The organism is Streptomyces sp. NPDC102406, assembly GCF_044765725.1.
In the GTDB taxonomy this organism is placed as follows: domain Bacteria; phylum Actinomycetota; class Actinomycetes; order Streptomycetales; family Streptomycetaceae; genus Streptomyces.
On sequence record NZ_JBIWKP010000011.1, the window covers coordinates 161107 to 215081 of the forward strand.

Here is a 53975-nt window from a genome sequence, read left to right on the forward strand (position 1 = left end):
AGGGACAAGTTCCTCACACTTGTCGAGGAGGACAGGCGACCTCCCAGGCTGCCGCGATCATCCGGAAGATCTCGTCCACCGCGGCCTCGGGATCGGCCGCCGCCCGGGCCAGCGAGTAGGCGTCGATCACGAACCGCGCGATCGTCCGGCTCGCCGTTGCGGTCGGTGGCAGTTCGGGGTCGGCGGCGATGGCGGTTGCCAGCGTCTCCGCGTGGCGCAGCCGCATCGACTCCTCGTACCTCCGCGGGGCGGGTGATTCGTCGATCATGTGCCAGACCGGGGACGCGCTGGCCGCCGTGCAAGGTCGCACCAGGGCGTGGATCTCGCGACGCAGCGCAGGGGTGAGCGGCTCGTGTGGCGTCCGGTCGGCGACCGCCTGCGTGAGACGTTGCTCGAAGTCTTCGTCCTGCTCGAAGACCAGGGCCTCTTCCCGCCGACCTCATCTCGCGCGGAAAGCCCCACATTCCGATCGAGAAGTCATACACGCTCACCGAGGCCGCGGTGGCCCACATCGACAGCCAAGCCGGTCACACGCGCGGGCGCCGGGTCGTGGTGATCTGAGCTGTTTCCGACGCGGGCGGACGACACTTTCGGCACCACCCAGGGCTTGGCCATGGCCGTACCGGCCGAAGTTCGGTGCAACCGACCAGTCTCCGGTAGGCCAGGGCAGACACTTACCCGTGTTGCTCTGCCAACAGCAGATCAGCGGCCGGGCCGGGCTGAACGGTCACTACAGTCCAGCCTCATGACAACGACTACGGCGACTACGACGATTACGACGCGTACGGTCGAGTACCCAGCCGATGGTCTGACGATGAGCGGGCACCTCGCGCTCCCGGCCGGTGTCGACCGCCGCCCCGGGGTGCTGCTCGGACCGGAGGGCATGGGGCTCAGCGACGTCGAGCGCCGCCGGGCCGATGCTCTCGCCGAACTCGGATACGTAGCGCTGGCTTTCGATCTCCACGGCGGGCGCTACTTGAGCGACCCCGGGGAGATGCTGGCCCGTTGCATGCCCCTGCTCGCTGATCCCGGACGGATGCGGGGCATCGGCCATGCGGCGCTCGACGTGTTGCGCGCCGAGGCCCGGACCCAGCCCGACCGGATCGCCGCCGTCGGCTACGGCACCGGCGGCGCGATCGCGCTGCACCTCGGGCGCGACGGCGTCGACCTGCGCGCGATCGGAACGGTCAACGCCACTACAACGGGCCGACCGGGCGAAGCAGCACGCATCCGCTGCCCGGTGTGGGCAGGCGTCGGGTCCGAAGACCCGATCATGTCGCCCGCGCAACGCCACGCGTTCACCGCCGAGATGCAGGCCGCGGGCGTCGACTGGCGCCTCACGGTCTACGGCGGCGCCTTGCACGCCTTCCACCACCCGACGGTCGACCACCCCACGGTCCCCGGCGTCGGCTACCACCCACAACACGCGCAGCGCGCCTGGCGCGACGTCGTCGACCTGCTCACCGAGTGCCTCCCCCTGACGGACGATTCGAGGGCATGAGCGAGGCAAACACCTGTGTCAGGCTCGGGCGGCGTATCGCCTGGGACGCCTCAAGCGACGTGGACGGGTTCGGCAGATCAGGGCTTGGACGGTGAACTCCATCCCCGACGGCGCCCCCCGCGCACCCCCGGCGACGAACTGCGCTCAGCGATCCGGAAGACCCGGTAGGCGACCGGATGCTAGGACTGCGGCTTGCCGGCCTTGTAGTTGGAAGGCAGCGCGTACACGAACTCCCTCGGGTCGCTGTAGGCCTGCTCCAAGTGTTTGGGCACGCTGTGGTAGCCGGTGGTGTAGAGGTTCCGGCTCGGGTCCCACGTGTTGTACGCGAGGATCGCGGCCTGCTTCTTCTTCATGTGCGAGGACGGGATGTTGAGCACGTAGTCCGCGCCGCGGTCGCGGTCGTCGCGGCTGTACGCGTTGTAGGTGTAGATGTGGTTGAAGCGGACGTCCTTCAGCTCACCGTTCTTCATCAGGAAGTACGCGGCGTCGCTGCACGCCTTGTGCGTGGCGTTCGGGGGCTCCGCGTCGCTGTTCCTGTCGAGCCATCCCGCGGCGAACTTGTGCGAGGCGTTCGGGTACAGCTCGATGAGGTCGCGAACCTTGTTCCTGATCGCGTTGACGAGGATCGTGTAGTTCTCCTGCGTGGTCCATGCACCGTCGGGGATCTTGAAGTTGATGACCTTGTCCACGCCCATGGCCTTGGCCGACAACATGAACTCCGACGTACGCGCCGAGACCACGGTCGCATCGTCCTCCAGGTCCCAGCCCAGCTTGTGGTAGTGACCAGGGGCCGAGCACCGCTCCTTCAAGCCACACGCACCCTGGTTGAGGATGTCCGCGATACCTGAGTTCTCGCCCCTGGTCACCAGGACCAGGTAGACCGGTCTTCCAGCGGCCTTGTGCTCCAGGATGGAGCCGGCCATGCCGATCGCCTCGTCGTCCTGGTGCGGTGAGTAGAAGATCGCGGGGGCCGCCGCGGCGGCGGCGCTCGATGCACCCAGTGAGCCGTGCAGCGCGACGCCCGCGGCCGACAGTCCGGCGGCGGTCAGTACCGACCTGCGGGAAAGACCGGTTGGGACAGCGTCGTGGCGAGGGGTGACGGACATGTGGCGGCTCCTGGTTTCGTCGAGCGCCGCGCCCACCCGGCCGTACCTGAAGGATCGGCCGGGCGGCCGGGTGCGGCTTCTGCGTGTACCGCCACGTTGTCAGGGTCCGTTCCCGTCCGGCTAACGTCTCGCTGTCGCCCCGCTACCGCCCGTTCGCCCCTCCCTCGACACCTCACGACAGCAGGCTCGATGACTCCGCGCGCCACGGCCTGGTTGCGTCACGCAGCCATGTACCAAGCCCAGGGGCAGCAGTTCAGCGGCCCGTCGCCAGGTTCGCCCCGCCGGTGCAGTCCAGGACCATGCCGGTGATGAATCCGTTGGTGGCGAGCGAGTGGATGGCCGCCGCCACCTCCTCGGGGGTGCCGACGCGGCCGACGGGCGTCGTCGTCGCCAGCCCCGCGAACAGTTCCTCGCGCTGCTCCTGCGGTACGCGGCCCCACCACGGGGTGTCGATCACGCCGGGGGACACGGCGTTGACCCGTCGCGGAGCGAGTTCGACGGCCAGCGGGGGGACCATCGCTTCGAGCGCGCCGTTGATCGCGGCCAGGCCCGAGGTGCCGGGGAAGGCGGCGCGGGCGGAGGCGGCCGTGATGAAGGTGACCGAGGCGTGCTCGGCCAGTCGCCCCAAGGCGGCCTGGAGAACGCGCACTTGAGGCCAGAACTTGGCGTCGAAACCGTGCGCCAGTTCGGCGAGGTCGAGCTCGGCGAAGGCGCCGCTGCCTGCCGCACCGCTCACCGCGATGACCAGGTGGTCGATGGGTGCGACGGTGGCGAAGAAGGCGTCGATGTCGTCCTGGGCGGTGGCGTCCATGCGGTGCGTGGTGGTCTTGCCGCCGATGCGGACCACAGCGTCGGCAAGGCGCTTCTCGTCGCGACCGGTGATCGTGACCTCGGCGCCGCTCCGGGCGAAGAGTGCGGCCGTGGCCTCGCCGATCCCGGAGCTGCCGCCCATGACGACCGCGTGGGAGGTGGGAGTGGCGGAGGGTGTTGCAGAAGTCATGGTGACCCTGTCCTCGTGTCCCGATGGTTGCCAGCATTGACGAGACTGTCGGTCTCGGTAAAGTAAGTTTTGCCGAGACCGACAGTCTCGTCAAGGCTCCAGGGTGCGAAATCAGAGCGCGCGGGCCAGGCACGAAGGAGTGCGCGGATGAACGAACGAACGCAAGGGGAACAGCGCCCCCATACCGGCCGCCCCCACACCGGCCGCCGCCGCAACGAGGAAGCGCGCCAGGCCGTGCTGGACGCCGCCCTGCGGCTGCTCGCGGACGCGGACGGCGCGCCGGTCGGCGTGGACGCCATCGCGCGGGAGGCGGGGGTCGGCAAACAGACGCTCTACCGCTGGTGGCCTTCGAAGGGCGCGGTCCTGCTCGACGCCCTGACCAACCGCGCCGAGCAGCACGTGCCGCCTCCGGAACCCGGATCGCTGCGCGAGGAGCTGCGGTCGGTGGTGGTCGCCACGTTCGAGGGCGCGCAGTCGGCGCCGGTCGCACCCGCTTTGCGGACGCTGGTGCGGGAGGCCGCCCGGGACCCACATCTCGCCGATCTGATGCGGGAGTTCACCGAGACACGCAGAGCGGTGCTGCGCGAAGTGCTCGCCCGAGGACAGCGGCGCGGCGAGCTCGCGGCGGACCGCGACCTCGACCTCATGGTGGACCAGGTGTATGGCGTCTTCTGGTACCGCTTCCTGCTCGGACACGCTCCGCTGGGAGAACGCGAGGCGATCACTCTGGCCGATTCACTGGTGGGGTGAAGGGCGCGGAGGCGCGGCGCGCGAGTGGGGGCGGGCGTTGCGGGGCCGGAGTCCAGGAACCGATGCTTGACCCCGGCGTCATTGCCGGGTTGTCTTTGCCGGGTTTATGAACCGGATTACGTGGCACCTTGATCAGGTCCTGTCGCAAGGACGCGTCCGGCCCGCCGAGAGTGAGATCGGCGGGCCGGACGCCTGAGAGCAGCGGTCACTTCATGCCGTTCAAGGCAAGGTGGCCTCGTACAAGTCGCGTCCAGCCCATCTGCTTTCGCGGTGGCACCGACGGACACACTCTGCGGTTCCACGGACCGCTCACCGCCTGCGCAACTCCCGTCCGTGACTGCTCAGTTGCAGCATCACTTAGCTCACTGATGCGCCGACCGATCCGAGCCGCCCACCGATCCGAGCCGCCCACCGAGGCGGGCCGACGAGTGGCCGAATGTCACCTTGCCGACCTCCGTTCCGCCACATCGACCCTTTCGCGCCGAGATACGCCGCCAACCTGCAAGAAGCCGGTGATCACGCAGTTGAGCGGCTGTTGGCGCGTCCCGCCGCGACGGGTCTCCACCGCGCTACCACACCTTCTTCACTGTCATGAGCATGGGTTTTTCGCCAACGTTGCCACGGCGTGGCGCACTTGACAGGGCTTCATGATCGTCCGGTGATACGCTCCCGTGCACATGCCACATGAGCTTTCGCTCCGGCATGGATACAGCCAGGGGGGCTCTCCGGGCGGTGACGTCTGCCCACAGCGAGGGTCCGCTTGGGCAGATTCCGAGAGCTGGACTCCAGCCGCTCAAAGAGAGTCACATGACGAATTTTTGGCAGGATCCGACAGTCTGGGCGCTTGTCGTCGGCGTCGCTGTCGCCGCCACGGTAATCACGCGCCAGCGAAAAACGATCAAGGCGCTGCGCCGCCAGAAGCAGTCCCTTCAGGGTGAACTGACCGAATCGACGGGCAGTGTCGCCCACCTCGAGTCCACCGTCGCCGATCTGCGCAGCGGCTATGACGAGGTGGTCCGCCGGGCGAAGGAAGAGGCGGAGGACGCCACCAACACCGTACTGAAGTCGGCCATGCGGACGCTTCAGGGCCTCGCCGCGGAGCAGCAGCGGGCCATCTCCGGGTTGCAGAAGAAGTACGGTGACTCGGCCGTGTTGCGGGACATGCTGGACATCGACCACATGAACAGCCAGTTCAACCGACGTGCGCAGTCCATCGCGGTGCTGTGCGGCGGGTGGCTCGGTCGGCAGCGGGAGGCCGCGTCGGTCTATGACGTGATCCGCGGCGCACAGGGCCGTATCCGGCACTACCAGCGCATCGACATCGCCTCGCGGGTGGACTTCGCGGTGACCAGCCGCGCCGTCGAGCCGATCGCACTGACGGTGGCCGAGCTGCTCGACAACGCCACCAGCTATTCCGAGCCGTCCACCATGGTCGACGTCGAGGTGCGGACGGTGCCCAGGGGCATCTGCATCGTGATCGACGACGCCGGTGTGGGCATGAGCGAGGAAGAGAAGACGAACGCCACCGCCCTGCTGTCCAGCGGTGCCACGGTGAGCGTCTCGGAACTCGGCAACCCTCCCGCGTTCGGCTTCGCCGTGATCGGTGCCTTGTGTGCGCGGTTCGGGTTCACGGTCACCATCGACAGCACCTCTCCTTACGGCGGCGTTCGCGCGGTGGTGATGGTGCCGAAGGAGTTGTTGACCGAGATGCCGGAGCCCAAGAAGCCCACCACCACGCAAGAGGTCGACGCCGCCGCGGTGAACCGTGGTTCGGCTCCCGCGACGACTGAGGGCGGGCTGCCCCGGCGCCGGAACAAGCGCGGCATGGCGCTGGTGCCGGACAGTGACAGCCGGCCCGACGAAGCGCCGCAAGCCCGGTCCGCAGAGGCACGGGTGGCGGCCATGGGCGCGTTTCAGCGCGGCACACTCAGCGGCCGAAGTGCGGGGGTACCGGCCGCCGAACGCGATACCACTGCCGATTCACACGAAGGATTCGATGCCCCGTGAGCGACGACCTGTCCTGGATGCTTGAGGACGCGCTGAAGATTCCCCATGCCCTCCACGCGGTCCTGATCTCTGCCGACGGCCTCCAGATGTCCCGTACGGCCGAGATCGGCCGGGACGACGCCGACAAGGTGGCCGCCGCCGTGTCCGGCCTGCAGTCGCTCAGCCGGTCCGTCAGCTTCTTCTGCGGTGACGACGGAGTGAACTGGCGCCAGACCCTCATCGAGTTCGACGGGGGCTGGGTCTTCTTGAACGCCGCGGGCGGCGGCAGCTATCTCGCCGTGGCGGCGTCGGCCGAGGTCGACATGCAGGACATCACGTACCGGATGCAGCAGTTGGTCAGCCGACTGGGCAAGGCGATGTCGACCGGCCTCCGCGGCGACGCGGTCACCTCATGACGGATCCCGGCCGTACCGAGCCCGAGTTCGTGTCCGAGGCCGGAGAATTAGTGCGGCCCTACGTCATCACCCGTGGCCGTGACCTGCCGGAGGAGGGCGAGTTCGCCCTCATCACTCTCGTCACGACGGCCACCGACGAGCAGCAGCGCCCGCAGCGGCTCTCGCCGGAGGAGCAGCAGATCCTGGAGATGTGTTCCAGCGGCTACCTCTCGGTCGCTGAGATCGCCGCGCATTCCCAGTTGCCGCTCGGGGTGGTCAAGGTGCTGCTCAGTTCCCTCGCCGAGGGGGGCTATCTCGTGACCCGGGCGCCGGTGCCCTCGGCCCGTCTCGCCAACAAGGCCTTGCTTCAGGAGGTGCTCGATGGCCTCAAGGCTCTCTCTGTCTGAGGACGCGTACGTGCGCAGTGGCGCACAGCAGACCGCGGTGAAGATCCTGGTCGTCGGGCATTTCGCCGTCGGCAAAACGACTCTGATCGGTTCTCTGTCCGAGATCACCCCGCTGTCCACCGAGGAGCGGATGACGACGCTCTCGGAGCGCGTCGACGACCTCAAGGGAGTCCAGGGGAAGACGACCACCACCGTCGCCCTGGACTTCGGTCGCCTGACCCTCAGCGAGCGCGTCGTCCTGTATCTGTTCGGGTCCCCCGGACAGCAGCGCTTCGTCAACCTCTGGGACGACATGGCCCGTGGGGCGCTGGGCGCCCTGGTCCTGGTGGACCCCGAGCGCCTTGCCGACTCCTTCGATGTCATGGATCTGGTCGAGAGCTATGGCCTCGACTTCGCCGTGGCCATCAACCAGTTCGACGGCAGCACGGTCCACAGCCCGGAAGAAGTCCGGGAAGCGCTCGACCTGCTGCCCGACACCCCCGTCGTCACCATCGACGCGCGCGACGAGAAGTCGTCCGTCAACGCGCTGATCGACCTGGTCCGTTATCTGCACGAGCGCGCCGATCTGGAGCACGCATGACAACCCCCTCCGTACCTCCGCCCGGCTGCCCCGCACACGGCAGCGGGCAGCGCATACCCCTGGACAGCGCGGAGTTCGCCGCCAACCCGCACGCGTACTACCGCTACATGCGCGAGCTCGGCCCCACCGCGCCGGTCACCATCGCCCCCGGCGTGGAGGCGACGCTGGTGACCGACTACAACGCGGCCCTGGAGCTCCTCCAGGATTCGACGACCTTCCGCAAGGACTCACGCCGCTGGCGCGCGCTGGCCGAGGGCCGCGTCAGTCCTGACAGCCCGGTCCTGCCGCTGCTTGCCTACCGGCCCAACGCGATGTTCACCGACGGCGCCGAGCACGTGCGCCTGCGGCAGGCCATCACCGACTCCTTCGCCCGCGTCAGCAACAAGCGGCTGGGCCGGATCGTCAGCCAGGCCGCCCAGTTCCTGATCAACCAGTTCAGCGCCCGCGGCAGCGCCGACCTGCTCAGGGACTACGCACAGCAGCTCCCGCTGTACGTGTTCAACGAGCTGTTCGGCTGCCCGGCGGAGATCGGCGACCGGGTGCTGTTCGGTATCTCCGGCATGTTCGACGGGGTCAACGCCGAGCAGGCCAGCCAGGTCCTGCTCGGGGCGGTCGGCGAACTGGTGGCACTCAAGCGCGCCCAGCCCGGCGAGGACATCACGTCCTACCTGATGCAGCATCCAGCGCAGTTGAACGACGAGGAGTTGGCCCACACCCTGGTGCTGCTCCTCGGTGCGGGCGGCGAGCCGGAGGGCAATCTGATCGGCAACGCCTTCTACACGATGCTGACCAACGAGGAGTTCGCGCGCCTCGGGCAGTTCGACAAGGCCCTGGACGACACCCTGTGGCGCAATGCGCCGATGTCGAACTACGCACCCCATTACCCGGTCGCCGACACGGACGTGGCCGGTGACAAGGTCCTCGCCGGTGAGCTGGTCCTGGTGTCCTTCGGCGCCGCCAACACGGCGCTCGCGGACCGGGGCGCCGACACCCGCGGTCACCTCGCCTGGAGCGCGGGCCCGCACGCCTGCCCGTCGAAGGACCCGGCACGGCTCATCGCCCTGACCGGCCTGGAGGCGCTGTTCAACGCCCTGCCCGATGTCGAACTCGCGGTCCCCGCCAGCAGCCTCGCCTGGCGGCCCGGCCCCTTCAACCGGGCCCTGGCCTCCCTGCCCGTCCGTTTCAGCGCGGTCACCCCGCGCCCCGCGGCCGCGCCCGAGCCGACGGCCGTGCCCCGCGAGCAGGCGTCTCACGTCGCGCCCACCCCCTCGCCCGCGACGCCCCAGCCCACCGGCAAGCCCGGGCGCTGGAGCAGTTTCATGAAGTGGCTGGTGGGTCAGTAGCCCGCACCCCCTGTGATGCATGTGACACAGGCAGTTGATGTAGCCTGCATGAAAGATCAACTTCCTGGGTAGGACGGCGCGGAGTGTCTGGAGTGACACAAGATGAAGGAGAGGCAGTGGACCTCGCAAGCACCTCCGCGCCCCGTTCCGCAGGCGACCGGCCGGGCCAAGGGCGCACCACCCCCAGCAGACGGAACCCGTGCGGGGGCGGCGACCCCGACCAGCCGCAGGACCGAATACCCGCCGCGCCAGGCAGCGGCCCGGCCCTCGCCCCGTCCCTCGTCGGCGGAGCACACCCCCGTGTCCCCGCACCGTCCGGACGCTTTCCGCGCCACGACGAGCGAGGCACACGATGACCTCGCTGCCGGGCCCCGGCATACCGGCGACCGGCACCGGTGAGACAACGCTCGGCGACCACGTAATCGGTCAACTGCGCGGCCTGGGCGCCACGGTGGGCCTCAGCGAGGCAGACACCGAGTTGTACGGACAGGTCCTGCTCGACTCCCTCGCGGGCGCCGCCCACCGGCCGCTGTCCCTGCCTCCGGCCTCGCCGACCTTCCTCTCCGACGACCACAGCCCCGTCGAGTTCTCCCTCGCCGGCACCGCGGGCGCCGCCCCGGCGCTGCGGGTGCTCGTGGAGCCCGGGTGGGCCCACGGCGACATGGAAGGCAGTGCACGCGCCGGGCTCGACGCCGTCCGCGCGATGGCCGCCCGCTGGCACTTCTCCACCGACCAACTCGACGCCCTCGCCGACCTGTTCTTCCCCGCTGCGGCCCAGGGGCCACTGGCCCTGTGGTACGCGCTCGACCTGCGCGCCGGAGGGGTCCCCGGGGTCAAGGTGTACCTGAACCCCTCGGCCTCCGGCCCGGAACACGCGGCCCGCACCGTGCGCGAGGCACTGCGGCGACTCGGCTACGACCGGGCCTTCGCACAACTCCCCCCGGCGGCCGGCTATCCGTTCCTCGCCCTGGACCTGGGCGCCTGGAAGTCCCCCCGCGTCAAGGTCTACGTGAGACACCCGCGGATGTCGGCCGACGACGCCTGCGCGCTCAGCCGTACCTCCGGAGCCGCGGCGGCCGACATCCGCTACTTCTTCCACGCGGCTGCGGGCTCCCTTCCGCCGTCCGGGCACGACGGCGACGACACCCTGCGGCTGATACGTCGACCCGCGCTCACCTGCCACTCCTTCACCGAAGGGGACAGCGACCCGAGCGGCTTCACGCTCCATATCCCCGTTCGCGATTACGTGCGCGACGACGAGGAGGCACTCGCCCGCGCGACGGCCCTGCTGACCCGGATCGGCATGGACCCCTCGGTCCTGACCCGCAGCCTGGGAGCGCTCACCCAGCGGCCACTCGCCGATGGTGTCGGGCTCATCGCCTACCTGGCCCTGGTGTACGAGCGCAACCGGCCTCCCCGGATCACCGCCTACCTCAGCTCCGAGGCCTACCTCGTCCGGCCGCCGCAGGAGCAGTACCCGCGCGGCACCTGGATGCCTGCGCAACCCACCCGGAACGTCCTGGACCTCGGGCACCAGGCCGTCGGCCACGTCAGCCCGCACACCGCACAGAAGGAAGTCACGTGGAGCCCTACCGCATCAAGGTCGTAGAACCGCTTGCTTTCACCACCCGGGAGGAGCGCGAGGCCGCGCTGAAGCGGGTCGCCTACAACCCCTTCGACCTGCGGGCCGACGAAGTCACCATCGACCTGCTGAGCGACTCCGGGACCGGTGCCATCTCCGCGGACCAGCTCGCCGCGGGCATGCAGGGCGACGAGTCCTACGCCGGCAGCCGTTCCTTCTACCGGTGGCACGAGGTCGTCTCCGAACTCACCGGCTACCCCCATATCCTGCCGACCCATCAGGGCCGCGCGGCCGAGCGCATCCTGTTCTCCGCGCTGCTCAAGCCGGGCACGAGCGTGCTGTCCAACACGCACTTCGACACCACCCGCGCCAACGTCGAACTGACCGGCTGCCAGGCCTACGACCTGCCCTGCGCCGAGGCGAAGGACCTCGACAGCGACTACCCGTTCAAGGGCAACATCGACCTGCTCGCCCTCGAACAGGCGCTGGAGAACGCGGACCGGGCGCCCGTGGCGGCCGTGCTGATGACCATCACCAACAACGGTGGCGGGGGCCAGCCGGTCAGCATGGAGAACCTGCACCGCACCGCCGAGCTGTGCCGCCGCCACAACGTGCCGATGATCCTGGACGCGGCGCGGTTCGCGGAGAACGCCTGGCTGGTGACCCAGCGCGAGCCCGGCTACGCCGACCGCACCCCGCGTCAGGTCGCCGAGGAGGCCTTCCGCCTCGCGGACGGCTGCGTCATGAGCGCGAAGAAGGACGGGATCGTCCACATCGGCGGCTTCATCGGCCTGAAGGACCCCGACCTCGCCGAGCGGTGCGGCGGCCTGCTCATCGCCACCGAGGGATTCACCACCTACGGCGGCCTGTCCGGGCGTGACCTCGACATGATGGCCCGCGGCCTCCTCGAAGTCACCGAACCGGCTTACCTCGCCGAACGCGCCGACATAGCCGCCTACCTCGCCGCACGCATCCGCGAGGCCGGGGTAGACATCGTGGAACCCTCCGGCCTGCACGCCCTCTACGTCAACGCCGGGCGGCTCCTGCCCCACATCCCCCCGCACCAGTACCCCGGCACCGCACTCGTCTGCGAGCTCTATCTGCGCGGCGGCATCCGCAGTGCGGAGCTGGGCAGCCTGTACCTCGGGGAGGAGGACGAGGACGGCAACCCCGTCAAGACAGCGCCCTACGAGCTCGTACGACTCGCGCTCCCCCGGCGGGTCTACACCCGTAGCCACTACGACCACGTCGCCGCCACCCTCGCGGACATCGCGAAGAACCCCGAATCGGTGCATGGCTACCGGGTGACGGGCCAGTCGCCCATTCTCCGCCACTTCAGCATCAAGCTGGAGCCCGTACAGTCCGGTAACTGATCTCCGGTAACTGGTCTCCAGTGACTGATCTCCGGTGGCGCCTCTTCTCCGATGCCACTGACTCGCCCTGAACTCTCCAACCGCCTGTCGGCGCAGGATCGTTGTCCTGAGCCGACAGGCGGCGGCGCACGTACGCCACCACGCCGACAAGCCCAGCGCGGAGCGACGGGCAGCGGTTGAGCACCACTCGCAGGTCCCGGCGAGCGGGCATCGTTCGAGTTCAGGGCGCCGTACGAGACCAGGGAGTCGTCCGGGTCCGCGGCGAGCTCAGCCGCGCGGGCCCGCGCCACGCAGCAGGGTGTCGATGATGCGGGCGGCGAGGGCGTCGGTGTCGAGGTCGGCATCGTCCGGGTTCCCGCGCAAGGACTCCCCGAGGAGCGCGTAGTAGACCCGCCGCAGCCAGTGAAGGTCGGCTGCCTCGTCGATGAGCTTTTCCGCCCGCGCCCGTTCCAGCACGGTGATGCAGCGCCGGCCGATGTGCTCGTGCAGAGCGGCCGCTTCGCTGCCGGGATCGGCCGGAAGCTCCAGGGCGAAGGCCCAGGCGCCCTTCACCTCCAGCACATTGGCCGTGATCCGGTGCAGCGCCACTTGAGGAGGGGCGGTGTCCGGCCGACCGTCCTCCACGGCCTGGACGAGCTGACGGGCGGCCGATGAGGCCAGGGCGTCGATCAGCGCCTGCCGGTGGGCGAACCGCCGGTGGATCGTCGTCCTGGCCACCCCCGCCGCCGTTGCGATCTGCTCCATCGACGCGCCGGGATCCGCGGAGAGCACGCGTTCGGCGGCCTCCAGGATGGCGCGCACACTGCGCTCCGCGTCCGCTCGCAACGGTCGTGCCGCTGTCTCACTCATGGAGCCTCCAACTCGTCTGCTAGACCTCCAAAACGATACACGCCTGAGCCAACTTCGCCTTATCTGCAACTCATCTGTTGCAGGTAAGGCAGATCTCTGTACTCTTCTGTCTCAGATTCTCGTCGAGCGAAGGAGACTTCCCATGCATGCCGCAGCGCTCATCACCGGTGCCTCGTCGGGTCTCGGAGCCGAGTTCGCCGCACAACTCGCCGCCCGCGGACACGATGTGATCCTGGTGGCACGCTCCGAGGACAAGCTCACAGACCTCGCCGAACGCCTCACCAAGGAACAAGGCATTCGCGCCCACGTCCTGGTCCAGGACCTCGCCGAGCCGGATGCGGCCCGCCGGATCGCCGACCGTCTGGCCGAACGCGGCCTGAGCGTGGACCTGCTGGTGAACAACGCGGGATTCGGCACATGCGGTCGCTTCGAGGAGATCAGCGCGGAGCGTGACCACGACCAGCTCATGGTCAACGTCGTCGCGCTCGTGGACCTCACCCACGCTCTGCTGCCCGGCATGCTGGAGCGCGGCACGGGCGCGGTCGTGAACGTCGCTTCGACCGCGGGCTTCCAGCCCTCCCCGTACTTCGCCGTCTACAGCGCGGCCAAGGGCTTCGTGCTGAACTTCGGGCTCGCCCTGCGCCAGGAGTACCGCGGGCGCGGCATCCGCGTTCTCACCTTGTGCCCCGGCCCGGTCGACACCCCCTTCTTCGAGGCCATCGGCACCCGCAAGGCGGCCGTAAACGGTTCGATGACCACGCCACAGCCGGTGGTCCGTGCCGCCTTGCACGCCCTCGACCGCGACCGCGCCTACGTCACCCCCGGACTCGGCAACGCACTGTCCGCGCACCTCCTGCCGCGCCGGCCGCGCGCCCTGGTCACAGCCCTCGCCGAACGCGTCACCCGCAAGGTCCTCAACCCCGCGACCACCGCCCCGAAGGCGGAGAACGTCGCCTGAGTCCAGGAGTTCCGCGTCGCAGGCCCGTCGCACGAACCGGCCGCCGACCGCGCCGGCTCAGGGGCCCTTGTGCGTCACGCGCCCTCGGTGAGATGCCGCAGCGAGCGCAGCAGTTCCGCGCGTTGGGCCTCGTCGAGAGGTGCGAACAGGTCTTGCAGTACGCCGGTCGACAACCGTCGGCCTTCCTCAAGCGCCGCGCGCCCCGCCTCGGTGAGAGCGTGCTCCAAGCGTCGCCCGCGGCCTGCGGACCGGGCGATGAGGCCGGCGTCCACCAGCCGGTTCGCGAGGGTGCCGAACGCCTGGTCGCTCTGGAACGTCGCGACGGCGAGTTCATGCCCGGAGGCGCCGGGCATCCGCTCGATGGCGCGCAGGGCATCCCATTGGACGAGGCTGACCCCGATCTCGCGCAGTGCGGCATCCATCGTGCGGTGGTTCCGGTACTGCGCGCGCTTGATCGCCAGCCCGAGGGCTTCGAGGTCGGTCGTCATGGTGCTACTGTATCAACAGCCTTATATAAACATGTTGATTCACAAGGAGCGTCGGCATCATGCGCATCACCCTTCCCGAGGACCTTCCCGTCATCCAGGGCGGCGCCCCCGAGTCACGCACGGCACTCGTGCTGCACGGAGGCGGCGGGCCCCGGACCGTCGCACCCATAGTGAGCCACCTCGCCGCCACCATGCACGCGCTCGCCCCGACACATCCCGGCTGGGACGGCACAGCGCGCCCCGACGCCCTCACCTCGATCGCGCGGCTCGCGGCCGCCTACCTCACTCGCCTGCGTGAGCACGAAGAGCGGGACGTCGTGCTGATCGGCTCATCGATCGGCGGGTGGATCGCCCTGGAGATGGCGGTGCAGGCCGCCGCCGACGAGCGATACGCGGGAACGGTCGGGGCCGTGGTCGACATCGACGGCGTCGGTGCGGTGGTGGCAGGCGAGCCCATCGCGGACTTCTTCGCCCTTGACGCACGCGGACTCGCCGAGGCCGCCTGGCACGACCCCGAGCGCGGCTATCTCGACCCGTCCGGCCTCACCGATGAACAGCGCGCCATCCAGCAGGCCAACGGACGCACGATGGCCGCCGTCGCCGGACCCGGCATGAGTGACCCGTCGCTGCTCGGCCGACTCAACGCGGTGAACGTCCCGACGCTCGTGATCTGGGGTGAGAGCGACCGGATCGTCACTCCGGCATACGGGCGGGCCGTCGCACGATCGGTGCCCGGCGCGCAGTTCGTCGAGATCCCCGAAGCCGGGCACCTCCCCCACCTCGAAGCGCCGGACGCCACCTGGGCGGCCATCGACAAGTTCCTGGCTACGTTCTGACCAACCACGGTGGGCATGGGCAGAGGCCATCCCCACCAACGACCTCCGTGCCGTCGTCCTCTCCGGCTACGCCGACCAGAGCGGGGGCACACATCGCCGACTGGCGCAGAACGTGAAGTGCCCCGCGCTCACGCGCGGGGCGATGGCCCCTTTCTCGCCTCACAGGTCGAGCCAGTGGATGACCAAGCGTCCGATGACGAACGCTGACACGGTCCCGTCAGTTACGTTTCTTGCGGGTCCTCGCCTCATGAACGAGAAGAAGAACAAGTCCATCCGACACTTTGTCGGGCAGGGCGCCGCCAAGTGGCTGGCCGGGTAGGACGCGGGCCGGGCGGCTTCGGGTGCTTCCGCGACGACCATGAGGAGTGAGCTGAGTGGACCTGTACAGCGTCATGTGCGTGCGTGACCGTGGCAAGGCTCTGGAGTGGTACGAGGCGTTCCTGGGGCGCCCGGCGGACGAGGTCATCGGCGACGAGTACCTGTGGCGGCTCGACGAGCATGCGTGGATCGTCGTCGACGACCGGGACGTGCGCGCCGAGCGCGTGGGCGGAGCCATGGTCACGCTCGGCGTGAGCGACCTGGACGCCATCCTGGCCCGGCTGGCCGCACACGGGATCGACCACGAACCCGTCGAGACCTACGGCAACGGTGTCCGTCACGTCGTCGTGCTCGACCCCGACGGGAACAGCCTGTCCCTGGCCGAGGCGCCCGGTCGGCCCTGACCTCGGCCTCGGCTCCCTCCGCACCGCCTATCCGTACGGCCGGGCGAAACGATCACCCGATCGTGAGTTTCGGCCCTTCTGTGTCAGATGTGCCGGAATGCTGGAGGCGAACGGCGTGCAATCGGCGCCGGCCGCGCTGGTGTGGGGAGCGACATGACGCGAGGGGCGGAACGACGTGGGGGCGTGGAGGAGCACGCGATCCTGCTGGTCGCCGGGTTGGCGGATCTGGCGGTGAGCGCGGTGGGCACGGGGCTGAGCACCGTGCGGGGGCTGCTGCGGCGCTCGGACACGGCGGACTTGGCTGCGGCGGCCGAGGATGATCTGGTCGCGCGCGGGCGTCTGGTGCTGGACCGGTACGCGGCGGTTCCCGAGGCGCACCTGGAGATTCTCGCCCGGCATGCGAGGGCTCGGCGGGCTGCCGATGACGTCTGACCGGTGGGAGGCGGCCACGTTCAAGCGCCGCGTCGACGGGGTTCTCCATGAGTTCGTCGGTGAGGAGGCCGAGCGGTTCGCGGCGATCGACCCGGCGCTGACCCCGGTGGCCGGGCAACTGAGGGCAGCGGCCAGGGACGGTAAGAGGCTGCGCGCGGCGTTCTGTTACTGGGGTTGGCGGGCGGCGGGCCAGCCGGACAGCGACGCGCTGGTGCGGGCGGCGGCCTCGATGGAGTTGGTGCACGCCGCCGCCGTCGTGCACGACGATCTCATCGACGACAGTCCGCTGCGGCACGGCCACCCTACCGCACACATCGCCTTGCGTGATGCCCTGCGACGTCGTCCGCGTACCGTCGCCTCCGCCAGGTCCTTGGCGATGTTGGTGGGAGACCTGCTGATGTCGTTGGCCGGGCAGTTGTTCACCACCAGCGGCCTGCCCGCCGCCTACCTGGCCCGGGGGCGCCCCTTATGGGCAGTGCTGGCCCGTGAGTTGATCGCGGGCGAGTGCCTGGAGATCTTGCACACGGGGTCCGAGCCGGACATCGCGGCGTCGCTGAAGGTGGTGCGGTACAAGACCGCGAAGTACACCGTCGAGCAGCCCCTGTTGATCGGCGGCGCTCTGGCCGGTGGCGGTCAGCGGCTGCGCGAGGGCTACTCGGCCTACGGGCTGCCGCTGGGCGAGGCCTTCCAGCTACGGGACGATCTCCTCGGCCTGTTCGGGGACCCGGACCGTACCGGCAAGGCGAACGCCGACGACGTACGCGGGCATCGGCCGACGGCCGTGCTGGCGGAGACATGGCGCGTCGCCGGTGAGGACGACCGCACGCAGCTTCGGGCGCTGTTGGGACGGCGTGACGCACAGGAGAGCGCGGTGCACGCGGTGCGCGAGATCATGCTCCGCCTCGGGACCCATGACCGCGTCGAGGACATGATCACCGCGCGGGTCGAAGAAGCCCTCGACGCACTGCACGAACTGGATGTGCCCGCGCCTGCCGCCGCCGTCCTGACCTCTCTCGCGCATTCGGCGACGGTCCGCCCGTCCTGACCGGCCCGCCGAGACCTCCGCAGCCCAGACAGCACAGCCCGGAGAACACAGCCCCATGAGAGGCGAAAGGCCTGCCATGACCTACACCGAGGCGTCGATGGACGCCCTGCGCCGGTCCGGTGACGAACTCGCCGACGCCACCGTCGCCACGCTCTTCGAACGCGGCGAGGTGGGCAAGTTCAACACCTTGATGCGCTATGTCTCCACTGCCGGTGCTCCCCTGCCGGACGGACTGCCCGACGTCGCACGGGAGTACCTGCACGCCACGAGCACCCCGCCGGCCTGGGTCGACTGGGGTGAGATGGAGAAGGCGCGCCTGTTCTTCATCGACAACAACGTGCACATCTCCACGGCGCTGTCCTTCGCCTCCATGCCCGCCTGCTATGTCGTCCCCCATGTGGCGAAACTGCTGTCGGCCGCGCACGGGCTGAAGTACCCCTCCAAACGCATGGCCGAGACCGGCCAGTTCACCGTCTATCTGATGCAGCCCGACGCCTTCGAAGCCGGCAGCCGCTTCATCCCCGCGGCGCAGAAGGTCCGTCTCCTGCATGCCTCCATCCGCCACCACCTCGGACGCGAGGAGCAGTGGGACACCGACCTGAGCGGGACGCCGATCTGCCAGGAGGACATGATCGGCGGGCAGATGTTCTTCTCGCTGCTCGTCCTGGACAGCCTGCACCGCCTCGGCATCCACATGTCGCAGGAAGGGGCGGAGGCCTACTACTACGCCTGGCGCGTCGTCGGTGCCATGCTCGGTGTCGACCAGGACGCGGTCCCGAAGTCCCTCGATGCGGCACGCCAGTTCCTCGACCTGTACATGATCCGGCACATGGGACCTTCCCCCGAGGGGGAACATCTGACCCGACAACTCATCGATCTCTACGAGGACGTCGTGCCCGGCACCGTCTTCGACCCGATCGTCTCCGCCCTCATCCGCCATCTCATCGGCGACACATGTGCCGACTGGCTCCAGGTGCCCCGGACCCGCTGGGACACCGTCGTCAAGGCCGTCCCCCACCTCCTCGGGGTTCTGGAGACCATCGAGGACCGCTCCCCCCTCGGGGCCTGGGCGCTGGACCGCCTCGGCCATCTCACCACCGTCTTCGAACTGTCCTCCCTCACACGCGGTCGCGTCATGCATTACGCCATCCCCGAGCAGCTCCGGCAGGACTACGGCGTCTCCAACGCGGTGCCCCGGACTCGACGTTGGGCCCCGCCCGCCCCGACGGTGTGACGTCCTGCCGGCGCGTCCGGGGTCTCCTGACCCCTTTCGCCCGGCGCTACCGCCCCTCACGTACGCGCAGGTTGTCCGCCTTGATGCCGGGCAGCTTCGCCTCCAGCGAGTACGTGGCGATCACCGCTGCCTGGAGTGCCGCGACGAGGATGGGCAGGCCGATGAAGAGCAGGGTGATGCCGTCGCTGACCTGCGGAGTGACAGCGCCGGGGCGGTAGTCGACGGCGGCCAGACCCCAGGCCAGACAGGCCGATCCGAGCGCGGCGCCGATCTTGGTGCTCATGCTGTAGCCCGCGAACAGCAGGCCCTCGTCACGGCGTCGGCTGCGCCACTCGTGCCACTCCGCGGTGTCCGCCACCAGCGCGGGCCCCGCGACGAACCCCAGCCCTCCCACGAGGTTGGCGGCGAAGAACACCACCGTGAACGCGATGAGGTCGTCGCGCAGGAAGAACAGCGGAGCGCTGAGGCCGATGCACGCCATGAGGCCCAGCAGGATCCCCCGGCGCTGGCCCAGGAGGCGGAGTATGCGCGCGGTGACCAGAGAACCGAGCACCGCGGACAGGGAGAAGGCGAGCAGGATGACCGAGACGGCCGCGGGCCGGTCCAGTACGTGCAGGGCGAAGTACACGGTGCCGCCGGTGATGATGCCGAGCCGTGCGAACGACAGGATCGAGAACGAGAAGACGGTCAGCCAGGGCCTGTTGCGCGCCAGAGCCTTGAGGGAGGCCCCGATCCCGGGCCCGCCCCCGGTGAGCGGCGCGACCGGCACCCGCTCCTCGACGAGGCCGAAGACCGCCCAGAAGAGGAGCATGCCGGTCACGGCGTAGAGCGCGATGGTCCAGGCGAAGCCGGACCGCGACGTCGGCGAGCCGCCGAACAGGCTGATCAGCGGTTGGGTCGCCGTGGAGACGACGATGAGTCCGATGCCGACACCGAACGAGCGCATCCCCGCCAGTTGCATACGTGTCGCGGAGTCCCGTGTCGCCATGGCCATGAGCGCGCCGTAGGGGACGTTGACCAGTGAGTACGCCAGGCCGACGAACACGAACGTCACGTAGGCGTAGACGACGGCGGCCGTACCGCCGCCTCCCGGCGTGAGAAACGTCAGCAAAGTCAGCGCGCTGAGCAGCGGGGCACCGAACAGCAGATAGGGCCGGGCGCGCCCCCACCGCGAGGTCGTACGGTCGACGACCAGACCGACCGCGGGGTCGAAGAAGGCGTCGAGCAGTCGCGCGACCAGCATCAGCGTGCCGGCGGTCCCCGCCACGATCCCGGCGACGTCGGTGTAGAAGAAGAGCAGGTAGCTGGAGATCGTGGTCCACGTCAGGTTGGACGCCACGTCTCCCAGGGCGAAGGCCCCCCGTTCACTGCGGCGCACCGCCCGCGGGTCGTCCGCCGCGTCGAGCGGCACATCGGTGGCGTCGGCGTCGCGGACGGGGCTCGGTTGCGCCGAACCTTCGACGGGCGTTCTGGGCTGCCTGGTGCTCATCATCGAGTCCTTCACCTCAGCGTCGTTGCCTGGCTGGCTTGAAGCGCATCTTGTGTTCCTCTCGGACCTAAGTCAATGCCCCGAACAGATCCGCTGTGATCTCGACTTCACGGGAGTCGCTCTCACTTCGACTCTTGCCTTATGTTCCAGAGGGCCATAAGTTGTGCCTGTGAACGCGTCAGCGCAGAAGGGCTTCTCTTCGCCGTTGCCGACGCGATCGTTCCGAGAAACGCGGCGCCGCGATCCGCATGGCGCCTGAGGAGGTCCGGATGCCCCGTTCCGCCAGTACCGCCGAGCGCATCACCCCCGAGGCGGGTGCAGGATTTCCCGACGAGGTCGATGTGGCGATCGTCGGCAGCGGTCCGGCGGGCGCCGCCTACGCCCGGACCCTGAGCGAGCTCGCGCCTCACCTTCGGCTCGCCGTTTTCGAGGCCGGGCCGCTGATCAGCGATCCGCCGGGCACGCATGTGAAGAACATCGTCGACAGCGGGGAGCGGGCCCGGGCGCAGCGCGCTTCCGAGGGGCCGCGCCCCCTCGTCGAGGCCGTGTCGACCGACACGATGGACGGCTACGCGAGCGATCGGCCGAGGCTACAGCGACCGGGGACGTTCCTCCTGAGCGAGGGACGACAAGGAAGCGGCGAGGACGGATTGCCCGCCGCCGCGATGTCGAGCAACGTCGGCGGGATGGGCGCGCACTGGACCGGCGCGTGTCCGCGGCCCGGCGACAGCGAAGTCATCGCGTTCCTACCGGAGTTGAGCACGTGGCTTGCCGAGGCCGAGCGGCTGCTGCACGTCTCCGCCGAGGTACTGGCCGACGCGCCGTTCGCCGACGAGGTCCGCAAACGCCTCTCGGTGGCACTCGACCACGACCGCGTCGGTGACCGGCAGGTCCAGCCGATGCCGATGGCCGTGCACCGCACACCGGACGGTCGACTCCTGTGGTGCGGCGCGGACACGGTGTTCGGCGACGTCACCCGGGCCAACCCCCGCTTCTCGCTGCACGCGGAAGCGCTGGTGACCCAGGTCCTGCTGACCGAGGGCGGGCCGAACGGGCGAGCCGTGCGCGGCCTGCGGATTCGTGACCGGCGCACGGACACCGACCACGAGGTCGCGGCCCGGTACGTCGTAGTGGCCGGCGACAGTCTGCGTACCCCGCAACTGCTGTACGCGTCCGGCGTCCGGCCCGCCGCGCTCGGCCGCTACCTCAACGACCAGCCGCAGGTCGTGTACGCGGTGCGCATGCGGGATCTGCCGGACCGTACGCTGGTGGCGGACGACGGCGTGGGGGTGACGGCCAGCAGCGGCGTGGCCTGGGTGCCCTTCACCGACGCCCACCCGTACCACGGGCAGGTCATGCAGTTGGACGCCTCGCCGGTGCCGCTGGCCGACGACGACCTGAAGCCCGGTTCCGTCGTCGGGCTCGGCTGGTTCTGCGCGAAGGAGTTGCGGGCCGAGGACCGGGTCGCGTTCCGGGACGACGACACCGACGGCTACGGCATGCCCGCGATGGACCTTCACTACCGGCTCACCGAGGCGGACCACGCCGCCGTCGACGGCGCACGGACCGAGATCCTGCGAGCGGCGGCCGCCCTCGGTGAACCACTCGACGACACCCCGCCGCTCCTCTTCCCGGCAGGCGCGTCCCTGCACTACCAGGGCACCGTCCGGATGGGCACCGCCGACGACGGCACCTCGGTCTGCGACCCGAACAGTCAAGTGTGGGGCGTGAGCGGTCTGTTCGTCGCCGGGAACGGAGTCATCCCCACCGCCACCGCCTGCAATCCGACGCTGACCTCGGTCGCCCTCGCCGTCGCAGGCGCCCGCGGCATCGCAGCCGCCGAAAGCTGAGAACTCCCCCCAGCCACCTTCTCCCACCCCGACTCACCGGAGGCTTCATGCTCGACCGGGACATCATCCAGAACCGCGGCGTACGCAACGTCGTCGCCGACGGGAAGACCACCGGCTTCCAGTTCCGTCTGCGCATGCCCAACTACCGAGGGCTGTGGGGCAGCCTCATCGAAGGCGTCTCCGTGCGGGTCGGCGACCTGCGTTGGGACCGCGAGACACCACGCTGGACGCTACAGGGACGTGAGTTCACCTGCGCCGAACTGCGTACCTCGACCGATGTGCGCTGGCAGCTCGACGAACCGGCCACCATCACCGTCCCCCACCCCGGCGGCCTCCCTGCGGGCGTACACCTCCTGGAGGTCGACATCGCCCTGCAAGCCCCGTACATCCCGGCCGAGTTCCAGCCCTCGGTCTTCCACGCCGAGCGAAAGGTCACGCTCCTGTGACGCGCGGACACGACACCTCGAAGCACGCATCCCTGAAGTACGGCGTCTCCCTCTACAGCTACACCGGAGACATCTACACCCTGCTCACCCTCGACGATGCCATGGCCGAGATCGCCGACCTCGGCGCGACCGGCATCGAGATCCTCGGTGAGGGCAACATCAGCGGCTACCCGACACCGGACACCCGGTGGATCGACGACTGGCACGCGGGTCTGGAGCGCCACGGTCTCACCGCCACCAACTACGGGTCCTGGATCGACTCACGGATGTGGCAGCACCGCGACCTGACCGTCGACGAAGGTGTCACCATCCTGCGCCGGGATCTGGAGCTGGCCTCCACGCTCGGCTTCACCACCCTGCGCCCCAAGATCGGTGTGGTCTCGATGGAGCTCAAGCCGCACCCCATCTGGGAGGCGGTCATCGAGCGCGTCCTCGACCGGGCGGCCGAACTCGACATCGTCATCTGTCCCGAGATCCACGCCCCCACCCCCATCAAGCACGAGGTCGTCGACGACTACCTCGCGTTCATCGAGCGCACAAAGACCGACCACTTCCGGTTGCTGATCGACACCGGTGTCTTCCAGCGTGCCGCGACCGACGCACACCACGCGGGGCTCGACGAGGAGGCACAGGAGGCCGGGTGGCGCCGCCCGCTGGCCGTGCCGATGGCGGACCTGGTGGCCGTGCTGCCGTACGTCGCCTTCATCCAGGCGAAGTTCTTCGACATCACCGACGACCTCACCGATCCGCACATCCCGTGGCACGAGATCGTCACGACGCTCGTCGAGCACGGCTACACCGGTTACCTCTCCAGCGAGTACGAGGGCGACCGGATCCCTTACCGCTCGCTCGAACAGGTCCGCCGACAGCACGCGCTGCTGCGAAAGCTGGAGAGCGACGCGCGTCGGCACTGACGCCCCTCGGCCCACCCAGCACGCAAGCTCCCGCAGGCAACACCCAGCACGAGAAGCGAGGTCTCATGCGCACAGTGCGCGCCGCCGTGGTCGGAACCGGCTTCATGGGCGCCGTCCACTCCCGTTCGATCGTCGCCGCGGGCGGTGACCTGGTCGCCGTCGTCGGCTCCGACCCAGGAAAGGGGCGTACGGCCGCCGTGGCGTTCGGGGCGCGGGCAGGGTTCGGCACCCTGGACGAGGCGCTGGACGCCGGCGTGGACGTCGTGCACGTCTGCACGCCCAACGCCACCCACCCCGACTTCGTCCTGGCCGCGCTGAAGGCGGGCTGCTCGGTCGTGTGCGAGAAGCCGCTCGCCACGGACGCGGCCACCGCGGCCCACCTGACCGCGCTGGCCGAGGAGAGCGGGCTCGTCGCCACCGTGCCGTTCGTCTACCGCTACTACGCGTCGGTCCGCGAGGCGCGGTCGAGGATCCAGGCGCCCGGAGCGGCCGCGCCCTGGCTGCTGCACGGCAGCTACCTCCAGGACTGGCTGGCCGACCCGGGACGGACGAACTGGCGGGTCGACGCGGCAGCGGGCGGGCCCAGCCGCGCGTTCGCCGACATCGGCGTCCACTGGTGCGATCTCGCCGAGTTCGTCACGGGCCAGCGCATCGCCCGCGTCCACGCCCAGTTCGGCCGCTCCGCACCGACTCGCCCCGGCCCCGACGGCACACCGGCCCCCGTCACCACCGAGGACGGCGCGGTCGTCTCCTTCACCACCGACACCGGGGCGCTGGGCAGCGTGGTGCTCAGCCAGGCGAGCGCGGGCCGCAAGAACGCCCTGTCGTTCTCCTTCGACGGGCCGGACGCCAGCTACGCGTTCCGGCAGGAGACCCCGGAAACCCTGTGGATCGGCGGCCGGGACGTCAACCGGACCGTGGCCCGCGATCCAGGGCGCCCCGGATCACCGCCCCCGTTCCGGGGCGCCTTGCCCGCGGGCCACCCCCAGGGCTACTACGAGTGCTTCACGGACTTCGTGGCCGACACCTACGCCGCGCTGCGCGGGGAGACCACCGAGGGGCTCCCCCGCTTCGCCGACGGCCTGCGCGCCGCCCGGATCACCGAGGCCGTCCTCGCCTCCGCCACTTCCGAAACCTGGGCCGAAGTCCCCTACGTCGAGCGGGAGTTCGCGGCATGACGGAGGCTCAGCGGCTTCCCGCCCGTCAGCCCGTCACCCTCTTCACGGGTCAGTGGGCGGACCTGCCCTTCGAGACGGTCGCCCGGCTTGCCAGCGAGTGGGGGTACGACGGACTGGAGATCGCCGCGTCCGGCGACCACCTCGACCTGAAGCGCGCCGAGGCCGACCCCGCCTACCTCCGCAGCAGGCTCGACATCCTGGACAGGTACGGGCTGCGCTGCTGGGCGATCTCCCACCACCTCACCGGGCAGGCCGTCTGCGACGACCCCATCGACTTCCGGCACCGGGCGATCGTGCGCTCGTACACCTGGGGGGACGGCGATCCGGAAGGGGTCCGGCAGCGCGCCGCGCACGACATGAAACGCGCCGCCCGCGTGGCCCGCAAGCTCGGCGCGGACGTCGTCGTGGGCTTCACCGGGTCGAAGATCTGGCCCTACGTCGCCATGTTCCCGCCCGTCCCCCAGTCGGTCATCGACGACGGCTACGAGGATTTCGCCCGCCGCTGGAACCCGATCCTCGACGTGTTCGACGATGAGGGCGTGCGGTTCGCCCACGAAGTGCATCCCGCGGAGATCGCCTATGACCACTGGACGTGCGTCCGTACTCTGGAAGCCATCGGCCACCGCGCCGCCTTCGGGTTCAACTGGGACCCCTCGCACATGCTGTGGCAGGGCATCGACACGGTCGGCTTCATCACCGACTTCGCCGACCGCATCTACCACGTCGACTGCAAGGACACCCGCCTGCGGCCTGCCACAGGACGCTCGGGCGTGCTCGGGTCCCATCTGCCGTGGGGCGACCCGCGCCGGGGCTGGGACTTCGTCTCGACCGGCCACGGCGACGTGCCCTGGGAGGACGCCTTCCGCGCCCTCGCCTCGATCGGTTACACCGGGCCGGTCTCCGTCGAGTGGGAGGACGCCGGCATGGACCGGCTGCGCGGAGCCGCCGAGGCGGTCCGGCGCGTGCGGTCCCTGCTGTGGCCGTTGCCGACGGCCTCCTTCGACGCGGCCTTCGGCAACCAGTGACGGTGCTCGGCACACCTGACCGGCCCTGACCGGCGGCTTGGGACCGGCCGTCGCGGTGGTCCGCAGCCGTATGGACAGCCCGACCGGCACCGTGGTGGGTGCCTGTCGGCGCTGTCGTAACATCGCGTCACAAGGCAATCGCGGACACGACGAACGGGGAAGACATGGGCCGCCCGGTCCCGATCGGCAGCGCTCCGCCACCGGAAAGGCTGCCGCAGTTCTCCCCGGTCTCCACCCTGCCGACGCTCGAAGCGGCGCCCCTCGCCATAGTGGTCAACTTTGTCCGCTCGGGCCGTGCGACCACCCGGCCCGAGCTGGTCGCCACGACCGGCCTCAGCCGCAAGGTCGTCACCCAGCGCGTCGAGCAGGCCCTCGCGCTGGGGCTTCTGGAGGACGGCGAGCTGGCCGCGTCGTCCGGTGGACGGCAACCGCGGACGCTGCGTTTCCGTGCCGAGGCGGGCCATCTTTACAGCGCCGCCATCGGGGCGTCCGAGTTCCACGCCGCGATCATGGATCTCTCCGGCGCGATCCTCGCCTCCCACCACGAGGACTGGGGCGTGGAAGCGGGGCCCGAGCCCACGATGCAACGCGTGCAGTCGGCGTTCTCCGCCCTGGCCCTCAAGACCGGCCTCGGCAGGCCATGGGCCATCGGGATCGGGGTGCCGGGCCCGGTCGAGTTCGCCACCGGCCGCCTGGTCGCGCCGCCGATCATGCCCGGCTGGGACGGCTTCGGGGTTCGCTCATGGCTGCGCGAGCACTACGACGCCCCTGTCTGGGTCGACAACGACGTGAACCTGATGGCCTTGGGCGAGTGGACGTACGGAACCCCGCACGACGGTCGCGACATGCTGTTCATCAAGGTCGGCACCGGCATCGGCGCCGGGCTCGTCGCCGGGGGCCGGCTGCTGCGCGGAGACCGGGGAGCCGCGGGCGACATCGGCCACACCCACATCACCGACGACCCGTCAGCGGTCTGCCGGTGCGGCCGGACCGGTTGCCTGGAGGCCGTCGCGAGCGGCTGGTCGATGCTCGAGGAATCGATGCGCCGGGTGGAGGAGAGCCCCTACCTCACCAAGGTGCTGGAGAGGACCGACCGCCTGACGCTCGGCGAGATCGGTGCGGCCGCGGTCACCGGCGACGCGCTGGCCCTGGAGATGATCGACACACGGTCCCGCCTGGTCGCCGACGTCATCGCCAACCTGGTCAACTTCTGCAACCCCGGAGCGCTCGTCCTGGGCGGAGGCGTGCTGCGGACCGGTCCGCGCTTCGTCGACCTCGTCTCCTCAACGGTGCACGCGCGGTGCATCCCGCTCGTCACCGAGCACCTCACCGTCCGTGCCGCGTCCCTCGACCATCGCGAAGGCGTCCACGGCGCCGGGCTTCTCGCCAGTTCGGGGCTGTTCGCCACGGGACCCCTCACCCACTGGGTGGAGAGCGGCAGCCCTCTCGGCCACGCCACCACTCTGCAACGGCTCTCGGCCGAACTCGCCTGACCTGGCCACCCCTTCGGGAAGGGCACCGTGACGTCGTCGCCTCGGGGCCCACCCCGGTGGCGGGGCGGCGATCAGCGTCCGGCATCTCGTACGGCATTTCGTACGGCATTTCGTACGGCATCTCGTACGGCGGTGAACTCCCGCTCTGCCCGGTCGATCTCCTCCAACTGCTTCAGGATCTCCCCCGGCGTTCCCTCGCCGACGACCTTCTGGAGCAACGGCGTGTGATCGAGGACGGCATCGCGCAGCGGGCGCAGGGGTGCCGGTGCGTGGTGGAAGACCTTGCCGAGCGCCCAGGCCGTCTGTGACTGCCGGGCGGTGTGCGGCTTGCGGGGGGCCTCGAAGGCGTGCAGAGCCCGACGGACAGCCTGCCCGTCGGTGAGGTCGACCCCCGCCAGTCGCCGGCCGAGGAAGTAGCCGTCCTCGGTCGCCATCCCGGCCCCGTAGGCGGCGTAGGGAGAGGTGGGGTGGGCGGCGTCGCCTATCAACGTGACGCGTCCCTTCGACCACTGCTTGAGCGGCTTACGATCACGCAGGGGCCAACTCTGTACATGGGCCGGGTCGGTCGCGGCGATGAGCTGCGGCAGCGGGGCGGGAAAGCCCCGGCCGAGACGGGCGGCGGCGCGGTGGATGTCGTCGGGTACCGGGCGGTCGATGTCGTGGGCGCTGAGCACCCACCACTGGAAGCCGTCCCGGCCCTTGCTGCGGATGGCGGTCCAGGCGCCCTGCACGGTCGGGCTGTGCGTCAGCACGCACAGCCCACCAGGCGCGGGGACGGCCCGGTCGAAGGTGTAGCCGCCGTAGAGCTGAAGGGCGTGGGGGCGGATAGGGGAATCGCCCCAAAGGGTGCGGCGGACAAGGGAGTTGATGCCATCGGCACCGATGAGGACGTCGGCCTCGTGCACGGTTCCGTCGTCCATGTGCAGCCGGACCGCGTGGTCGTCCTGCTCCACCTTCTCCAGCGCGTGGCCGGTACGCAGCACGCCCGGCGGGAGCGCGGCCAGCAGCCGCTCGTACAGGTCCGGGCGCAGCAGCCCGATGAAGCCGCCACCGTAGTCGCGCACGACATGCTCGGGCAGCCGGACCCGTACCCGGCGCTTGCCGCGCATGTTGCGGAACTCGCTCTGACAGGGGGCGCCGAGGTCCTCGGTGTCCACACCGAGCAGGCCGAGGGCTTTGATGGGCGCGGGCCACAGATTCAGGATGTTGCCGGCCGGCCGGGCCTGGGAGTGCCGTTCGAAGAGTGTGACCTCGTGGCCCGCTTGGTGGGCGGAGAGCGCGGCGGCCATACCGGCGGGTCCGGCGCCGACCACGGCGACCCGGCCCGGCCGTCGGGAGGGAGGGGTGTGCGACATGTGGCATCTCCTGGGGGGTGAGCGGGGCGGCATCCGGATCCCAAAAGCGTAGCGAGCACTACGCTTCCGGTTCCGGGGGCCATTAGATCGGTCCGACCGGGCCATGTGTCAATGCCTGCGAGGCGGCTTTCGCCGCGGGAGCACCCCGGAGCAGGGGTGAGAATGGTCCGTATGCCCAACACCGCACCCCGCGCCGACGACCTGGAGATCCGCGAGCCACGCCAGGAACGCACGCGCCGCGCGTGGGCCCGCATCCTGGACGCCGGTGTCGCTCTCATCGAGGAGGGCGGTTACGAGGCGTTCACCATCGCGGCCCTCTGCGAGAAGGCACAGGTCGCGCCCCGGGCTCTGTATGACCGAACGACCAGCAAGGACGCGCTCTTCCTCGCCGTCTACGAGCACGGCATCGCCCGCGTCGCCGTCGACCAGGCCGCCTTCCGCGACCAGAACCGTTGGCAGGGCATGGCCGCGGACGAACTGATCACCACTGCGGTGACTCACCTGACGGACCTTTTCCGGCGCCACGCGGCGTTCCTCAAGCCCGTGCTCCTGCTGTCCGGCGCCCACCCGGAGGTGCTGCGCCGCGGCCGCTCCCACGTCCACACCCTCGCCGACATGTTCACCGCGCTCCTGCTCGGCGTCCGCGACCAGATCACGCACCCGGACCCGGAGACGGCCGCGCGGCAGTGCTTCGCCACGGCCTTCTCCGCGTGCGTCGTGCGCACCGCACACGGCGCGGACTTCGCGACCGAGGCCGTGGACCACGACACCTTCACCGCGCACCTCGCCCTGACGGCGAGCCGCAGCTTGCTGGCCACCGCAGGACCGACGGCAGTGCGGTAGTTCGGGGCGTCCGTCAAGGCCGCCCGCGCCCGTCCGACAACGACGGTCCGGGCTGTTCTGTTCGCCTCACACCTTGCTCCGCACACAGGCCGCGTTTGTACGGGCAGTTGTCCTGCGGTCCGGATCCCGTGTGCCGGGCTCGTTGGAGTGGCCGTCGTGAGCGAGCGTCGCGGAACTCGGACCATGGCGCCGGTGTTGTTGGGCGTAGATGACGGTGGCTGGTCGCCTGTCACCGCGGGCGAGTCGGGAGCGGCCGTCTTTCGCAGCGCGGATGCCACTCGGTATGCCAAGTGCGTGCCCGCTGCGGATGCGGCCGACCTGAAAGCCGAGTGCGACCGGGTCGTATGGCTGAGCGGTCAGGGTGTGCTTGGTCCCCGAGTGCTCGACTGGCAGTCCGGTGACGCCGGTGCCTGTCTGGTGACGAGTGCTGTCCCCGGCACACCGGCTGATCAGGTGTCCGCTGAGGAACTGCGAGTGGCCTGAGAACGCATCGCGGACGCGGTCCGCCGACCGTACGAGGTACCTGTGGCCCAGTGCGCTTTCCACCGGGATCCGGACACTATGGTCGCCGTGGCGCGCGACGTCGTGAGCCGTGACGCCGTCAGCCCCGAGTTCCTGCCCGTCGACAACCCCGAGTTCCTCCCCGTCGACCAGCGGCAGACGCCCGCCGTGGAGCTGCTGGACCGCCTCACCCGGCAGGTCTCACGGCGACGCGAGCAGGAAGCCGCCGACACGGTCGTCTGCCACGGGGACCTGCGCCTGCCCAACATCATTCTCGATCCGCTCACCTGGGGCTGAGCGATCAGCACCGTCCGAACGCGGCTTGCGCGGGTGGGTGCGGATCGGGCGGGAGGAAGACGCCTCCTCGGCCATGACTACGTCCGGCCTGGTCCGGGGCCGTCCGCGGCGACGCGGTACAGCACCCACAGGAGCAACCCCAGGCAACTGAACGCCGCTCCCAGCACACATACGGCTCCCCACCCGGCCGCCGCGTAGAGGGACGTCGCGGCGATGGCGCCGGTCGCGCTGCCGATCGAGTAGAAGACCATGTAGCCGCCGATCAGACGGCTGCCCGCGTCCGGATGCAGTGCGTAGATCAGGGTCTGGTTGGTGACATGGACCGCCTGCACGGCGAGGTCGAGCAGGACCACTCCGACGATCAGGGCCCACAGCGAACTGCGGGTGAGGGCCAACGGCACCCAGGACGCGGCGAGCAGCGCCAGGGCGATGCCGGTGGTCCGGCGGGAGTGGCCGCCGTCGTTCAGGCGGCCGGCCACGCTCGCGGCCAGTGCGCCCGCCACACCGACGAGGCCCAGCGCCCCGATCGCACTGTGCGAAAGGTAGTAGGGAGCCTCGCTGAGCGGCAACGCGACGCTGCTCCACAGGGTGCTGAAGGCAGCGAAGACCAGCAGGCCGAACAGGGCCCGGAGCCGCAGCAGTCGTTCCCGCGCGAAGAGGGTGACGGTGGAGCGCAGGAGCTGTCCGTACCGCAGGCCGTGGGCGGTCGGCGCCGCGGCGCCGCTGCTCGGCAGTACTCGGTGCAGAACCAGCGCCAGCAGGGCGGTGAGCGCCGCCGAGGCGACGTAGACGGAGCGCCAGCCCGCGAGATCGGCCAGGAGGCCGGAGGCGGTGCGGGCGAGAAGGATGCCGGTGACCACGCCGCTGGTGACCAGACCGACGACCCGGCCGCGTCCGGAGGCGGGCGCCAACGAGGCCGCGAAGGCGACCAACGTCTGCGTGACGACCGCCAGAAGCCCCGTCGCGGCCAGGCCCGCGAGCAGCATCGCGGCCGTGCGCGCGGCGGCCACCACGGCCAAGGCCGCGACGAGCAGGAGGAGTTGGGTCACGATGAGCCGTCTGCGGTCGGTCACGTCGCCGAGCGGTACGAGGAAGAACAGCCCGAGCCCGTATCCGACATGGGTGAGGGTGACGACGCTGCCGACGAGGGCCGGGCTCATGCCGAGGTCGTGGCCCATGGTCACCAGGAGCGGCTGGGAGAAGTAGACGTTGGCCACGGCGGCTCCGCAGGCGACGGCGAACAGGGCGACGACACCCCGGGACAGGACGAACGCGGAACTCCCCTCCCTGCCTCGCCTCTCGGCCGGTGCTCTCGCAAGGTCGCGGTCGTCAGACATCGGCGGTCCACCCTTCCCACTTCTGGTTTCAACTTGCAACTAGTGCGCGATCGGCATGACGGTAGCGCCGCTTGGTAGCATGTTGCAACCGGCCGATGACGAGACCGGAGCACGTGCATGAGCGGGCGAGAAGGGCGAGGGCCATGGTGCGCAGGACGCGCTTTGACGACAGCGAATGTCCCGTTGCCCGGTCGGTGGACGCGATCGGCGACTGGTGGTCCCTGCTGATCGTGCGGGACGCCTTCGACGGAAGCCGACGCTTCGGGGAGTTCCAGCGCAGTCTCGGCGTGGCGAAGAACATCCTCACCGCACGGCTCCGGGCCCTGGTCGCCGGCGGCGTCCTCGAAACCGTCCCCGCGTCCGACGGCAGTGCGTACCGCGAATACGTACTGACTCCGAAGGGCAAGGAGCTCTTCCCCGTCATCGTGGCGCTGCGCCAGTGGGGAGAACGGAACTTCTTCGCCCCCGACGAACCACGCTCACACCTGCTCGACCGCGAGCAGGGACAACCCCTTCGCCCACTGGAAGTACGCGCAGCGGACGGCCGCCGACTGGACCCCGACGACACCACGGTCCACAAGATCACCCGTCAGTGATTCGAGGGCGGCTCATGTGCTGCGGCGGCCTCACGGTCCCGGCCCGAGGGACGCCTCTGGCATAGCATCCGCAAAAAGGAGGACCATGACCACTCACCCGGAATCGTCTCCCGTCACGCCCGCCAGGGGCACCGCCCTCGTGACCGGCGCCTCCTCGGGTATCGGCGCGGCCTACGCGCGACGGCTCGCCGCCGTCGGCCGCGACCTCGTGCTGGTCGCCCGTCGCGCGGAGCGCCTGCGGGCGCTGGCCGCGGAGCTGACCGAGAAACACGGCGTGCGCGTGGAAACCCTCGGTGCGGACCTGAGTGACACCGGCGACTTGGACCGGGTCGTCCGGCGGGCCGCCGAGGACGACATCGAGATGTTGGTGAACAACGCGGGCATCAACGGCTACGGCCCCTTCGCCGAGACCGATCCCGCCCTGCTGGAGAAGGTGCTCGCCGTGAACGTGGTGGCGGTCACCCGGCTCGCGCGCGCGACTGTGCCGGGCATGCTGGCTCGCGGCCGTGGCTCAGTGGTCAATGTCGCCTCCACCCTCGCCTTCGCCGGGTCGCTGCCGCCCGGCCCTCTGCCGACCCGACCGGTCTACGGCGGAACCAAGGGCTACGTAGTCACCTTCACCCGCACCCTCGCCGCCGAGCTCGACGCGTCCCCGGTCCAGGTGCAGGTGCTGTGCCCCGGCCTGACCGCGACCGAGTTCCACCTCACCCAGGGGCAAGAGCCGGTGAGCGGTGAGCGGGCGCGTGTACATGACGATGGAGGCATGCCCGTCGAGGATGTGGTGACCGCTTCGCTCAGGGCGTTGGAGACGGGAGAAGTGGTCTGCGTGCCGGGTTTGGTCGACGGCGCGGCGGTGGACCGCGTCACCGCCGCGGAAACCGGTCTGCGCTCCTTGTCCACCAGCACCCTCGCCCCGCGCTACCGCAACTCCGCCCCACGATGAGCCCGTCGCCCCGTCATGCCCGCACCGTGCACGGCAGTTGACGCGGGCAGACGCTGTCGCCCTTCATGAGCCTGAGCAGCCCCCTACGTCGCCTCCCCCAGCGCCCCCGTCGTTCCCGTTACGCCCGCAGTTCCTGTTGCACCCGCCGTTTCCGCCGTCCGGAGCAGGCTCGACAGAGCCGCGAAGGACCGGTCCCACGTCCATTCCGTCCGCACCCAGAGGCGGCCCTTTTCCCCCATGCCGTGGGCGAGTTCGGGGGTGCGGAGGAGCCGGGTCAGGCGGTCCGCCGTCGCCGCCACCGAGTGGCCGTCGACCACGTATCCGGTCTCGCCGTCACGTACCGCGTCGGGAGCGCCGCCCGAGTCACCTGCCAGGACGGGAAGTCCGGACGCGGCGGCCTCCAGGTAGACGATGCCCAGCCCCTCCACCTCCAGGCCACGCCTACGGCTGCGGCAGGGCATGGCGAAGGCATCGGCGGCCGCGTAGAAGGCGGGGAGGGTGTGGTGAGGGTGGCCGCCTGCGAAGACGACCGAGTCCTGTACGCCTTCGGCCTGCGCGAGTCGGCGTAGTTCGGGGGCGTAGGGGCCGTCGCCGACCAGGAGGAGCATGGCGTCCGGGACCGCCCTGCGGATCCACGGCAGTGCCCTGATCAGGACATCCTGGCCCTTGCGCGGGACCAGGCGGGCGGCGCAGAGGATCACCGGGCGGCGGCCGAGGCCGTAACGGGCCCGTACCGGGGCTCCGTCCAGGCGAGGGTGGAAGAGCGTGGTGTCCACGCCGGGCACCAGACGCGCGGTGCGCGCGCCGGGGGCCAGGGCCGCCTCGATCGGCAGACGGGTGTTCGACCCCAGCCAGGTGAGGACGTCGACCTCCGTGCCGATGCGGCGCAGCAGGTGTCTGGCGCCGGGGGTGCGGGCCCACCACACCTCGTGGCCATGGGTGGTGGCGACGGCGGTACGGATGTCCGTCGTCCGCCGCAATCGGCCCGTCATCAGGGCGAGGGGGGCCGCCGCGCCGAACCACACCCGGTCGCAGCCGAATTGGCGGGCCACGGACGCGGCGTGCGCGCAGGTCTTGGGGGTGGGCAACAGGGTGCGTACGGGGTGGCGGATCACTGGGTAGGGAAAGGACTCGTCGTGTGCCGATGCCGCGGTGGCAGGGTCCGGGGACGAGGTGAAGACGATGACGTCGTCGGGCGGGAACCGGTCGGCCAGTTCCCGGACGAACGTCTCGATGCCACCCTGCCTGGGCGGGAAGTCGTTGGTGACGATCAGCGTGCGGGGACGGGAGTTGCGCGTCATACGGGGGTCTTCTCCAAAAAAGCGGGGACAGGGGCAGAGGTAGGGACAGAGGTGGAGGTAGGGACAGAGGTGGAGGTAGGAGCAGAGGTGGAGGTAGGAGCAGAGGTGGAGGTAGGAGCAGAGGTGGAGGTAGGGGCAGAGGTGGAGGTAGGGGCGACAGGGATGTCGACGGGGACGGTCCGGCGCTCTGTCGTCCGGTACGCCAGCGCCCCGAGCAGCAGCGGATAGATCAGGTATCCGAAGCGGGTCGCGGGCATCAGGGCCGTCGCCAGGCTCAGTCCGACCGCGAGGCGGGTGGCCAGCGCGGCCGGTGTGCGGGGTGGCCGCACCACCAGCGATCCCGCGAGCAGCAACGCGCCCGCCGCGAGGAGCGCGAGAGCGAGCTCCCGGCCGCCGGGCAGGTAGGTGGCGAGCAGGTGGCCGGGCAGCGGGCTCGCGGCGGGCGAGATGGTGTCGGTGAGGCCCAACGGGAAGGCGATGACGCTCCGGTAGAAGCCCGCGGGGTCGTGGAGGGCGAAGGGCAGCACCGCCGCCGTCGCGGTGGGCAGGGTGACGGCAGAGAAGCGCCATGCTGTGCGCCTCCCCCGGCACACGGCGAGCAACGCCAGTGTCGCGGGCAGCGCGGGCCACGCCGTCCACTTGAGCGCGGAGGCGACACCGAGCACCAGGCCCGCCCGCGCCGCACGCCCCTGCCCGGCGAGTGCGACGCCCAGGCACATGAGGCCGACGACCGGAAGGTCGATCCCGCCCACCGCCAGGGGCAGTGCGATCAGTGGGCAGGCAACGAGCCAAGCCCGGAGACCAGCCGCGGTGAGCGCTGCGACGAAGAGGCCCCCCATCCACCAACGGGTGTCCCCGGGCAGCACACCGAAGAAGGCCATCCCCGGGAGGTAGGGGTTGAAGTCCGCAACGGCTGTGGGGTGGGTGACGTACGGGCTGCCCGTCGTCAGCAGGAGATGCCCCGACCGCTCGACGACCGCGACCTCCGACTGCCGGAGCCCGGCCGCCACCAGCAGGACGAGCGGCACGACCACGGCCCCCACCACCGCGGCCACCCGGGCGGTGGAGCGGATGCGCGCATTCGGAGCGGTGGAGCGGATGCGCGCACCCCGGGCGAGGACAGCCGCGACCGCGTAACCCGTGCCCGCCAGGACACCCCACACCTGATGTGGTCTCAGGTCCGAGGTCAGGGCGAGCACCGACGCGACGACCGCGCAACCGGACCACGCATACCGCTCGTAGGGCTCGTAGGGCTCGTAGGGCTCGCGGCGCTCGCGGCGCTCGCGGCGCAGGAAGTGCAGGTGTCGCACGCGGTGTTCAAGACTCTTCGCCATGTCCATCGACGGTAGAAACCGGCAGGTGGGACGGCGTCAACCGAGGCTCCGCAGGTGAGACTCAACCCGTGGCATGACATGCGGCGCGAGACTCCACCCGTGCGGTGACGCGCGCGCCCGCGTCGGCACGGACCATGGACGGATGCGTACGTCCCTTCAGCAGCGGATCCGCTCGTGGATCGCCTCACCCGCGTACCCCTGGGTCACCGGTGGTGTCCTGACCGTCGGCGCCGTGGCGGAGTTGTTCGCCATTCCCGGGTCCGTGACGACCACGGTCGGCGTTCTCGTCTCCTCGGCGTCATTGATGTGGCGGCGCGCCTTCCCTCCCGTGGCGGTGCTCACGGTCGCCGCGGGGCTGATCGGGTTCGCCGGAGACGTCAACCTGTACCTGTCGATCATGATGAGCGGGCTGATCGGCTGCTACACCCTGGGCCGCGACCGGGTGCTGCACCCCGCGGTGACCGTCGCGGGCGGCGCCCTCGGGGCGGTCTGTGTGAATCTGGTGCACATCAACACCTGGTCCCGGATGGATCTGCCGGTGCCCGCGCTCTGGGAGAAGGGCTCGCTGAGCCTCTTCGCCGAGTCGTTCCTGCTGACCGTGGTCATCTTCGCGGCGGTGATGATGGGCGACGCGGTACGTTCCCGCGAGCAGAGCCGCCTCGAACGCAACCGGGCCCACGACCGGTTGATCGCGATGGAACGGCAGCAGGCCGCCGAGGCCGAGCGGGCCGCCATCGCCCGGGAGTTGCACGACATCGTCTCGCACTCGGTGTCGATGATCGCTGTGCAGGCCGAGAGTGCCACCTACACCACCCCTGGGCTCACCCGCGAGGCCCGCGAGGGTTTCCAGCAGATCGCCGGTACCGCCCGCTCCTCGATGGCCGAACTGCGCCGCCTGCTGGGAGTCCTGCGCACGCCTCAGGGCCAGGAGGACGCGGCGCTCACCGGCCCGCAGCCGACGCTGGACCACCTCTCCGAGTTGATCGAGCAGCACCGGGCGGTGGGCGGCGAGGCCGAGTTGAAAGTCAGCGGGGAGCGGGTGGTGCTGCCCGCGGCGTGGGAGTTGTCCGCCTACCGGATCACTCAGGAGGCGCTGACCAACGCGCGCAGGCACGCGCCCGGCGCCCGTACCCTGGTGGAGATCGATTACGGCGTCGACCGGCTGCTCACCCTGCGCATTCACGACGACGGCCCGGGCCCTGGTCCCGGACCGGGCGCGGGACACGGGCTGACCGGGATGCGGGAGCGCGCGGCCCTGGTGGGCGGCCGGCTCAGCGCGGGCGCGGGTCCGGACGGCGGGTTCCTGGTGGAGGCGGAACTCCCCTGGCAGGCGGCGGAATGATGGGGACGATGAAGGGGACGGGTGCCGTGATCAGGGCGTTGGTCGCCGACGACCAGGCGGTCGTCCGCACCGGCTTCGTGAACCTCCTCAACACGCAGGAGGACATCGAGGTCGTGGGCGAGGCCGAGGACGGGGCACACGCGGTGCGTGTCGCCGCCGAGACCCGGCCCGATCTCGCGCTCCTCGATATCCGCATGCCGCACAAGAACGGCATCGAGGCGGCCCGCGAGATACTGGCCGGGTCCGGCGGCGCGACGAAGGTCCTCATGCTGACGACGTTCGGTCTCGACGAGTACGTGTACGACGCGCTCGCGGCGGGAGCGGGCGGCTTCCTGCTCAAGGACGCCACGTTCCCCGAACTGCTGCACGCGGTGCGGGTGGTGGCGGCCGGGAACTCGCTGCTCTCCCCCGAGATCACCAAGCGGGTGATCAGCGAGTTCGTGCACGCGCGTGCGTCGCGGCTACCGGTGCACTCCGTCGGAGAACTGACGGCCCGTGAGGCGGAAGTGCTCACACTGATCGCCCGGGGGCTGTCCAACGCGGAGATCGCGGCCCGGCTCACGATCACGGACCACACCGTGAAGACACATATCAACCGGCTCTTCGCCAAGCTGGAACTACGGGACCGGGCGCAGGCCGTGATCGTGGCCTATGAATGGGGGCTGGTGCGAGTGGGGAGCGGAATCGGCTGAGGGGCCCCTCAGGCCCGCCGGGCCGCCAGGCCGCCAGGCCGCCGCCATGATCGCGCGCCCCGCTTCCGTCACTTCGGCAGGTCGGCGGCCAGGAAGGGGGCCAAGAGCGCCAGCAGTGCGTCAGGGCGGTCCAGGGGGATGATGTGGCCGCAGTCCCGAAGGTGGTGTCCGGTCAAGTCGTCGGCGTGGGGGCGAAGTTGGCGTTCGAGGCCGATGCCGACGGGGTGGGAGCCGACAGTCATGGTGGGCATCGTCAGCCGGGCCGTCGCGACGGCGTCCTCCATCTGTCGCGCGCTCGTGGGGAGGGCCCGGTAGTAGGAGAAGGCGCAGCGCAGGGCTTCGCTCCCGGTGTACGCGTGGACGAAGGCCGCCCGGATGTCATCGGGCACTCCGCGCCCCAGCGTCCCCGAGTCGAGGAACCAGTCGATGTACGGCGCTTCGTTGCCGACCAGGACGGTCTCGGCGAGGCCGGGGACGGCATGGAAGCCGAACCACCACGGGGCGCCGCCCGCGACGACGTGCTCCGCTCCGGGCAGGTGGCCGAGCAGGGCCTCCATCACGACGAGGCGCCGGACGAGGTGGGGTCGGCGCAGCGCGAGCAGGACGGCGGGGGCGGTGCCCGCGTCGATGCCGACCACCGCCGCCGAGGGCTCACCGAGTGCGTCGAGCAGCCCTTCGGCGTCGGCGGCCAGGGTGCCCGCGTCGTAGCCCTCGTCGGCTCGCGCACTGGCGCCGAAACCACGCAGGTCAGGGGCGATGACCCGGTACTGCCCGGCCAGCCGGTCCAAGATGGCGCTCCACAGTTGCCAGGTGTGCGGGAAGCCGTGCAGCAGCAGGACCGCGGGCCCGTCCCCCGCGATCGCGACGTTGAGCCGGACCCCGTTCGTGGTGATGCGGTGCAGGCGGTGTGCGGTGGTGGCGATCAAGACGTCTCCTTCGCGGACCAGCGGACCGGACGGCATCCCTTGGTGGTTACCATTGGTGACCACCAAACGATAGGTAACTTGCTGCCCGCCGCCTAGACGGCACTTTCAGGGAAGGTGGTGAGCCACAGGTGACCACTGGAGGAGCCGAGGCCGCCGGTCGCGGGGCCCGCGGCGATCTGTTCGATCCCCAGTGTCCGACGCGGCGGTTGCTGGATCGCATTGGCACGAAGTGGACGTCCATGGCCGTCAAGACGCTCGCGGACGCCGCACCGGACGACGTGCGCTTCGCGGAGCTGCGGCGCCGGATGCCGGGCGTCTCGCAGAAGATGTTGTCGGTGACGCTGCGAAGCCTGACGCGCGACGGGCTGGTGTCACGCCGGGTCGAACCGGCCGTGCCGCCGCGCGTCTTCTACCGGCTCACCGAACTCGGCCTGTCCCTGGAGGGCGCGCTCGCGGGGCTGCGCACCTGGGCGGAGGAGCACATGGCCGAGATCGACCGCGCCAACGAAGCCGCCGATCGAGGGGCCGAAGAGGGGTAGGTCCGGGCGGCCGGCCGATGGGCACGAGGGTGTCCTGCCGGACGCCGGGCTGCTGGCTGCTGGCTGCTGAGTGGTGAGTGGTGAGTGGTGGCTGCTGAGTGTGGTGGTATGCCGCTGTCGCGGTCTCGATGAACGAGCGGAACAAGGGGTTGGTGTCACCCTCGTTCCGCACCGCCACCACGCGGCGTAGGCCTGCAAGAGCGGGTCGGTGCCCTGCGGGAACTGGAACCAGCGGCGGTCGTCCAAGTCGCCAGCCGCAGATGGTCGCAGTCGGCCAGCCGATCGTCGGCGCGCCCCGCTCACCGCTCACACGTTTTCGGATCCGAGTCCTCCCGCACCGTCCGCTCCGTGTCCGTGTCCGTGTCCGTGTCCGTGTCCGTGTCCGTGTCCGTGACCACCGTGTCCATCGTCGCGGGTGTCCCGCGCAGCACCCCGGTCACCACCGCCGCTCCCGCCAGCACACAGGGGCCAGGGAGAGAGAAGACCGGCCAGGTCGGAGGTGGCGAGGGGGGCGCCGGCCATGATCGGGACGTGTATACGCGCGCGGAACTTCGCGGTGCGGGGCACCAGATGAGTCGTACGGGCACGGGAGGTGGGACGGAGTTCGCGGGCGCTGGCCGTGGCGGTGCGGTAGCTGACCTCCTGGGGGGCCGGTCAGGCCATGGACCGTGGTGCCGTCGCGGTCGGCGACGCATGCCACCGGCTGCGCCCCTTCGATCAGTTTGTGGCGGCGGGCGAAGATCAGCCAGCCTTCGGCGCCCCGCAACACCGCACCGGCTCGGGCGAGTTCGGTTCTGTCGGTGCGGAGCGGGATCGCGTCGGCGGCGGTGTCGAGGAGGGTGAGGCGGTATTCCTGCGAGACAGAGACCGTGCCTGGGCGGTCGCCGCGCACGTTGTAGCGCAGGAGCGTGAGGTGGTCGACGCGCGCCCGGACCGCGTGCACCTCGCCCGCCGCCGCGTCCTCGATGACCACCTTAGGGCCCCGTGCTCACCTCACCTCGCTGACCGTCATGGAGGAGACCGCTGCCGGCCTTTGGGCCATCGTGCTCCACCTCATCCACTTCGGGCTGATCGTCGCGGTCAGCGCCGCGGCGGCACACGCCACCGACAGCGCGGACGGCTTCTACGCCGCGGTGGCGTACTGCAACCTGATCGGAGTGTCCGTGCCGCTTGTCGCGCTACGGCACATACGGAAAATGTGGGGCAAGGCCAGCGGCCGGACAGCTACCCGGACGGGCTGAGCGACACGCACATCAGGACCATGCGCCAACAGAAGCGTCGTCCGCGCAACTGACGGGCACGCCTCACACGGCCAGAATTCCGCCATCCACCGCGACATGACTTCCAGTGGCGAAGGAGGAACGGTCACTCAGCAACCACAGCGCGGCCTCCGCTATCTCCTGCGGCTCGGCCATCCGCTTCTGGACCTGCCGCGCGACGAACGCCTCTTCCAGCTCCGGATGCCCCTCGACCACCGAACTGATCATCTCCGTACGCGTAGTCCCTACTACCAGGGAGTTCACGCGGATGCCCTGCGCCCCGTACTCCGCGGCGGCCGCCTTCGTCAGCCCGAGCACGGCGTGCTTGGCCGCCACATAAGGGGCCGGCGCCCCGGTGGCGATCAGTCCGGCCGAACTCGCCGTGTTGACGATCGCGCCCCGGCCGGCGGCCAGCATGACGGGGATCTGGTGACGCAGGCAGTTCCAGGTCCCCCGCACATTGACGTCCATGATCCGGTCGAAAGCCTCCTGGGGCTGCTCGTGCAGCGGACCGAAGACAGTCCCGGGATAACCAGCGTTGTTGAAGGCTCCGTCGAGACCGCCGAAACCCTCCACGGCCGTGGCGACGGCTCGTTCGACGTCCTCCGGCCGCGCCACGTCCCCGGCGCTCGCCGCAGCCCGCCCGCCGGACTTCCTTATCTCTTCCACGAGTTGGGCGAGGCGGTCCTCACGACGGGCCATGAGGACGACGGCCGCGCCCTCAGCCGCGAACAGACGCGCCGCGGCCTCCCCGATTCCGCTGGACGCCCCTGTGATCATCACGGTCCGGCCGGTCAACTGCCCGGCACCGCGACCCGGTTGTATGTCATCAGTCATGGGTCCGAGTAAAACATCCGAAGGCCTGACGCCGACCGTATCGGTGCCACTCGCCCCGCGCAGTGTGCACCCTCGGCGCCCGGCGCAACCTCGCGCCTCGGCCCCTACGCCCGATGCACCACATCCCGGCGAGGGGGCGTCGCGTGACCGCGGTGTAGATGCCGACCAGTTGAGCACCCGCGTCATCCTCGGTCTGCGCGACGGGGACACCGCCACGGCAGTGGAGCAGGCGCGCGCGGTGGCGGCGGTGCTGGTGCCGCGCGAACCGCGTCCTTGAGCAGGTGATGGCGGTGCCCGGCGGCCGATTCGACCCGCTCGAAGCGGAGGAGACGGTGCCGTCGGCCGCGTCGGTGAGCACGCGTGCTGGGCGCGGACACCTTCCTCCTGCCCGGGATCCTTTCGGCACTACAGCCGCGGTTTCGTGCTCCGCCGTCGTTATGCGCTCTGCCGCCGCTATGTGCTCTGTCGCACTGTTACGCGCTCTGCCGCCGCTATGTGCTCCGTCGCACTGTTACGCGCTCTGCCGCTGCTGCGGTGAGCGTGCCGCCGCCCGCAGCGCACGTACGGCGGGCAGGTCGCGGTTGGCCGGGAGCCAGGCGAGGTAGGAGACCGAGTCGCCGAGATCGGGGACATCGACGTAGACGAGCCCCGGTCGTGGGTAGAGGCGGCGTGCCGAGGCCGGGAGGAAGGTGATGGCGCGCTGTTGCAGGACCGCCAGGACCATGGCCTCGGTGTCCCGGACCACGGGTCCGAAGCGCACCGGGGTGCCGTCGGGCCGGGGATTGACGGTGAGGTGGTCCCACCACGCGCGGGGCACTTCTCGCGGCATGTCGACGACTACGCGGTCCGCGAGTCGCGCGAGCGTCAGGGTCTGCTCGCCGGCCAGGGGGTCGTCGGCCGCGAGGCACACCACGCGGGATTCCGTGGCCAGTTGGTGGCTCTGGAATCCTGCGGGCAGGGGGCCGCGCAGGAAGGCCGCGTCGACCTCGCCGTTGGCCAGCGAGTCGAATTGCTGGATGAAGCCGACGGTCCGCACGTCGACCTCCAGATGGGGATGGTGGTCCCGCAGTCGGGCGAGCACGGCGGCGGCGTGCGGCATGGCGGCCTCCGCGCCGAGCGATCCGACCCGCACCCGTCCGGTGATCGCCCCGGCGTGCGCGTCGGCGACCTGGAGCAGCCGCTCCATCCTCTGGACGACCGCTCTGGACTGTTCGGCCACGGCGCTCCCCGCGGGCGTCAGCCGTACGCCGCCTCCCCGGCGCTCGATCAAGGCGACCCCGAGGCGCTCCTCCAGTGCACGGATCTGCTGGCTGAGCGCGGGCTGCGAGATGAACACGCGGGCGGCGGCCCGTCCGAAATGCAGTTCCTCGGCCACGATCAGCAACAGGCGCAGTTGGTGCACGCTCGGCTCGCGTCGGCTTCGCCGGCGCCCGTCCCCCGGAACCATAGAGTCGAGGTTATCGGACCATCGTCTTCTCCTCCCGTCGTCCGTCTGGCGCCGTCGTCCTGTTCCGGGCCAGCATGGAGGGGCGAGATCAACGCTGTTCCGCGGTCTGACCCACCGCGAAGGTCCAGGGGGAAAGTTCCATGCGCCGTGCCCACGTGCCCGCTGCGGCGGAGACGTTGCCTCGCGATGCGGCACCGGCGTGAGCCCGGATCGGTCCGCTGCACGCGATGGCCTGCGCCGGGCGGGGTGCCCTCGGCGCCCAGAGGCTCGCGGCGCCGCCGTCGGCAGAGGGCCACACGCTTGACGTCACCGTCGAGCCGGTGGTCGCCCCCACGTCGCCGATCGCGAGAGAGGTATCCGTGCTCCGCCTGCACTTCACCGCCGACGATCTGAAGAGGATCCGGCTTCTGCCCGACCCTGACCCGACGTGGGAGATCATCTGCAGCATCTGCCGCCTGAAGACCGACGAGGGGCCGACGGCGTTCGGTGCCTGGCGCGACGCGACGCGTCATCGGCTGCACGGCGACCAGCGACTCCGCGCGGCATTGCTGCCCCTGCGCGGATTGATCCCGAGCTCCGGCTATATCCCTGACTTCCTGACACCGACCGTAGGCGACGAACTCCCGGCCGCGCTCGACACGATCCGCGGCACGCCACGACGGGACATCGCGAGCCAGTTGGTGCGGCTGGACACGGTGCGGCGCAGGACCGGCCGACCCGGTACGGCGCCCCGCCCGGACGACCTCGATACCGCTGCTGTGGCCGGGGCCCTCGAAACGTATTTCGAGACCGCCTTACGACCGCACTGGCCGCGCATGCGTGCGCTGGTGCGAGCCGATGTCGACGTCCGCACGCGGGCGTTGCTCGACGGTGGTGTGCAGGCATTCTTCGCTCGTCTGGCCCCTCTCGCCCGGTGGCGGGACCCGGTACTGGAGGTGGACTACCCGGTCGACCGCGACGTGTCCTTGAACGGCCGCGGACTTCTCCTCGTGCCGTCCTTCTTCTGCTGGCGGCGCCCGACAGCCCTCGCCGACCCGGCGCTGCCGCCCGTCCTGGTGTATCCGGTGGCCAAACGCCCCTGGGACCTGGCCCAGACGTGGGGGGCGGGGGCGGCGCGTCTGCTGGGACGCACGCGTGCCGCCATCCTGTCCACGGTCGCCCGCCGCGACGGCCGCACGTCGTCGGACGTCGCCCACGCCGTGGGGGTCGCGCAATCCAGCATCTCCTACCAGATCGCGGTACTGCGCGAGAGCGGTCTGGTCGCCAGCCACCGCACGGGGAAGTACGTCGTGCACACCGCTACGCCGCTCGGTCTGCGGATCCTGGACGCGGGGTGACCCGCCCCGCGACCCGAAGCGGTAGAAGAAGTCAAGCAATTCGAGGGTGCTCGAATTGATCGCCGGAGAGAACCGCCGCCGTGAACACTCACGTGGAAAGGTCCAGGCGCGCGACCAGTGGCTCCACGCGACGACGGAGTCACCCCCGCTGGAGCGACGCCGGAACCTTCGACACGACCACTCCGACGACCTCGACGACTCCGACGACTCCGACGACTCCGACGACTCCGACGACTGGAACGGGGTGCCCCGGGTGAACGCCTGCCAAATCCTCATCGAGTCCCGGAACACACCATCACTGGAGGTACCTGTGCGGCGAGGAATGAAATCGATGCTGGCTGCCGCGACCGCGATCGCCGCCGTCGGCCTGGGCACCGCGGCGGCCCCCGCTGACGCCGCCCCCGCGGCGATGTCCTGTGCCTACGGGCACTTCTGCGGCCAGGACGGCGCCGGCCATCGCTTCGACGTGTGGAAGTGCGGCCCCAAGGTGCCCATCACGCTCTCGGGATACGGGGAGTTCTACAACCACCAGACGCCCGGCACGAAGGCGTACTGGTACGACGCCGCCGGATACGTCGTCGGCATGGCCAACTCGGGCGTCACGGGGTACGAGGACTGGACCCACGTCTGGTTCGTGAAGGCCTGCTGACGGGTTTGTGCGCGCCTGCTACCTGAACAGGGGCCGCGACAGCGGAACTGTCAGCCCGGCACCGGCAAGTCCCCATGAAGGCCACATCTCTCGTGGCAGCTCCCCGGTCCCACTCACACTCCGCGCGGGACGGCACCGACCAGCCACCCGCGGACGACCACCGAGACACCCGCCCACTTCACCGCACACCTCAGCAGGGGGAACACCATGAAGCTGTCCCGTCGAGCCACCACCGCCACCGCACTGACGACCCTGGCCCTCGCCGGCACGCTCGCCGCGACCGCCCCGGCCTCCGCGGCCACCACCAAGGGCACCGCCAAGTCGGCAGCCGCGGCCACGTACAACGGAGTCTGCGGCACCGGCTACACCGTCATCGACTCCACGCCCGTCGGCAACGCGGGCACAGTCTTCCTCACCTGGAACGAGGACACCGGCAAGAACTGCGCCGTGACCATCCGCACCACCGCGGGAAACAGGATCAACATGAGTGTGACCCTGGACGCCCTTGGCAACTCCGACGAGCCCGCCGTGGACTCCGGCACCTACACCCGCTACGCCGGCCCGGTCTATGCCGACGGCCGCGAATCCTGCGTCGCCTGGGGCGGCACCATCGGCAACGCCTCAGCCAGCGACTCAGGCCACTGCAGCTAAAGGGCCGTCCGCCGCCTTCGGCACCCGTCCTCTGGGACCCTGTCACTCGTGCTCGGCGCGAGGTCCGGCCATCGGTCGCAGCATGCGCTGAACGAACGCGCTGGGAGACGGAGTTGAGGTTGTCTTGGAGCGGCTGATCGCGGGTGCCGTGGTGGCGATCGAGGGCAAGGTGCTGCTGGTTCGCCGCCGAGTTCCGGAAGGCGAGCTGATCTGGCAGTTCCCGGCGGGCAAGGTCGAGCCGGGTGAGTCACCGCTCGGGTCCGCGGCGCGGGAGGCGCGGGAGGAGGCGGGCGTCATCGTGGAGCCGCTCTCGGTGATCGGCGAACGGGTGCATCCGGTGACGAGCCGGCGCGTCGTGTACGTGGCGTGCCTATGGTTGTCGGGTGAGGCGCGGGCGGCGTCGCCACGGGAAGTGGCTGAGGCGGCGTGGGTTCCTTTCGACGACCTCCCCCTGTGGATTTCGGGCGGTGTGTACGGTCCGGTGTGGGACTACCTGACCGGGCCGGCGCTTCCTTGAGCCCCCCTCGGTCGTGCTCCACCAGCGCGGGGCCCGGCGAACCGGCGGTCGAGTTCGTGTCGTTCTATCTGATGCTGGCTCTCGCACGGTGTGCCGGCGCGTGGATGCGGTCCGCCCGGGCGGCGGAGGACGAACGCCGCAGCCGCGTCGCCGGGGACGCCGCCCCTATCCGGCGCGCTCTGGACGGTCCGGGGCCGCTCCCCCCGGAGCTGCACATATTGCGTCTCATCGCGGACGGGCTGTCCGACGGCGAGATCGCCGCGACGCTCGTCAGCAGCCCCCGAGACGGCCCTCGGCGGCGCCCGGCGGCGATCGTCCAGTCGCCGGGCCGACTCGATCCCGAGCGACACTTAGCGGTTTCTAGCGAGCGGTTCCAAGCGATACGAGAAAAGGTGCGGGCTGCTGTCGATTCGGCCGGGCCCCGATCGACGTCATGGTGTGCGGCACCGCGCCCCACGATGACGCGACACGACCTGACGAGGAAACACGTGGATCAACTGCTGAGAGTCATGAACTTCACCGTCTCGAGCGACGGGATCGGCGCCGGTGAGGAGCAGAGCCTCAAGAGCCCCTTCGGCCACGCCGTCGACCCGGCAAGGCTGTTCGCCTGGGCGGGTGCCACGGCGAGCTGGCCCATGCGCACGGATCCCAAAGGGAGCCGAGGCCTCGACGACTACTTCACGCGGGACTTCGCACGCAACATCGGCGCCGAGATCATGGGCCGCAACAAGTTCGGGCCCCAGCGCGGCCCCTGGCAGAACCACGAGTGGCGCGGCTGGTGGGGAGAGGAACCCCCCTTCCACACACCGGTGTATGTCCTGACTCACCACACACGTCCGTCGTTCACGCTCTCCGACACCACGTTCCACTTCGTCGGCGGCGACCCGGCCACGGTCCTCGAACAGGCGCGGGACGCGGCGCAGGGCAAGGACGTCCGACTCGGCGGTGGCGTCAGCACCATTCGGCAGTTCCTTGATGCCGACCTCGTCGACACCATGCATGTGGCGGTCTCGCCGGTGACATTGGGATCCGGCCTACGCCTGTGGGAGTCCCCGGACGAGTTGCTCGACCGGTTCCACCTGGAGGTCGTGCCCAGCCCGAGCGGCGTGACGCACCACGTGTTCTGGCGACGGTGACACGACGGGTCACTGTCGGTCGCGGGCGTCGTAGCTCTTGATCGCGGTCACCCCGCGGAGATCGGCCGGGCGTGTCCCTGGCCGATCTCTGGCGGAAGGGTCACCAGTAGGCGCGATCGTCCCAGGACCGGAAGCCCGCGAACTCCACCGGGTCGTCCTCCTCGTCCAGGGCGGCGAGCCCCTGCGCAACCAGCGTGCCGCGCTGCCAGTCGAGGAGAGTGTCGATCAGGCCGCCCTTGAGCGGCGGTCCCTGGTCCGCGTGGCGGGGCCAGACGATCAACGGCCATCGGTCGGGATCCCCACCCTCGGTGAGCCAGCCGAGGTAGTCGCCGTCTATGGAGTTGGCGAAGGGGAGAAAGCCGCCGGGTTCGGGCCAGACGGCCAGGGGGAACCACTCCTCGTTGCCGTCCCTCAACTGCCGGTAGGCGTCCGCCGTGTCCTCGACATGCGTCAGGAAACGCTGCTCACCAGTGCGGAGCGGCGTATGGAAACGCAGCCACTCGCTCCAGATACCGCTGCCGTACTCGTCCATCAGCCGCACGTAATCCCCGGGCAGCCGTGTGCCCAGCTCGGCGAACAACTCCTCCCAGGAGCCGTCGCCCAGGTACGGCCGCTCGGGTGGCGGCGACAGCAGCCGCAACCCGTCCATCCCGGTGTCGCCCTCCAACGCGATGCGGCGCTCGGCCTCGGTGAGCCGAGGCGGGACCGGCGCCGGCGGGGTCCACACCTCGGCGTCGGGAAGGAAGGCTGTACGCGCGACAGTCCCCGGCAGCGGACCCAGCAGCGGGCCCGGAGGAGAAGGGAGCTCCCAGGTGTCACGGACGGTGTGCCGCAGGTAATCGGTCAGCGTCAGGTCGTACCGATGCCACCGGAGCAGGCCACTGCCCGGCACCGCCCCCGAGTGCTGCACCACGACGGTCCAGTTGTCGGGGTCGGCGGAGGCCGAAGTGTCCCAGAACAGTACGTCGCTGCCCCGCGTGCACCCCCACGCCACCAGGCCGCCGCTCTCGGGGTGGAACACGGGCCGCTCGGCGTCGGGCAGGTGCCGCGCCTCGATCCGTGCCTCTCGGTGCGTCGCTCGAAGCCACTCGCCGTAGTCGAAGCGGTCCCGCTGGACGCACGGCACATGGATCCACAGGTATGCACCGAAGTCCAGAGGCCCGTACCGGTCGGCGAGCCGTTTGTAGTCAGTCGGCAGACGCAGTCCGAGCCAGTCCTCGACGGCCGCCCAGTCGATGGGGACAGGGGAGGGCGGGCGCTCGGCGGAAGGGGTGGTAAACGTGGCTATGTCCGATGTCAACTGACTTCCTCCCGGCGTGCGTCATGTTCTCGGCGGATTCTTCCGCCTCCGCGGGCCGGGCGGAAATCGAGCACCAGCGGGTGTGCCGCACGGGTCGGATCGGCGCGCTCTCCGCAGGCCCTCACCGGTGACGTCGTACACGCGGGCCTGGGCGGGCGCGCGGTCGGGAATTGCCTGTCCTCTCCTCGCCGCGTCCGTGGTGTGTCCGTCACTGAGCCTCCGCCAACTTGAAGAAGCAGGTCAAAGGGCTGGTGTGACTGGCCCCTGGGGTACTCGTGCTGGCCGTGGGCGGGAGTCCACGGAGAAGATCACCCGTCAGCGACTGATTTCGAGGTTCGCCAGGACGAGCAAGGCGCGGAGAAGGTGGGTGGCGCGGGCGGGATCGGTGCGGAGCTTGGTGATGACCCGCCAGTTCTTGAGGTGGGCGCAGCCGTGCTCGACCGGTGCACGTCCGACGGCGAGGACGCGGTTGGCTCCCTTCTGGCCGGGGGTGAGCTTGTGGGTACGGGTGGCGGTGTAGCCGGTGACGATCACGGGGTCGAGGATGTCGTTGTCCAGGCCGCGGAAGCCGAGGTCGGCCAACGCTCCGAGGCCGGCGGCACGCAAATGGGCCAGGATGCGGTCGTGCCGGGCGGCGGTGTTGTCATGGGTACGGCCGGGCCGAGCGGCGGATATCCGGATCAGGCGGCCGGTCTCGTCGGGGCGAGGAAGTGCAGGCCGTGGCCGCGGTGCTTGCCGGAATAGTTCCGCCGGTCAGCCTCACCGGTACGGCGCTGGATGCGGATGAGGGTGCCGTCGATCAGGACCACCTCCCCGCCCTGCTTCGTGACCTTCTTCAGGGCGCGGTCCAGGCGCGGGGCCCGGGCGGCGAGCAGTCCGATCAGCTCGTCGCGCCAGCGGCGGACGGTCGACTCGGACACGCCGTTTCCGCCGGCCATGTCGGCCAGGCGCTGGTCGTGGCGCAGTACGGCCAGGACGATCACCGCGATCTTCCCCGGCGGCAGGATCCGCCACCTGGACCGAATCGCCTTCAAATGACGCCGCAGCAGCTCGGCGACGGCGAGTACACAGGGCGGAGCGCCGACAGGACTCCGTCCGATGACCTACTCCCCAGACTCCCGCCCACGACCAGCGCGAGCACCCCGAGGACCGGTCACACCAGCCCTTTGAACTGCTACTTCAAGTTGGCGAAGGCTCACTGCACCGCACCGTCCGGGATGCACACGTATCCCGGGCCCCATCCGTTGCGCTCCACGTGGCTGGGTTGCGTGGAGCGCAGACAGTGCAGCCATGCCTCTCGGTACGAGGGGTCCGTCAGGATCAATTCCCGCTCGTCCTCGTCGGTGAGTACGAGGCTGTCATGGGCTTCGTTCGACAGGACGACCGTGCCGGTACCCGGCCCGGGTTCGGCGGCCAGGGCCGGGGCGGACCACGCGACGGACCCCGCCAGGGCCAAGAGAACGGCGGCGGTGACGGCAGCAGTGGTGGGGGCGGTGCCGGTGGCAGTACGGATACGCATCTGGGAGTGCTCCCTGCTTCGACGACGACAGGACATCGCCTGTTCAACCTCCGAAGCCCCGGCTCGGTCACGCTGCCGGGTCAGTTCGTGTGGGCGCCCTCCAGTTCGCGCTTGAGGTTCTGGAGCGTCCTGTCGATGTTCCGGGTCTGGAAGTCGGCGAACGTCCGCCCCGAGGTGACGATCCGGTCGAAGACGTGCGCGACGAAGTCGGGCCAGCCGCGCCGGTCGTCGGTCCAGGTCTCCGTCACCCGGGTGCCACGCTCGGTCGGCTCGAAGCGGTACTCCCACGAGGCGATCGGACCGCGCAGCCGTGGTCGGCGGACGCCGATGGCGTGCACCCGGAAGGCGAAGCGGTTGTCCGGATCGGCCGCGGTGACGGTGCACCGGGTGACCCACCGGAACCGTCCCCGCTTGTTGCGCCCGACGAACGACGTGCCCACCACCGCTGGCCCTGCCGGACTCTCCTCGGTCGTGCCGCGGTTCTCCGGGCTCCAACGGCCCATGTCCTCGGGGTGGCTCACCGCCTGGTAAGCGACCTGGGGTGGCACCCCCACCTCGATGCTCCTGCTCACGGTGAATGCCCGGCTCACTGGAGGCCTCCTTCCGACCGACGGCTTGGTTACTGGAGAGTAGAGAGCATGGCATGAAGCCATAGCCGCAGGGCGGTCGGTGCCCGGCCACCCGCTGTCCGAGGGGCGGTCGGCCGGACGTCCGTCAGATCCGGTCCGCGATGCGCACGTAGTCGTAGTACAGCGGACCTCCGTCCTCGTCGACCGGGTGCTCGTAGCTGCTCTGATTGGCGAGGATCACCTTCAGGCCCGGCAGGGCGTCGAAGCCGAGGTCGTTCTCGCTGATCTCGTGGCCCCGCTCCGCGAGTTGCTCCAAGAGGTCCGCGCTCGGGGTGCGGAAGACATCAAGGCCGTCCAGCGACACGTGCACCTCGGCATCCTCGTCCCGGAACCGGAAGAGTTCCACGCCGCTCAGCGCGCCTCTGGTGAAGCCGAGGACAATACTCAGTCCCGAGGGGGCGTGCTTGAGCGTGATCTGACCAGGCTCCGGGTCATTGGAGGTGATCCGTGAGGCTCCCCATTCCTGTTCCGGGACCACATCGCGTATCTCCTGCACCGACATGCCCAGCCGCAGAGGCCCGACCCCAACCTCGGGCAGCAGTTCCAGTTCCAGTTCCATGTACCGTTCCTCGCTTTTCCTCAACGCCTTTGACGACGCGCCCCGGTTCTCCTGGGGGGGCATGTGCTCAAGCTGTTCCCCGAGGCTGCTGCACGGCGCGGGGTCGCCGAGTGCCGTGTCCTCGCCCATGTCCAGGGACGGATACCGGTGTCGACGCCCCCGGTGCGTGCTGTCGGCTCCTGCGAGAACGGCTGGCGGTACCTTGTGATGTCCCGGTTGCCGGGCGAGAACCTGGCGCGCGTCTGGAAGCAGATTCCACGCGCCCATCGTGCACGGCTTGTCACCGAGATCGGCGAGACCCTGGCGGTGATGCACACCGAGGTCACGCGGCAGCACTTCCTGGTGAACCCCGACGGATGGCGTCTGACCGGGCTCTCCGACTTCGAAGCGGCCATGATCGGTGACCCGGCGTACGACTTCGTGGCGGTCGGCCTGCTCGTCACCGTCGGCGCCCCGGACCTTCTGACGAAACCTGCCCTCACTCGCAGAGGCGTGGTTCGGTACGGCGTGAGGCGTGACGGGCTGCCGACCGAGTTCACGCGGCTGATCGGCGGGTGGCCGGCCGCGGTCCGCTCGTCGTTGGAGGTGCAGGGCGGAAGGTAGGCCCATTCGTCGGCCAGGGTGCGGTTGAAGATCCCCCGCGGCCTCAGGAGAAGCCACAGGCTCACTCGCTTCCGGCTTACTCGCTCCGTGACCACCACGGCCGGGAGGAGTTGAGCACATATGGATCAGACTCGATCGGCTCCCCCTTCGTCGCGTGAGTGGCAAGCCGTCCTTGACATGTTGCTCGCCACCGAAAGAACACTGGCGGGTTCCATCGACTCAGGAGTTCTGGAAGCCCACGACCAGCAGGCCATCGGCATGCCTTCCGGCATCCAGGGTTCTGTGCCGGGAGGGGTGCGGGTAGAGGGTGCCTTGCACGCCGTGACAGCGGCTCGGTGGCTCCTCCAGCAGGCGATCCGGGGCCAGGATCTTCCCGGTTCGACTTTGCTGCGGGCGCAGCAGAAGCTCGGGCTGGCAGGAGGATATGTGGCCACTGCCACCGCCATCGAATACTCGGCCCGCCACGCAGCCCAGGACAACACGCCAAGCACTCCCCCTGCGACGCGACTCGCTCCGGACGACGCTCCCCCACAGCACGCCTGCATCACGTGCAGAGAATGCGGCAAATGTTCCTGCCGCACACCGGCAGATCCGGGAGAATGCGAACTGTGCCGCCGAATCAGGCTCGTTCGGCTGCGAGCCGCAGAAGACATTGCTCGCTACAAGGAACAGGTCGTCAATGGTCACGTCTACGTGCTGACCACGAACCGGCTCCATCGGTGGGACTGCAAGAGTCTGCCCAGCGTGGAGAGTTGCCTGGCACAACTCGATTTTCACACCAGGCGCGCCTCCAGGAGCGAGAGCGGAAACGAGGCGGCGCGGCATCTCGACTGGACCCCTCTCCCAGCATTGCTGACCGCGCAAGAACTGCGGGCGAGCGGAACCCGTCGGCGTAGCTGCGGCATGTGCAACCCTGACCCGCTCTAGCCTGACGAGTGCGGGTCGACCTGGCCCCGAAAGGGTGTGGCGCCTTCCCACCGGCGCCGACCACGCACGTCAGAACCGACCGACACCCACCGCCCCCCGCGGGCTCCTTCACGCCCACGGACGCGAGGTTCCCCGGCGAGTACAGCAGGGCAGGCTACGGCTATGCGCGAGCACCACTTTCCTCTCCAAGGCCGCTTCTACCGACTGGTCGAGGCGGGGCGCAAGACGATCGAGGTGCGGGTCGCCACTCCGCGTACGACCGCCGTCCGTGCCGGGGACACCGTCGTCTTCCATGACCGTGACCAGGACAGCGAGCGGGAACTCGACGTCATCGTGCAACGGGTCACCCCCTACGCGACGTTCGAGGACCTGCTCCAGGCGGAAGATGCCGCCCGAATCGATCCGGACACTCCATACGACCACCTCCTGACCACCCTGCGGAACATCTATCCGACGACCGGGGAGTCACTCGGCGTCCTGGCATTCGCCTTCGATCACCGCCCCGCACGATCTGGCCGCTCCATGCCGCTGACGCCCACGCAGTACGCGCGCACCGTCCCGCACCACACGGTGTACGGCTGCCTCTACATCCGTGACCCCCACGACCGGCCGATCCAACTGCGCTCCGTCTACGGTGCGCGGTCCTGGCATTTCCCGGGCGGCAACCTGGATTCGGACGGGGAGGACCCGCTGACAACCGCCCGGCGTGAAGCCGTCGAGGAGACCGGTCTCCATCTCGGTCTGGAACAGCCGCCGGTCCTGCTGCTGACGCACTTCCTGCATGCCGGGCAGCAAAGGCCGCTGAACAAGGTGGGGCTCGTCTTCGATGGTGGGCGGCTGAGCGCGGACCAGCTCGAACGAATCCGTTTGGACCCGTGCGAGCACGACTTGTGGGCGGTGCACGGCCTGGACGGGTGGCGGGAGTTGATGGACCCGCGCACGTTCGCCCGCCTGGAGGCCGTCGAACGGGCCCGGCGCGGCGAGGGCCCCGCCTATCTGACCACGCACACCTGACGCGCTCCACGCCCACGCCCACCTTGGAGGCACATGTCCGCTGCGTTCGTCGAGGACCTCAACGACCGAGCCTGGACACTGTACGGCGAGCGGTAGTTGACCTGCGGTTGCACTCCGCCCGTGCCCGCCGCCATCTCCTGGGCGCCCTGGGAGGGAGTCGGGCCGGGCGTGAAGGCCCTGGGCCAGATCACCGGGCGTCGCGTGCTGGACGTCGGTTGCGGGTCAGGCCACCCCGCCGTCCACCTCGCCCGCGCTCATGGCGCCCGCGCCACCGGGATCGAACGGTCCCCCACCCGGCACCAACGCGCCACCACCACCCACGCGGGCGTGACGGACGTCGACCTCATCCACGGCGACGTCGCCGACCACCTGGCCGCCGCCGAGCCCTTCGATGCCGCGTACGCGATCGGCAGCCTCGCCTTCATCAACCCTCACCGCGCCCTGCCTGCCTGCCGTCCATACCGGCCTGCGTCCCGGCGCGCCACTGGTCTGCCCGCTTGCGCACCGACCTCAACGGCCACGGCCCCTCCCCCACACCGGCCCCGCCCGAGCAGAAGATCCTCCAGGGTGAGCGCCCAGCACTGGCCGTGCGGATGTGGGTGC

Annotated in this window: 56 protein-coding genes and 6 pseudogenes (2 of these 62 only partly in view); 39 read left to right on the forward strand and 23 right to left on the reverse strand. The window is 70.0% G+C overall.

What is annotated here, in order from left to right; genetic code table 11:
- Positions 1-13: 13 nt before the first annotated feature.
- Positions 14-430: pseudogene (locus tag ACIRF8_RS32000) on the reverse strand (TetR/AcrR family transcriptional regulator); the annotation flags it as partial.
- 5 nt (positions 431-435) lie between these two features.
- Here ACIRF8_RS32000 and ACIRF8_RS32005 point away from each other — a divergent pair.
- Positions 436-561, forward strand: a pseudogene (locus ACIRF8_RS32005) (zinc-binding dehydrogenase); the annotation flags it as partial.
- 253 nt (positions 562-814) lie between these two features.
- Positions 815-1501 carry a dienelactone hydrolase family protein gene (locus ACIRF8_RS32010; RefSeq protein WP_404220531.1) on the forward strand — a complete coding sequence of 229 codons (687 nt, stop codon included), beginning with the start codon at positions 815-817 and terminating at the stop codon, positions 1499-1501.
- A gap of 179 nt (positions 1502-1680) precedes the next feature.
- Here ACIRF8_RS32010 and ACIRF8_RS32015 read toward each other — a convergent pair whose 3' ends face one another.
- Both ACIRF8_RS32015 and ACIRF8_RS32020 read right to left on the reverse strand, forming a co-directional pair.
- Positions 1681-2607 carry a PIG-L deacetylase family protein gene (locus ACIRF8_RS32015; RefSeq protein ID WP_404220534.1) on the reverse strand — a complete coding sequence of 309 codons (927 nt, stop codon included), beginning with the start codon at positions 2605-2607 and terminating at the stop codon, positions 1681-1683.
- A 253-nt stretch (positions 2608-2860) separates the two neighbouring features.
- Positions 2861-3607 (reverse strand): SDR family oxidoreductase, encoded by a 747-nt coding sequence (locus ACIRF8_RS32020; RefSeq protein ID WP_404220536.1) that lies wholly within the window; start codon positions 3605-3607, stop codon positions 2861-2863.
- Positions 3608-3754: 147 nt separating this feature from the next.
- Here ACIRF8_RS32020 and ACIRF8_RS32025 point away from each other — a divergent pair, with 147 nt between their 5' ends.
- The 8 genes from ACIRF8_RS32025 to ACIRF8_RS32060 all read left to right on the forward strand — a co-directional run bounded on the left by ACIRF8_RS32025 (position 3755) and on the right by ACIRF8_RS32060 (position 12023).
- Positions 3755-4357, forward strand: coding sequence for a TetR/AcrR family transcriptional regulator (locus tag ACIRF8_RS32025; protein WP_404220538.1), 603 nt, complete (start codon positions 3755-3757; stop codon positions 4355-4357).
- 807 nt (positions 4358-5164) lie between these two features.
- Complete coding sequence (locus ACIRF8_RS32030; RefSeq protein ID WP_404220540.1) at positions 5165-6364, forward strand: ATP-binding protein; 1200 nt, start codon at positions 5165-5167, stop codon at positions 6362-6364.
- On the forward strand, positions 6361-6759 hold the full coding sequence (locus ACIRF8_RS32035; protein WP_404220543.1) for a roadblock/LC7 domain-containing protein: 399 nt from the start codon (positions 6361-6363) through the stop codon (positions 6757-6759). The genes ACIRF8_RS32030 and ACIRF8_RS32035 overlap by 4 nt, the downstream gene beginning before the upstream one ends.
- Positions 6756-7145, forward strand: coding sequence for a DUF742 domain-containing protein (locus ACIRF8_RS32040; protein ID WP_404220545.1), 390 nt, complete (start codon positions 6756-6758; stop codon positions 7143-7145). The genes ACIRF8_RS32035 and ACIRF8_RS32040 overlap by 4 nt, the downstream gene beginning before the upstream one ends.
- Positions 7120-7725: a GTP-binding protein gene (locus ACIRF8_RS32045; protein WP_404220547.1), complete on the forward strand. Its 606-nt coding sequence runs from the start codon at positions 7120-7122 to the stop codon at positions 7723-7725. Before ACIRF8_RS32040 ends, ACIRF8_RS32045 begins: the two co-directional genes overlap by 26 nt.
- The gene (locus ACIRF8_RS32050) at positions 7722-9068 is read left to right on the forward strand and encodes a cytochrome P450 (protein WP_404220549.1); all 1347 of its coding nucleotides are present in this window, start codon (positions 7722-7724) and stop codon (positions 9066-9068) included. The genes ACIRF8_RS32045 and ACIRF8_RS32050 overlap by 4 nt, the downstream gene beginning before the upstream one ends.
- Positions 9069-9420: 352 nt before the next feature.
- Complete coding sequence (locus tag ACIRF8_RS32055) at positions 9421-10677, forward strand: tryptophan dimethylallyltransferase family protein (protein ID WP_404220551.1); 1257 nt, start codon at positions 9421-9423, stop codon at positions 10675-10677.
- A complete protein-coding gene (locus ACIRF8_RS32060; RefSeq protein WP_404220553.1) occupies positions 10650-12023 on the forward strand; it encodes a tryptophanase in 1374 nt (457 codons plus the stop codon). The genes ACIRF8_RS32055 and ACIRF8_RS32060 overlap by 28 nt, the downstream gene beginning before the upstream one ends.
- Before the next feature lie 267 nt (positions 12024-12290).
- On the opposite strand, the gene ACIRF8_RS32065 is transcribed toward ACIRF8_RS32060, so the two are convergent.
- The gene (locus ACIRF8_RS32065) at positions 12291-12872 is read right to left on the reverse strand and encodes a TetR/AcrR family transcriptional regulator (protein ID WP_404220555.1); all 582 of its coding nucleotides are present in this window, start codon (positions 12870-12872) and stop codon (positions 12291-12293) included.
- A 142-nt stretch (positions 12873-13014) separates the two neighbouring features.
- On the opposite strand from ACIRF8_RS32065, the gene ACIRF8_RS32070 reads away from it, so the two are divergent.
- On the forward strand, positions 13015-13830 hold the full coding sequence (locus ACIRF8_RS32070; protein ID WP_404220557.1) for an SDR family NAD(P)-dependent oxidoreductase: 816 nt from the start codon (positions 13015-13017) through the stop codon (positions 13828-13830).
- Between the two features lie 74 nt (positions 13831-13904).
- On the opposite strand, the gene ACIRF8_RS32075 is transcribed toward ACIRF8_RS32070, so the two are convergent.
- On the reverse strand, positions 13905-14318 hold the full coding sequence (locus ACIRF8_RS32075; protein ID WP_404220559.1) for a MarR family winged helix-turn-helix transcriptional regulator: 414 nt from the start codon (positions 14316-14318) through the stop codon (positions 13905-13907).
- Between the two features lie 59 nt (positions 14319-14377).
- On the opposite strand from ACIRF8_RS32075, the gene ACIRF8_RS32080 reads away from it, so the two are divergent.
- The 5 genes from ACIRF8_RS32080 to ACIRF8_RS32100 all read left to right on the forward strand — a co-directional run bounded on the left by ACIRF8_RS32080 (position 14378) and on the right by ACIRF8_RS32100 (position 18587).
- Entirely contained in the window at positions 14378-15154 is a 777-nt protein-coding gene (locus tag ACIRF8_RS32080; protein WP_404220561.1) for an alpha/beta fold hydrolase, read from the forward strand.
- Positions 15155-15528: 374 nt separating this feature from the next.
- Positions 15529-15876, forward strand: a complete 348-nt coding sequence (locus ACIRF8_RS32085; protein WP_404220563.1) for a VOC family protein — start codon at positions 15529-15531, stop codon at positions 15874-15876.
- Positions 15877-16029: 153 nt separating this feature from the next.
- Complete coding sequence (locus ACIRF8_RS32090) at positions 16030-16308, forward strand: polyprenyl synthetase (RefSeq protein WP_404220565.1); 279 nt, start codon at positions 16030-16032, stop codon at positions 16306-16308.
- Positions 16298-17353 carry a polyprenyl synthetase family protein gene (locus ACIRF8_RS32095; protein WP_404220567.1) on the forward strand — a complete coding sequence of 352 codons (1056 nt, stop codon included), beginning with the start codon at positions 16298-16300 and terminating at the stop codon, positions 17351-17353. The genes ACIRF8_RS32090 and ACIRF8_RS32095 overlap by 11 nt, the downstream gene beginning before the upstream one ends.
- Positions 17354-17429: 76 nt before the next feature.
- Positions 17430-18587 carry an oxygenase MpaB family protein gene (locus ACIRF8_RS32100; protein ID WP_404220569.1) on the forward strand — a complete coding sequence of 386 codons (1158 nt, stop codon included), beginning with the start codon at positions 17430-17432 and terminating at the stop codon, positions 18585-18587.
- 46 nt (positions 18588-18633) lie between these two features.
- Here ACIRF8_RS32100 and ACIRF8_RS32105 read toward each other — a convergent pair whose 3' ends face one another.
- Positions 18634-20076 carry an MFS transporter gene (locus tag ACIRF8_RS32105; protein WP_404220570.1) on the reverse strand — a complete coding sequence of 481 codons (1443 nt, stop codon included), beginning with the start codon at positions 20074-20076 and terminating at the stop codon, positions 18634-18636.
- 269 nt (positions 20077-20345) lie between these two features.
- On the opposite strand from ACIRF8_RS32105, the gene ACIRF8_RS32110 reads away from it, so the two are divergent.
- The 6 genes from ACIRF8_RS32110 to ACIRF8_RS32135 all read left to right on the forward strand — a co-directional run bounded on the left by ACIRF8_RS32110 (position 20346) and on the right by ACIRF8_RS32135 (position 26982).
- Complete coding sequence (locus ACIRF8_RS32110) at positions 20346-21926, forward strand: GMC oxidoreductase (protein WP_404220572.1); 1581 nt, start codon at positions 20346-20348, stop codon at positions 21924-21926.
- A gap of 47 nt (positions 21927-21973) precedes the next feature.
- Positions 21974-22372, forward strand: coding sequence for a DUF6379 domain-containing protein (locus ACIRF8_RS32115; protein WP_404220574.1), 399 nt, complete (start codon positions 21974-21976; stop codon positions 22370-22372).
- Positions 22369-23286 (forward strand): sugar phosphate isomerase/epimerase family protein, encoded by a 918-nt coding sequence (locus tag ACIRF8_RS32120; protein WP_404220576.1) that lies wholly within the window; start codon positions 22369-22371, stop codon positions 23284-23286. The genes ACIRF8_RS32115 and ACIRF8_RS32120 overlap by 4 nt, the downstream gene beginning before the upstream one ends.
- A 65-nt stretch (positions 23287-23351) precedes the next feature.
- Complete coding sequence (locus ACIRF8_RS32125) at positions 23352-24464, forward strand: Gfo/Idh/MocA family protein (RefSeq protein WP_404220578.1); 1113 nt, start codon at positions 23352-23354, stop codon at positions 24462-24464.
- A complete protein-coding gene (locus tag ACIRF8_RS32130; RefSeq protein ID WP_404220580.1) occupies positions 24461-25489 on the forward strand; it encodes a sugar phosphate isomerase/epimerase family protein in 1029 nt (342 codons plus the stop codon). The genes ACIRF8_RS32125 and ACIRF8_RS32130 overlap by 4 nt, the downstream gene beginning before the upstream one ends.
- A 164-nt stretch (positions 25490-25653) precedes the next feature.
- Positions 25654-26982: an ROK family protein gene (locus ACIRF8_RS32135; RefSeq protein WP_404220582.1), complete on the forward strand. Its 1329-nt coding sequence runs from the start codon at positions 25654-25656 to the stop codon at positions 26980-26982.
- A gap of 71 nt (positions 26983-27053) precedes the next feature.
- Here ACIRF8_RS32135 and ACIRF8_RS32140 read toward each other — a convergent pair whose 3' ends face one another.
- A complete protein-coding gene (locus ACIRF8_RS32140) occupies positions 27054-28337 on the reverse strand; it encodes an FAD-dependent oxidoreductase (RefSeq protein ID WP_404220584.1) in 1284 nt (427 codons plus the stop codon).
- A 171-nt stretch (positions 28338-28508) separates the two neighbouring features.
- Here ACIRF8_RS32140 and ACIRF8_RS32145 point away from each other — a divergent pair, with 171 nt between their 5' ends.
- Both ACIRF8_RS32145 and ACIRF8_RS32150 read left to right on the forward strand, forming a co-directional pair.
- The gene (locus tag ACIRF8_RS32145; RefSeq protein WP_404220586.1) at positions 28509-29180 is read left to right on the forward strand and encodes a TetR/AcrR family transcriptional regulator; all 672 of its coding nucleotides are present in this window, start codon (positions 28509-28511) and stop codon (positions 29178-29180) included.
- 156 nt (positions 29181-29336) lie between these two features.
- Positions 29337-29969: pseudogene (locus ACIRF8_RS32150) on the forward strand (phosphotransferase); the annotation flags it as partial.
- Between the two features lie 86 nt (positions 29970-30055).
- Here ACIRF8_RS32150 and ACIRF8_RS32155 read toward each other — a convergent pair.
- Entirely contained in the window at positions 30056-31315 is a 1260-nt protein-coding gene (locus tag ACIRF8_RS32155; protein ID WP_404220588.1) for an MFS transporter, read from the reverse strand.
- Positions 31316-31458: 143 nt separating this feature from the next.
- Here ACIRF8_RS32155 and ACIRF8_RS32160 point away from each other — a divergent pair, with 143 nt between their 5' ends.
- Both ACIRF8_RS32160 and ACIRF8_RS32165 read left to right on the forward strand, forming a co-directional pair.
- Positions 31459-31911 carry a winged helix-turn-helix transcriptional regulator gene (locus tag ACIRF8_RS32160; RefSeq protein ID WP_404220590.1) on the forward strand — a complete coding sequence of 151 codons (453 nt, stop codon included), beginning with the start codon at positions 31459-31461 and terminating at the stop codon, positions 31909-31911.
- Between the two features lie 85 nt (positions 31912-31996).
- Positions 31997-32854, forward strand: coding sequence for an SDR family NAD(P)-dependent oxidoreductase (locus ACIRF8_RS32165; protein ID WP_404220592.1), 858 nt, complete (start codon positions 31997-31999; stop codon positions 32852-32854).
- A gap of 83 nt (positions 32855-32937) precedes the next feature.
- On the opposite strand, the gene ACIRF8_RS32170 is transcribed toward ACIRF8_RS32165, so the two are convergent.
- Both ACIRF8_RS32170 and ACIRF8_RS32175 read right to left on the reverse strand, forming a co-directional pair.
- The gene (locus ACIRF8_RS32170; RefSeq protein WP_404220594.1) at positions 32938-34155 is read right to left on the reverse strand and encodes a glycosyltransferase family 4 protein; all 1218 of its coding nucleotides are present in this window, start codon (positions 34153-34155) and stop codon (positions 32938-32940) included.
- Positions 34152-35489, reverse strand: coding sequence for a glycosyltransferase 87 family protein (locus tag ACIRF8_RS32175; RefSeq protein ID WP_404220596.1), 1338 nt, complete (start codon positions 35487-35489; stop codon positions 34152-34154). Before ACIRF8_RS32175 ends, ACIRF8_RS32170 begins: the two co-directional genes overlap by 4 nt.
- Before the next feature lie 142 nt (positions 35490-35631).
- Between ACIRF8_RS32175 and ACIRF8_RS32180 the strand changes: the two genes are divergently transcribed.
- Together ACIRF8_RS32180 and ACIRF8_RS32185 are read left to right on the forward strand one after the other, a co-directional pair.
- The gene (locus ACIRF8_RS32180) at positions 35632-36831 is read left to right on the forward strand and encodes a sensor histidine kinase (RefSeq protein ID WP_404220598.1); all 1200 of its coding nucleotides are present in this window, start codon (positions 35632-35634) and stop codon (positions 36829-36831) included.
- A gap of 8 nt (positions 36832-36839) precedes the next feature.
- On the forward strand, positions 36840-37523 hold the full coding sequence (locus tag ACIRF8_RS32185; RefSeq protein ID WP_404220600.1) for a response regulator: 684 nt from the start codon (positions 36840-36842) through the stop codon (positions 37521-37523).
- Positions 37524-37591: 68 nt separating this feature from the next.
- Here ACIRF8_RS32185 and ACIRF8_RS32190 read toward each other — a convergent pair whose 3' ends face one another.
- Entirely contained in the window at positions 37592-38449 is an 858-nt protein-coding gene (locus ACIRF8_RS32190; RefSeq protein WP_404220602.1) for an alpha/beta fold hydrolase, read from the reverse strand.
- Between the two features lie 128 nt (positions 38450-38577).
- On the opposite strand from ACIRF8_RS32190, the gene ACIRF8_RS32195 reads away from it, so the two are divergent.
- Positions 38578-38988, forward strand: a complete 411-nt coding sequence (locus ACIRF8_RS32195; protein WP_404220604.1) for a winged helix-turn-helix transcriptional regulator — start codon at positions 38578-38580, stop codon at positions 38986-38988.
- Positions 38989-39094: 106 nt separating this feature from the next.
- Here ACIRF8_RS32195 and ACIRF8_RS32200 read toward each other — a convergent pair.
- A pseudogene (locus ACIRF8_RS32200) lies at positions 39095-39281 on the reverse strand (LysR family transcriptional regulator); the annotation flags it as partial.
- Between the two features lie 6 nt (positions 39282-39287).
- Positions 39288-39431, reverse strand: a complete 144-nt coding sequence (locus ACIRF8_RS32205; protein ID WP_404220606.1) for a hypothetical protein — start codon at positions 39429-39431, stop codon at positions 39288-39290.
- A gap of 567 nt (positions 39432-39998) precedes the next feature.
- On the opposite strand from ACIRF8_RS32205, the gene ACIRF8_RS32210 reads away from it, so the two are divergent.
- Positions 39999-40229, forward strand: coding sequence for a hypothetical protein (locus ACIRF8_RS32210; protein WP_404220608.1), 231 nt, complete (start codon positions 39999-40001; stop codon positions 40227-40229).
- Positions 40230-40292: 63 nt separating this feature from the next.
- On the opposite strand, the gene ACIRF8_RS32215 is transcribed toward ACIRF8_RS32210, so the two are convergent.
- Positions 40293-41084 carry an SDR family NAD(P)-dependent oxidoreductase gene (locus ACIRF8_RS32215; RefSeq protein WP_404220610.1) on the reverse strand — a complete coding sequence of 264 codons (792 nt, stop codon included), beginning with the start codon at positions 41082-41084 and terminating at the stop codon, positions 40293-40295.
- Positions 41085-41595: 511 nt separating this feature from the next.
- Positions 41596-42486: a LysR family transcriptional regulator gene (locus ACIRF8_RS32220; protein ID WP_404220612.1), complete on the reverse strand. Its 891-nt coding sequence runs from the start codon at positions 42484-42486 to the stop codon at positions 41596-41598.
- 404 nt (positions 42487-42890) lie between these two features.
- Here ACIRF8_RS32220 and ACIRF8_RS32225 point away from each other — a divergent pair, with 404 nt between their 5' ends.
- From ACIRF8_RS32225 to ACIRF8_RS32245, 5 genes are all read left to right on the forward strand, one after another.
- On the forward strand, positions 42891-43868 hold the full coding sequence (locus ACIRF8_RS32225; RefSeq protein ID WP_404220614.1) for a helix-turn-helix domain-containing protein: 978 nt from the start codon (positions 42891-42893) through the stop codon (positions 43866-43868).
- A 46-nt stretch (positions 43869-43914) separates the two neighbouring features.
- Positions 43915-44517, forward strand: a complete 603-nt coding sequence (locus ACIRF8_RS32230; RefSeq protein WP_404220617.1) for a hypothetical protein — start codon at positions 43915-43917, stop codon at positions 44515-44517.
- A gap of 207 nt (positions 44518-44724) precedes the next feature.
- Entirely contained in the window at positions 44725-45168 is a 444-nt protein-coding gene (locus tag ACIRF8_RS32235; protein WP_404220619.1) for a spore-associated protein A, read from the forward strand.
- A 124-nt stretch (positions 45169-45292) separates the two neighbouring features.
- Positions 45293-45685 (forward strand): NUDIX hydrolase, encoded by a 393-nt coding sequence (locus tag ACIRF8_RS32240; protein WP_404220622.1) that lies wholly within the window; start codon positions 45293-45295, stop codon positions 45683-45685.
- Between the two features lie 488 nt (positions 45686-46173).
- Positions 46174-46821: a dihydrofolate reductase family protein gene (locus tag ACIRF8_RS32245; protein ID WP_404220624.1), complete on the forward strand. Its 648-nt coding sequence runs from the start codon at positions 46174-46176 to the stop codon at positions 46819-46821.
- A gap of 100 nt (positions 46822-46921) precedes the next feature.
- On the opposite strand, the gene ACIRF8_RS32250 is transcribed toward ACIRF8_RS32245, so the two are convergent.
- The 6 genes from ACIRF8_RS32250 to ACIRF8_RS32275 all read right to left on the reverse strand — a co-directional run bounded on the left by ACIRF8_RS32250 (position 46922) and on the right by ACIRF8_RS32275 (position 50957).
- Positions 46922-48121, reverse strand: coding sequence for an SMI1/KNR4 family protein (locus ACIRF8_RS32250; protein WP_404220626.1), 1200 nt, complete (start codon positions 48119-48121; stop codon positions 46922-46924).
- 315 nt (positions 48122-48436) lie between these two features.
- Positions 48437-48805 (reverse strand): transposase family protein, encoded by a 369-nt coding sequence (locus tag ACIRF8_RS32255; protein ID WP_404220685.1) that lies wholly within the window; start codon positions 48803-48805, stop codon positions 48437-48439.
- On the reverse strand, positions 48802-49104 hold the full coding sequence (locus ACIRF8_RS32260; protein WP_404220628.1) for a hypothetical protein: 303 nt from the start codon (positions 49102-49104) through the stop codon (positions 48802-48804). The genes ACIRF8_RS32255 and ACIRF8_RS32260 overlap by 4 nt, the downstream gene beginning before the upstream one ends.
- A gap of 212 nt (positions 49105-49316) precedes the next feature.
- Complete coding sequence (locus tag ACIRF8_RS32265; protein ID WP_404220630.1) at positions 49317-49640, reverse strand: hypothetical protein; 324 nt, start codon at positions 49638-49640, stop codon at positions 49317-49319.
- An 80-nt stretch (positions 49641-49720) separates the two neighbouring features.
- Positions 49721-50230, reverse strand: a complete 510-nt coding sequence (locus ACIRF8_RS32270) for an SRPBCC family protein (RefSeq protein WP_404220632.1) — start codon at positions 50228-50230, stop codon at positions 49721-49723.
- A 124-nt stretch (positions 50231-50354) separates the two neighbouring features.
- The gene (locus ACIRF8_RS32275) at positions 50355-50957 is read right to left on the reverse strand and encodes a hypothetical protein (protein ID WP_404220693.1); all 603 of its coding nucleotides are present in this window, start codon (positions 50955-50957) and stop codon (positions 50355-50357) included.
- On the opposite strand from ACIRF8_RS32275, the pseudogene ACIRF8_RS32280 reads away from it, so the two are divergent.
- Positions 50892-51248, forward strand: a pseudogene (locus ACIRF8_RS32280) (aminoglycoside phosphotransferase family protein); the annotation flags it as partial. The gene ACIRF8_RS32275 and the pseudogene ACIRF8_RS32280 overlap by 66 nt on opposite strands.
- Positions 51249-51358: 110 nt before the next feature.
- Here the strand turns inward: ACIRF8_RS32280 and ACIRF8_RS32285 are convergent.
- Positions 51359-51460 (reverse strand): annotated as a pseudogene (locus ACIRF8_RS32285) (IS481 family transposase); the annotation flags it as partial.
- 190 nt (positions 51461-51650) lie between these two features.
- Entirely contained in the window at positions 51651-52118 is a 468-nt protein-coding gene (locus ACIRF8_RS32290) for a hypothetical protein (RefSeq protein WP_404220634.1), read from the reverse strand.
- A gap of 402 nt (positions 52119-52520) precedes the next feature.
- Between ACIRF8_RS32290 and ACIRF8_RS32295 the strand changes: the two genes are divergently transcribed.
- Positions 52521-53372: an NUDIX domain-containing protein gene (locus ACIRF8_RS32295; RefSeq protein WP_404220636.1), complete on the forward strand. Its 852-nt coding sequence runs from the start codon at positions 52521-52523 to the stop codon at positions 53370-53372.
- Between the two features lie 201 nt (positions 53373-53573).
- Positions 53574-53975: the 5' portion of a class I SAM-dependent methyltransferase gene (locus ACIRF8_RS32300; RefSeq protein ID WP_404220687.1), read on the forward strand. It continues 3 nt past the right edge of the window; 402 of the gene's 405 nt are visible here — the first part of the coding sequence; the start codon lies at positions 53574-53576; its stop codon lies beyond the right edge, outside the window.
- Positions 53870-53975 carry the beginning of a hypothetical protein gene (locus ACIRF8_RS32305; RefSeq protein WP_404220695.1) on the forward strand. Its footprint extends 197 nt past the window's final position, so 106 of the gene's 303 nt are visible here — the first part of the coding sequence; it begins with the start codon at positions 53870-53872; the stop codon falls past the right edge of the window. Before ACIRF8_RS32300 ends, ACIRF8_RS32305 begins: the two co-directional genes overlap by 109 nt.

Excerpts from the sequence above, each read along its gene's own strand:
- ACIRF8_RS32025 (WP_404220538.1), top strand. The coding sequence starts at position 3,755 with ATGAACGAACGAACGCAAGGGGAACAGCGCCCCCATACCGGCCGCCCC.
- ACIRF8_RS32090 (WP_404220565.1), top strand. The coding sequence starts at position 16,030 with ATGACGCGAGGGGCGGAACGACGTGGGGGCGTGGAGGAGCACGCGATC.
- ACIRF8_RS32265 (WP_404220630.1), bottom strand. The coding sequence starts at position 49,640 with ATGCGTATCCGTACTGCCACCGGCACCGCCCCCACCACTGCTGCCGTC.
- ACIRF8_RS32065 (WP_404220555.1), bottom strand. The coding sequence starts at position 12,872 with ATGAGTGAGACAGCGGCACGACCGTTGCGAGCGGACGCGGAGCGCAGT.
- ACIRF8_RS32040 (WP_404220545.1), top strand. The coding sequence starts at position 6,756 with ATGACGGATCCCGGCCGTACCGAGCCCGAGTTCGTGTCCGAGGCCGGA.
- ACIRF8_RS32030 (WP_404220540.1), top strand. The coding sequence starts at position 5,165 with ATGACGAATTTTTGGCAGGATCCGACAGTCTGGGCGCTTGTCGTCGGC.
- ACIRF8_RS32140 (WP_404220584.1), bottom strand. The coding sequence starts at position 28,337 with ATGTCGCACACCCCTCCCTCCCGACGGCCGGGCCGGGTCGCCGTGGTC.
- ACIRF8_RS32130 (WP_404220580.1), top strand. The coding sequence starts at position 24,461 with ATGACGGAGGCTCAGCGGCTTCCCGCCCGTCAGCCCGTCACCCTCTTC.
- ACIRF8_RS32155 (WP_404220588.1), bottom strand. The coding sequence starts at position 31,315 with ATGTCTGACGACCGCGACCTTGCGAGAGCACCGGCCGAGAGGCGAGGC.
- ACIRF8_RS32210 (WP_404220608.1), top strand. The coding sequence starts at position 39,999 with ATGGAGGAGACCGCTGCCGGCCTTTGGGCCATCGTGCTCCACCTCATC.
- ACIRF8_RS32020 (WP_404220536.1), bottom strand. The coding sequence starts at position 3,607 with ATGACTTCTGCAACACCCTCCGCCACTCCCACCTCCCACGCGGTCGTC.
- ACIRF8_RS32125 (WP_404220578.1), top strand. The coding sequence starts at position 23,352 with ATGCGCACAGTGCGCGCCGCCGTGGTCGGAACCGGCTTCATGGGCGCC.
- ACIRF8_RS32095 (WP_404220567.1), top strand. The coding sequence starts at position 16,298 with ATGACGTCTGACCGGTGGGAGGCGGCCACGTTCAAGCGCCGCGTCGAC.
- ACIRF8_RS32055 (WP_404220551.1), top strand. The coding sequence starts at position 9,421 with ATGACCTCGCTGCCGGGCCCCGGCATACCGGCGACCGGCACCGGTGAG.
- ACIRF8_RS32295 (WP_404220636.1), top strand. The coding sequence starts at position 52,521 with ATGCGCGAGCACCACTTTCCTCTCCAAGGCCGCTTCTACCGACTGGTC.
- ACIRF8_RS32100 (WP_404220569.1), top strand. The coding sequence starts at position 17,430 with ATGACCTACACCGAGGCGTCGATGGACGCCCTGCGCCGGTCCGGTGAC.
- ACIRF8_RS32235 (WP_404220619.1), top strand. The coding sequence starts at position 44,725 with ATGAAGCTGTCCCGTCGAGCCACCACCGCCACCGCACTGACGACCCTG.
- ACIRF8_RS32105 (WP_404220570.1), bottom strand. The coding sequence starts at position 20,076 with ATGAGCACCAGGCAGCCCAGAACGCCCGTCGAAGGTTCGGCGCAACCG.
- ACIRF8_RS32045 (WP_404220547.1), top strand. The coding sequence starts at position 7,120 with ATGGCCTCAAGGCTCTCTCTGTCTGAGGACGCGTACGTGCGCAGTGGC.
- ACIRF8_RS32110 (WP_404220572.1), top strand. The coding sequence starts at position 20,346 with ATGCCCCGTTCCGCCAGTACCGCCGAGCGCATCACCCCCGAGGCGGGT.
- ACIRF8_RS32080 (WP_404220561.1), top strand. The coding sequence starts at position 14,378 with ATGCGCATCACCCTTCCCGAGGACCTTCCCGTCATCCAGGGCGGCGCC.
- ACIRF8_RS32050 (WP_404220549.1), top strand. The coding sequence starts at position 7,722 with ATGACAACCCCCTCCGTACCTCCGCCCGGCTGCCCCGCACACGGCAGC.
- ACIRF8_RS32215 (WP_404220610.1), bottom strand. The coding sequence starts at position 41,084 with ATGACTGATGACATACAACCGGGTCGCGGTGCCGGGCAGTTGACCGGC.
- ACIRF8_RS32175 (WP_404220596.1), bottom strand. The coding sequence starts at position 35,489 with ATGGCGAAGAGTCTTGAACACCGCGTGCGACACCTGCACTTCCTGCGC.
- ACIRF8_RS32160 (WP_404220590.1), top strand. The coding sequence starts at position 31,459 with ATGGTGCGCAGGACGCGCTTTGACGACAGCGAATGTCCCGTTGCCCGG.
- ACIRF8_RS32185 (WP_404220600.1), top strand. The coding sequence starts at position 36,840 with ATGAAGGGGACGGGTGCCGTGATCAGGGCGTTGGTCGCCGACGACCAG.
- ACIRF8_RS32275 (WP_404220693.1), bottom strand. The coding sequence starts at position 50,957 with ATGGGCGAGGACACGGCACTCGGCGACCCCGCGCCGTGCAGCAGCCTC.
- ACIRF8_RS32115 (WP_404220574.1), top strand. The coding sequence starts at position 21,974 with ATGCTCGACCGGGACATCATCCAGAACCGCGGCGTACGCAACGTCGTC.
- ACIRF8_RS32145 (WP_404220586.1), top strand. The coding sequence starts at position 28,509 with ATGCCCAACACCGCACCCCGCGCCGACGACCTGGAGATCCGCGAGCCA.
- ACIRF8_RS32015 (WP_404220534.1), bottom strand. The coding sequence starts at position 2,607 with ATGTCCGTCACCCCTCGCCACGACGCTGTCCCAACCGGTCTTTCCCGC.
- ACIRF8_RS32070 (WP_404220557.1), top strand. The coding sequence starts at position 13,015 with ATGCATGCCGCAGCGCTCATCACCGGTGCCTCGTCGGGTCTCGGAGCC.
- ACIRF8_RS32165 (WP_404220592.1), top strand. The coding sequence starts at position 31,997 with ATGACCACTCACCCGGAATCGTCTCCCGTCACGCCCGCCAGGGGCACC.
- ACIRF8_RS32135 (WP_404220582.1), top strand. The coding sequence starts at position 25,654 with ATGGGCCGCCCGGTCCCGATCGGCAGCGCTCCGCCACCGGAAAGGCTG.
- ACIRF8_RS32010 (WP_404220531.1), top strand. The coding sequence starts at position 815 with ATGAGCGGGCACCTCGCGCTCCCGGCCGGTGTCGACCGCCGCCCCGGG.
- ACIRF8_RS32075 (WP_404220559.1), bottom strand. The coding sequence starts at position 14,318 with ATGACGACCGACCTCGAAGCCCTCGGGCTGGCGATCAAGCGCGCGCAG.
- ACIRF8_RS32170 (WP_404220594.1), bottom strand. The coding sequence starts at position 34,155 with ATGACGCGCAACTCCCGTCCCCGCACGCTGATCGTCACCAACGACTTC.
- ACIRF8_RS32180 (WP_404220598.1), top strand. The coding sequence starts at position 35,632 with ATGCGTACGTCCCTTCAGCAGCGGATCCGCTCGTGGATCGCCTCACCC.